We start from the raw sequence: 56,274 nt of genomic DNA on the forward strand, positions 1-56,274 counted from the left end.
CTTGTGGGGAGGGGCTAGGGGTGGGGGTACGTGCCGGGCAAACCTTCGGGAAATTTCATATGCGATTGCCCTGCCCCCAAGGGGGAGGGTGAAAAGTCATCCCGCGATCGCCATCGGCACAGCGCTCTTGTTGGGGATCTGGATATCGATCTCCAGCGTCGACATGGTCTCGCCGCGATCCATCGAGACCTGCAGGTAATCCTGGTCGATCTGCACGTGCTTGGCGATAACGGCCATGATCTCCTCGCGCAGGATGGAGACCAGGTCGGGCTGGCTGCGGTTGCGGCGCTCATAGGCGAGCAGCACCTGCAGCCGCTCGCGCGCCACCGGCGCGCTGGAGCGCCGACGGAAAAGGTCGAACACGTTCATGCCGCCCTCCTTCCCAACAGCCGGTCGAGGAAGCCTTTGCGCTCGAAGGGAACGACGACCGGCAGGTCCTCGCCTTCCAGCCGCCTTGCGGCATCGAGATAAGCCTTGGCCGCGGTGTTGAGCGGCTCCGACAGCGTCACCGGCGCGCCGAGGTTGGAGGCGCGCAGCACATCCTGGCTCTCGGGGATGATGCCGAGCAGCGGCACCGACAGGATTTCGAGCACATCGTCGATGCTGAGCATTTCACCCCGCGCGGCCCGCGCCGCGTCATAGCGTGTGACCAGCACGTGCTTGGCGATCTGCTCGCCCTGTTCGGCGCGCATGGTGCGGGCGTCGAGCAGGCCGATTATGCGGTCGGAATCGCGCACCGACGACACTTCCGGATTGGTGACGATGACCGCCTCGTCGGCAAAGCGCATGGCGAGCTGCGCTCCGCGCTCGATGCCGGCCGGGCTGTCGCAGAACACGTAGTCGAACACCGAGCGCAGCTTGTCGATGACTTCGCCGACGCCCTCTTCCGTCAGCGCGTCCTTGTCGCGCGTCTGCGAGGCCGGCAGCAGGAACAGCGTCTCGACCCGCTTGTCGCGGATCAGCGCCTGCGACAGCTTTGCCGTGCCCTGGATGACGTTGACGAGGTCGAACACGACGCGGCGTTCGGCGCCCATGATCAGGTCGAGATTCCGCAGGCCGACGTCGAAATCGACCAGGGCCACCTTCTTGCCGGTCTTGGCCACGGCGGCACCGAGCGCCGCCGTCGAGGTGGTCTTGCCGACGCCCCCCTTGCCCGAAGTGACCACCACTACCTTGCCCATGAAAAATGCCTCCGTTGCTATTCGTTTATTTCCGGGCCGGCGTGCCGGCCTGTCGTCGGCCGTACCGGCCTGTTTTCTCAGTCGACCGCCCTGACGGCCGTTCTCAACTCAGCGTCTCGACCCGCAGCTTGTCGCCGTCGAGGAAGGCCTGCACCGGCTTGCCGCGCGAAACCCCTTCCATCTCCTCGGCGGTGATGTACCAGCCGTCGACGGACAGAAGCTCGGCCTCGTTGCGGCGGCAGAAGATGCGCGCGGCCGTGTTGCCCAGCGCACCCGCCGAAGCGCGCCCGCGCAACGTGCCGTAGACATGGATCGAACCGGCGGCGACGATCTCCGAACCGGACGCGACCGAGCCCAGCACGATGACATCGCCATGCGGATGCATGATCGCCTGGCCGGACCGGATCGGCGCCTTGATCATCAGCGTGCCCGAATCATAATGCGAAACCTGCGGCTCGCTCTCGCCCGCCTTGCTTGCGCCAGCCTTGCCCTCGCCAATCCTACCGCCGTCGGCCTTGCCGTTCTCCGCCCTGCCCTTGCCGGCGCTGCCTTCAGGCTGCTCGGCCTTGTCGGAAACCTCCGCCCTCGCTTTGTCGGCGCCCTTGCGGCCAGGCAGCAGCCCATCCGTCGTCGCCTCCTTGGCGCCGACCAGCAGAGGCGGCAGGTCAGGCCCGAGCGAGGCCCCTTCAAGCTCGATGGCATAAATGCGGATACCGCGCGTCCCCAACTCCGCCACAAGTGCCGCGATCTCGCTGGGCTGCGGCTTCAGCGTGTTCAGATCGAGCAGCACCGGCCGCCCGGCAAAATAGCCCGGCGAGTTGCCGATCCAGTGATCCAGCCCCTGCAACCATTCCGAAAGCGGCGCCTCGGGCGTCAATGTGAAAGCGACGAAAGAACGGGCACGAAAGCGAATGGATTTGGCCTCGAGGGGAGCGGCAAAGGTCACGGCTGGCGAATCCCTACTGAGAGGTAAACGCTAGCGAGAGAATGGTTAACGAATGGTTAACGAGGGGTGGGGTGAGATTGGAAAGGCGGTCCCCGGCAGGACCAGTGTAGGTTTGTGCGCTTGGCTTGCGACGACTGTGACCAGCGGTGGTAGAGACTTTAATAGCTGGAAGTGTCGGCGACGTACCTGAGTCATATCAACTCGACGGCCGAATCCTGAATTAAATCAGCCTAGCCGGCACCTGAGCTTTGCGGATTACGTCAGCAACATGACTTGTCAGGCCGACATTTCCCTTCAAGAGAAAACCCGTATTCGGAGGAAGCAAGGCGATGGCGATCCGAAGATTCTCCAATCCGAGGGCAAGATCGAATGCTTCCCAATTGTCCGCGTCTCCAGGAACAAGGATCGATGAGGTGCTTAATGTAGCCCCCTTATGTAGTTGTACGATCCAGACCGACTGTCCGTCGTGAACCCACTCAAATCGAACCGGGCCAAGTAGTGCCACCAGACGTTTGTGTAAATCTGATACGTTCTCAATCACAAGCTTCGGCAAAAGTTCGGGTGCAGCGTCGCCCTTCATAAAGGCGTCCCCCTCCCCGGCAGCACCCTCAACCACTAGCTTGTCGTCGGCTGTGACTATGGCTGCGCCAGAGTACCGAGCCGGTATAGCGGCCTGGCTCAAGACTGAAGCAATCTGACTGCCCGCAGGGTCCTCCCGTTCAATCAACGCGAATGGATCAACCCAGCCCTTTACAGTCGTAAATTTCCCTGGGACCTGTTCGGTGGGGCTCGTCCGAAACCATACCTCTGAACTTCCCGTCGGCCGACCAAAGGTAAACGGCGCTACTCGACGATTAATCACAGTTGTGTAAGGCACCCGAAAGCCCATAATGTGCGCAATCATCAAACCAAAGACTTTGTCACCTATCATGCGGCTAAAGCGATTTGGCCAGTTGTTTTTTGCTGTAAGTGTGGTCGCTTTGACCGCCGCGTACTCCCAGCCCAAAGTGTTTGTATGACGCCAACCTCGCGGCTTTGGATGCAGGCTAAATTCAAGTCGGCTAGCGTACGGTACGTTCAAATCAGGAACAAACCCATACACTTGGCGAAGCAGGGAAAGGCCCCATTCCCGCGAAAGTGAAGCGACGCCGCTCTTCTCAACCCCTCTTGGCGTATCATCTGGTGTGAACTCAATCACGTCGCCCATTAACACGCCGGAGACACCACCATCATTCACATCAACTGTCTCATTTGCTATGACGTATAACCCTTCTGAGGCCAATCGCCTTACAGCGCCAACGGCTTCGTCCAACGATTTGACACCATATATGAACTCACGGCTCTGCGGACTTTCAGGTGTAAAGCTGCGTAGGTTGACCGATTTCTCTGGGCTCCGTTCCAACAGAGTGGACATTGCGGTCTTTAGATTTGGAAATCTCCAATTGGGGGAATAGCCCCAAACGCGCGCAAACTCCTGATTCACTCCGGCAGTGCCGGTCGGCGAATAGCTGATGAACTGCGCCACGTTGATAGTCTCGGCGAGACGATCAAGCGATTCGTCCTTTCGGAGGAATTCAGATTGCCACCCAGCATGAACAGAGGTCGGACGAGATCGAGTTAACGCCCCCAGAACGGTTTCCAGCTTCTCGACTGGAACACCCAACTCACTAACCGTAGTTACCGCAGTCGACAAAAGCGAGATAGCATCACCAATCTCTACTGGAGCACCTTCGACCGAGACAAGCGGTATGCGCTTCTCAACAGCCCTCAGCAGCTCCGTGGCGCAACCGCTGCTAAATTGCCAGCCTGACATTAAGACGATTCGGCCCGCATAGCGCTCGATTACTCGCTCCCACAAAGCGATATAGTCTGATTGTCGCCAATTTTCGACATGTAATGTTGCAGGCTCCAAAACGGGCTCCGAGTAGCGTTGTCGGAGCTCATTTGCCACTTGTTTCAGTTCTTGAGTATTAGGATCGATAACCTTCATTCTGTGGGCTTCGACATAGGCGTCTCCTGACAGGAACGCGCCTTCGTTTCGATACCAGTCAAGGAATCGCGGCCCAGTCGTGATGGGCCCACTTAGATAAACAACCGACGTACCCGCGAAAACGGATTCCCAAGCCTGAAGCAGAAGTTCGTGCTCCTGGCTTTCGGGGGCTCTAGGTATTTCCATTAATTGTCTCATTCAGCAGAACGTTCGCTATCCGCCCTATCAAGGACGCCCTTTATCTTACCACCGAGCGCTGTCGATGCGAGGGTAGGGAAGGATTTTTCGAATCCTTCGGCATCGTCCATCGCCTGCTTTGCCGCGAGTATCGATCGCTGCGTGGCGATGCTGGTCAGGTCATCGCCGACTTCCGCCGCCAGTGCCAATAGCGCGAAAAACTCTTCCAAGGGATAGCTGTTGTCCATGGCCTCGTCACCGTTGTCGAATTTCAATCGATATGATGCCGGGTCAATTGTACGTGCGCGCTCAGTCAAGTTCCGGACCAACTCATCAACGGCTCCGGCACCTCTCTTCGCATACTCGATGACAGCCGCCTCCATGTCCGTGTATCCTAAAAAGAGGGACGACTTCTTCAACTTTTCCCAGTCGGACTCGCCCCATCCGTTCATTGTTCCGAGCGGTGATTTCTCTCTCACGAGATAAGTTAAAATCTGCCTTCGCGCCGATGCGTCTGGCGGCAACACTAAGTACCGCTTATCAACGCGGCCAGTCCGCTTTATGGCTGAGTCGATACGGTTCTCGTAGTTTGTGGCGATAACAAAAAGAATTCTTTCTGATTGGCGCAGATCATTCAACTTGGTCAGCATCCCAGGCGTCATGAACTGAAAGACTGAATCCTGCTTGCTGTAGCGTTTGCTATCGCGATCAAGCAGGAAATTATCGATCTCATCAAACAAAACGACAATTCCTGACTGCGATTGCAACACATCAAAAATTGCCTTTGCTCTTGCCTCAAGCTGGGCGCCTCCACCTGCAAGGAAGTCGCTGACAGTGATGGTCACCATCCTAACATTAAGGGCGTCGGCGATACTTTTTGCTACCGTAGTCTTTCCAGTCCCCGGGGGGCCATATAGGAGCATAGAAAACAGAGCCGGCTGAAGATTTTTCCAGCCAACCACAAAATCGGCTCCGATCTCGCTGTAAACCGCATACTTCTGTCCAAGTACCGTGACTGGCTGGTATTTATTTTCAAGTTCGCTCCATTCCTTCTTCTTTGGTTCTCGGAGCAAAAATCTAGAAAGAACCAAAGTGGTCCGGGCGATATGCGCCTGAAGTGCTCTCCGATAGTTGAGAAGGAACTCAAGAACCTGACTAGTCTCCCAAATATGTATGGAATCTGTCTCATTTATGTGCTCTGAATGCCACCCAATATATTCTTTACCGTCTTTGTGGAATCTAACGATTCTTGCTCTCAGCCACTGCCAGTAGCGCCGTAGCAGATGGATACTCATCGAGCCGAAGGTTTCGTGTAGGTTCGCCCCATCATAGAGCTCGCATGATCTCAATAGAGAGTTTGCAACCTCGACGCTGACCGGGAACAGCGAAAACCCCTTGCTATTTGCCATAAATGGTTTGACTGGGCGCCAGAACGCACTTTGCTCCTGAGCCTTTGCCAAAACCTCCAGAACGCGCTTGAACAAAGTTCTGTCTACCGCGTCCTTCTGAACTAACAGCAACCCCTCTAGGCAGAAAGCTAGTTCTGCTGGGTCAAATCTGCTATCGGGGATGGAGCTGAACGAAAGCTGCTCATGAAGATTCTTTTCAAAATATACTCTGAATCCATGGAGATTATCGGACGAGCTTTCTTGAAAAATAGTATTAGATTGTATTATCCTAAGATATATTATAGCGTTGTCGACAGCGTAATTTCCAATATCCTTGTCCAATTCACTAAAAATTTCACCGCTTGGCAAAACAATATCAGAATTTTTGTTCAGAAATTTCTGAATCTTATCTTCGATATACTCTCGAACTATTCCGTATTGCGGTATTCTTTTTACAAAATCGACCTCACAAATATTGGCTAAGAAAGAGAGGGTTAGAGGATCGTCTTTTCCATAACTACGCGATTTTGTCGATACAACTCCATCTTTCGAAACGTCGCCAAACAATATTGATGCCGACCTCTCCGCAATATCAAGTATCGAATCGGAATCATTTATCTCAACCTTCGGAAATGTGGGAGAATTGCCGAATTTGTTTGGTCTCTTCCATTTATGTAGAAGTTTCCAAAGGGACAGAGACACCATACAGGTCGTGCTTTGCGACAAGTCATCTAGTTCGATTTTCTTTTTTCGATCCACCGCATAAGGCCAACCTTTGCTGCCATTAAATGTGGCTGCAAGTGTCTTACAGACGTCCTGAATGATATTCTCAACAGAGGAGATATCCCGAATATCTGCGACGTAAGGTCCGGTAAGATAGTCATCCAAAGTGTCCAAGAAACGCCTCCCCTGCCTGCACGGCTCACAAGCCGCTCAGCGTGGTGATTAGCAGCATCTAGAAAATTGAGCCACCCAGATTAACCTCTTGCTTGTCGATCTCCATCGCGGCCCAGTGGCCCTCGCGAGAAGCGGGCACCCGACACCAAAGTGAACGCGTGCCTAGGCATCCGTGCCGCTGCGCTGGTGAAAAAAATTGAAATGCGGTGTCGGATCAGCGGGTGGTCAACCGTCTTAAAGCAGGCGCCTGGACTGGCATCTCGACAACGAAAGGAATGATCGATGAGCAAGAAGATTTTCGTGAGCCTGCCGGTGACCAACGTAAGGGCATCCATGGCGTTCTATGAATCTCTCGGGTTCAAGAACAATCCCAGCTTTACCAGTGAGACGGCCGCGGGGATGGTGTGGAGCGAAGACATCAATTTCATGCTGCTCAGCCGTGAAAAATGGCAGACCATGACCACTCGCCCCATCCCGCCATCGACGTCCAGCGAGGTTATGCTGGCGCTGTCCCTGGACAGCCGCGAGGCGGTCGATGCGATGGCCACGGCTGCTGCCGCGAACGGTGGCGTCGCCGACATCAATCCGATCGAAGATCATGGGTTCATGTATACCCGCGACCTCGCTGATCCCGATGGCCATGCCGTGGGCGCGATGTGGATGGACGTTTCCGCGATGCCTTCCGGCGACAAGGCGGACTGACACAGTTACTCCATCGAGGACATAGGCAGCCGAGCGCAGATCCCCCACCTGTTCAAAACGGATGCACGACCCGACGACGCAGGCTATGCTGCCCCCATCGGGCCTACGTCATCCAAGGGGAGGACATGACATGCAGGCAATGCCGATAGCGCATCAGGCCGCGCAACCCGTGGCCGGCCCCATATCCTCCCTGGCCGGCTATCCGACCGCCGTCCTGTGCTGGCTGCTTTCGGCTGGTGTCTATATCGCGGCCAAATGGGTGGCGCCTGAAATGCCGCCCTGGGGGCTCTGCTTCTGGCGGTTGACGCTTGCTTGCGCCATCCTGCTGCCGATTGTGCGCCATCACCACGACGCGATGATCGGGCTTTTGCGAACGCGCGCCGTGGAGGTCGTCGCCGTGGGGGCGATCGGCCTCACGCTATGCCAGGGTATGATCTACCACGGCCTCAACGACACCGACGCCACCACGGCCGGCATCATCATGGCGCTGTCACCTGTCATGACGATGGTGCTCGCCCGCTTGGTGCTTGGCGAACCGCTGGGACTGTGGAAGTCGCTTGGCGCGCTGGTTGCGCTTGCCGGGATGATTTTCATCGTTGCCCACGGCAACCTGACGGCGCTGCTGCAACTCCAGGTCAACGCCGGCGAGCTGTGGATCGTCGGCAGCGCGTTCTGCTGGGGCCTCTACACCGTGCTTTTGCGCCGCGCCAAATTCGGCATCGAACTCCTGCCGATGGTCGTACTGCTGCTCGGCGCCGGTGCGCTGGTCGCCTTGCCGTTCCATTTGTGGGAATTGTTCAACGACGAACGCTCCGCCATGAACGTCCACAGCATTCTCGCGCTCGCCTATCTGGCAGGTCCCGGCGGGGCCTTGATGTACTATCTCTACAACAAAAGCGTGGAAACGCTCGGCGCCAGCCGGGCGAGCATGCTGCTCTACCTGCAGACGGTGTTCGTGGCTATGCTCGCCTATCTGCTGCTCGGTGAGAACTTGCATGATTACGATCTGGTCGGTGCGGCCTTCATCGTCGCCGGCATCGTACTCGCCACCGTGGTCAAACCCGCTCAACCACGCCTGGCGTAGGAATCTTGCGAGCGACGGCAGGGCCGTCAGCGCTTGGCCGACCGATGTCGGCTTTTGTGGTGCGTCACCATCGCGACAGTTCAGAGGCAAGCCTCAATGGCGTTTGAAATACTGCACCTCCTTCTCATGCTTCTCCGCCGCTTCCCGCGTCTCGAACGTCCCCAAATTTCGCCTCTTCCCGGTCTTCTCGTCCTTCTTGCGGGAATACAGCCGGTATTTGCCGTCCTTGAGTTTGCGGATCATCTCGCTCTCCCTCGCTAGGATCGATCAGGATCTCCTTTTGGCCTTCAGGCCGAGCGCTGCCTGCTCGATCGCGGCGCGGTCGGTGCCCAGGCGGTCGATCAGTGCCTGCGCCTCGTCGCCCGATATGCCGGTGCGCACGGCCAGTTGCTCGACCTCCAGCACGTCGGTGCTGGCGATTTCGCGGGTCTGCGGCAGGGCATCACCGGCTGTCAGCGGCAGGGCCGCTTCCCTGTCGATCTCCATTTCGGCCTGGTGCCAGTGCCGCTGATGGTCGCCATGGGCGCCGCCTTCGCGTTGCCAGATGGCGTAGGCGCGGTCTCGGATCTTGTCGCTGCGGTCGTCGGTCATCGTCGTTCTCCCTTGGTGTTCGGGATGAACGCCGCGCCCGCACGAATGATCCAAAAATTTTGCGTGATCGCTGGCCGGGTGGAAATTGCTGGACGGCCGGGATGAAGCGAGGCGCCGGGCGGAGCCGGGCGCAAAAATGATCCAGGCGGCGGGGCAAGCCCGCCGCCTGGATGCCGGCCGTTGTGGACGGCCTTGGCGTCAGTGGCCCCAGATGCCCTGGCCGGAATCGGCCGGCATGTCGAGGTGCGACTGTCCTGCCACCGTGCTGTCGGTGATGCTGTGGGTGACGCGCGGGTCGACCGCCTTGGCGCCCGACATCATCGCATGGGTGGCCGGATAGCCGCCGGCGGCAGGGACGAAGTCCGAGCCGAAGTGGTCGCTGCCGGCAAAGGCCATGCCGGAGGCAAACAGCAGTGAGGCAATGGTCAATACGATCTTCTTCATTTCAGTTTTCCATCTTCTTGAAGTTGACATCTGGCCCCGACGCGCCGCCCGCCCGCGTTTCATGGGACCGTGTTTGCTGCTCTTCAGGCGAAACCGGCCAACCGCGACCCTCACGGGGTCTTGCGATGTCCGGCTGTCAGCGCACGACCGTGTCGGTTCGTTGTTGCGCTGTTGGCCGCTTCAATAAGGGCACGGTGTTTGTGCGGGCGTGGTAGGCGCCGTGGTAAAACCCGCCGCCACAGTGGAATTTTGCGTGGAATGCGGCCGCGAGTGCCGCGCGCCCGGGCCGCAATCCTCCCCGCATGGCTCAAACCGGCAGCCGCACCTCCAACGAGAACTGGTTCTCCACGGCCAGCAATGCGTTGACCATTTCCTTGTCGCGCCGGCGCTTTTGCAGATAGCGGGCCAGCAGCCAGTCCAGCGACAGCGTGCCGGCGCCGACGGCGGCCAGCACGAACATGCCGCCCGATATGGCGAGGTCCTTTTCGAAATGCAGCAGCTCGTTCTGGCTGGCGAAGTTGACGTGGAACAGCAAGGCCGTGGACAGGCAGAACAGGCCGAGCCCGATGCCCCCCAGCCGCGTCAGCAGGCCTGTTGCCACAGAGAGCCCTGCCCCCAGCTGCAGCGCGATGGTTGCGACGAACAGCGGCAGCCCGACGCCTTGCGCGGCCATCGCCTTGGCGGCGCCGTCGAAATGGGTGGCCAGCGTCACGCCCTCATGCAGAAAGATGAAGGACATGAGCAGGCGGCCGGCGAGCAGGGTCACGTCCCTGATGTGGTATTTCGTGGCGAGGCCAGTGAGCTTCGCGGCGATGTCATTGGGTGTCATGGTCAGCCTCCAATTTTTGGACACAGGCAAGCGCCGCCCCGCCGTGGGACGCGCGAAAAGCGGCGCCTGCCGGATGTGATGTTCGAAAAGGCCGGAGCCGGCTCGAGGGAGAGGCGCCGGCTCCGGCAATGGGCGCCAGCCACGAGCGCCCGAACTTGTGGTGGGGGACTGGAGCGGTCAGTCCCAGTCCCCCACGCCGGCCGCTTCGCGGCCACCTCTCCCCCGCCCCCGCGGAGGGAAAGGAAATGGGTCGCGGTTTTACTGCGTCACCTTGGTGTCGATGGCCTTTTGCAGGTCGGAAAGCTCGTCGCAGCCGGCGGGGCAGAGTTTCTGCAGCGAGGCCAGCTGCTCCTTGGCCTTGGCCATGTCGCCGGTCTCGACATAGAGCTCGCCCAGATATTCGCGGGCGGCCTTGTGGTCGGGCTTCAGCTCCAGCGCCTTGTTGTAATAGGTCAGCGCGGTGGTGAAGTCGCCGGTCTTGCGCAGCGTAAAGCCGAGCAGGTTGTAGACGTCGGCCTGCTGGTTGTCCTGCGCGAGGTCGCGCAGATCGGCCAGCGCGCCCTTGTAGTCCTTGGCGGCGATCTTGGCCTGGACGGCGGTGAGGTCGGGCGCGTCGGCGCCCTCGATATCGTCCACCGCATAGGCCGGCATGATCGTCGCGACGGGAACCACGGTCAGCACGGCAATGGCGCCGAGCAGGCCGTAGAGGGCGTGCTTGCCCAGGTAGGATTGTTTCATTGTCTTTCTCGCTTGGTTTGAGTTGCCGTGCTCAAATCTGAACCGGTGTGAAGCCATAGGCATTGCCGTCTTTCACGAAGACGCCGGTGCCCGGGAACGGGAAGTGCGAACCGGAAATGCGGATGTTGTCCGCGATCACCCGGTCGATGATCTTGTGGCGCGTGGTGATGGCGGTGGGCCCATCCTGGTCGTAGCTGCCCTGCCATTCCGGATGCGGCGCCAGAAGGGCCGGCACATACATGGTGTCGGCCGAGATCATCAGCTGCTCCTTGCCGGAATTGGCGAGGTAGACGGAATGTCCTGGCGTGTGGCCGGGTGCGGCGATAATCTGGATGCCGGGCGCCACTTCCGCGCCGTCCTGGACCAGCTTCCAGTTCTTCCATTTCGGGAAGTTTTCGGCGATGCGCTTGCCCGCCGGCTTGCGGCCCTCGGGCAGCTTGGCCAGCCGGCTCGGATCGGTCCACCAATTGTATTCGGTGGCGTTGACGATCAGCTCGGCATTGGGGAACACCGGCGTGTTGGTGCCCTTCTCCATCAGGCCCCAGACATGGTCGGGGTGGAAATGCGAGATCATGATGGTGTCGATCGCCTTGTAGTCGATGCCGGCGGCGGCCATGTTGGCCGGCAGATGCGTGGCATTGGCCTGCCACTGGCCGACGCCCGAGCCGGCATCCATCATGATCAGCTTGCCGCCCATCTTGAGCACGACGACGGTGAGCGGGATGGGCATGAAGTCGGTGGTCAGCCCCGCCTTGGCAAGCGCTGCCTTGGTCTCGTCGACCGAGACATCCTTGATGAAGGCCGGGTCGTGCGGCTTCTTCCAGATGCCGTCATAGATGGCGGTCACCTCGATATCGCCGACCGTGTATTTGTAGAAGCCGATGGTCGGCTCGACCAGCAGCTCCGCGAAAGCGGGACGCGTGAACTCGAGCTTGCCGGCAAGGCCGAAAGCGGCAGCGGCGGCGGCGGATTGAAGCACTGTGCGGCGTGTCATGCTGAACATTGTGGTCTCCTGTGGGTTGCAGTGGCAGCAAGAAATCGCGGAAGGTGTGACGGAGGGCCACGCCACATGGCCCTCCGTCCTGAGTGCGGACCGGGTCGGGACCTCGAGGAGGGGTCCCGCCCCCGAACTCAGTTGCCCGGCACAGGCGGGCCGACGAATTCGCCCGCATCAGTCTGGGGAGCGGTCTGGCTGGGACCGGTCGTCACCTTGGTGTCGACCTTGTTCTGGCGCGCCTTGTAGGGGATTGACGCGGTGGCGTTGCTGTCGACGGCGGCAAGCGGCTGGTTTGCCGTGTCGGCGTTGAAATGGTCGCTGCCGGCAAAGGCGCTGGTGGTGGCCAACAGAATGGCCGCGGCGGTAAGAGCGAGGTTTTTCATGTCGATGATACCTGTTTGTTGAGGAACGGGTTGAAGGCCGGCAGTGCGCCTATCGGCCCCAGAGGCTGTCGCGATCATGCTGGGCGACGATGTCCTGAACCGAGGTCCGGTCCTGTCCGGTCCTGAGCTGTGCATCGGCGCCGTTCTGGGGTGCCGTGTAGGAGATCGAGGCCGTGACGGTGGTGTCGACGGAAGGCTGGTTGCCGCCTTCGAAATGGTCGCTGCCGGCAAAGGCAGCACTCGAGGCAAGCAACATCGCAGCCACGCTGAGAGCGAGCTTGGTCATTTCCAAAAATCCTTGTTTCGTTTCTTCGGGTCGCGGGCCGTATTGGCCCCGCTGTAGTGAAGACCCGGCGGGGCGGCGCTTTATTCCCGGAGGCGGTGAGATTTTTTTGAAAGAGATGATTTCAGGGGGACGCGGCCAAGCTAGGCACTTTCCGCCAGGACCATCGCATGGACGCACAAAGGCGCCGGCGCAGCGCGCCGACGCCTCCGATAATGCGCAGATCAGCGCCGCTTACGGACAGGTCTTCTTGCCGCAGACCGCGATGCAGATCGCCTCGTTGGAGCAGGTGTAGGTCTTCTTGGAACTGGTGCCCGATGAAGCACCGCCGCTGGAGGCGGCGAGTTGTCCGGACGCGCCGAGGTCCAGCGCCTTCATGTCGCGATTGCTGGCGCTGATCTTGCCGCATGTCTCGCTGCCGCAGACAGCCCTGCAGATCGCCGGGTTCATGCATTTGTAGGCCGCGAAGACCTCGGTTGGAAGAAGGGCGCAGAAAACCGAGATGCCGAGAATCCACCTTTTCGCCGCACGCATTGTTGCCTCCTGTGGCCAGTTTTCCTGATGTCGCGGAGGCCCGGCCGCCCAGCCTCCGTTCCCGCGCGTGCCTCCGGCACCGCGTCCGCGGGTGCGACTATGCTGATGTGAGGCCATGGGCGTATCGCAGGGATGGCACAGGTGGATGGCACTGACGGAACAGGCGCCTCTCACTGCGCCAGGCCGGCGCGCACCTCGGAAGGCGTCATGCGATAACGCGACCGGAACTGCCGGTAGAAGGTCGACGGCTCGACCAGCCCCGCCTCGAAGGCGAGATCGGCGATCGGCCTTGCGGCGAAAAGCGGGCTGGCGAGCTGCCGGTGGATCCGCTCCAGCCGCCTTTGCATGACATAGTCGGAAAAGCCCTGCCCTTCCTCGGCGAAAAGACGCCTGATGTAGCGCGGGCTGAGCCCGAGGCCCCTTCCCGCCATCTCCGCCGACAGCCGCGCTTTGTGCAAATTGTCCTCGATATAGCGCTTGATCGCCTCGATGCGCGCGGCGCGGACGCCGCGCCCGGCGATCACCTCGCCCACCTCGCGGCTGGTTCCGACCGCCGCGGCGAACAGATCGGCAATGTGCTGGGCGGCCAGAGGCGCCAGCTTGGGGCTCATCCCGCCGCGCGCCACCGCCGTGACATAGGCCAGGAGAAGGCGCGCCTCCGGCGTGCCGGGGTTGATCGCGTCGGGCCTGAGATCGCCGACATGGCGCACCAGCGGCTCGAGGGTCGACCTGTCGAAGCGGGCGCAGATGGTCCAGTCCCCGCCTGGCGCCCTGGCGCGCCAGCGTCCGTCCATCGGCATGATGCAGGGCGCGCCGGCCGGCGTCTCGACGGTTCCCTGGCCTGGCGTGTCGAAGCCCCAGCCGCCCGCGATCCAGGACACGACGAGATCGTCATTGGCGTCCTGCCGCAAGGCCGCCGTGCGTTCCCAGGCCATCGGCGAGACCTTGCCCTCGGCCACGCTCACGCCGGGCAGTAAAAGGGTGGAGGCGCTCAGATGCAGCGCGCCGCGATCGAGTGGAGCAAGATCCAGCCGCATGCAGATGCGGCCGTAGAATTCGCGCACGGCCGCTTCGCGCTCGCGGTCCGCGATCTCGTCCGTGGACAGGACGATGACATTGTCCTGGCTGGCCACCTGCGTCCGCCCCCCGTTCTTCCAATTGGTTTTCGTGCGGGCGGCGGCGGCAATTCAAGGCCTGTGTGAACGCTCCGCGCAAATGTGGCGGCAGGCGCAAGGAATGTGGCCGTGGGCGCAAAAACCGGCATCGGATTGCTGACTGGCGCGGCCTCAAGAATGGCCCTAGCGGAGGTCGCGGATCCAGCGCCATAGGGTGCGGTCCGGGCCATGTCCGGCAGGCAGGCCGCGCCCCTGCGCGGCGAGCGCCCGCATCTCGCGCGGCGTCATGTCGAAGCAACGCCGGAAGGCACGGACAAAACTCTTGCGGTGGCCGAAGCCGTAGCGGTCGGCGATCTCGCCGATGGCTTCGTGCCGGCGGGCGGGATCGACGAGCTCGGCGCGGCAGCGGCGCAGCCTTTCCTCCTGGATATATCTGGAAAGGCCGCCATACGGCTCGAACAGGTAATAGAGCTTGCGTGTCGAAATGCCGAACAGCGCGGCTATCGTTGCGGCGGAGAGATCCCGACTGCCGACATGCCTGTCGATGTGGCGGCGGATTTCGCCGGCCAGCGCCAATTGCACCGAAGCGGCGTTTGCCACCCTCACTGCCGAATTGATAGCCGCGGCGGCGAGGTCCAGCGTCGGCCTGGTCACCGCTTCGGCGTCCTGGCCGCTCATGGCGGGTGCTGCCTCGTAGAGGCCGAGGAGATGGCCGCGCAACAGCGCCGTCAAAGGGGCATTGCCCGGGATGACGCGCAGATTGTGCTCGTCCGGCGCCTTCAGAAGCGGCGCCAGCAGGCGGCGCGGCATGGTCAGGTTGAGGCTGTCGATGCCGGACGTCCCCGTCGACTGGACCTGCGCCAGGTCGGAGACGATCAGGTCGCCCGGGCAGGCCTTTTCATCCGGCCCGCCATCGCGGCGGCCGTGGCTGCCCCGCAGGCAGACCTGCACGGTGATCTGGTCGAGACCGTCGCGTCCGATGCGGGCGCGCGAGCGGTCGAAATTCTGCGCGACACATCGGTACGAACTGAGTGCGATCTCGCCGAAATGAAACGCTTCGGCACGGACATGGAACCGGTCGTCGCCGCCATTGCGCAGCCGAACGTCATAGAAGAAACCCATGTTCTCCTGCCAGAGCGCGACCGCGTCCCTGGGCGCCAGGCCGGCCGTGTCCAGCACCGAACGCGGCACCCCGCGACCCACGGGGGCACTTCCCGGCACCACGTACTGACCGTTGCCTCCCACTGCCATCCGCCACGATCCTGAAAGCCGCGAACCACCCAGCATAGGCATGGATGGCGGGCCGCGACAACACCGGGATTGCAGGGCAAGTGCAGGCCGGCTTCTCCGGCCCTTCCCCTGTTTGATGTCCGGCTCAGACACAATTCAGAAACAAGTTTCAACAGTTCAGAAAAACTGGCGAAAAGATCGGATGCCATAACCATCCCGCGGGGGACTGCCGGGATTCCTTTTCGGAAGCTTCGGGTCCGCCATCAACAAGGGTCAAATCGCAGCGGCGGCACAGCCGAAAATGCCGGCTCGAACAGCGGCATGAACAGCCGGGCGAATGCGCGGCCAGGACGAGAAAGTTTGGAAATGGATCACGGTGTCGATATCGCCGCACTCGACAGGGACACGGCAAGACGGGACGGAGAGCCCGAAACCAGCGTCGCAAGCTTCGATGCACTCATAAGAGGTGCCCAGCGTTCGGTGGCCGCGCACGGCCAGGTTCTGACCGGCGCGGACTTCGCCCGGGCAGGCAGGCCCGATGAGCGGCTGGATGCGGTTTTCGAGCAGCTCGCCGAGACATTCGCCACGCTGCCTGCGGTGATCTCCGAGGGACGTGTCTGGACATATCAGGAGCTCGACAAGCGCGCCAACCAGTTCGCCCGCCTGCTGGTCAAGCGCGGCGTGCGGCCGGGCGACCGGGTCGGGCTTATCCTCGACCGGTCGGCGGAGACCTATGTCGCGGTGCTCGCCGTGGTGAAGGCGGGTGCCGCCTTCGTGCCGCTGGCCACCGCGTTCCCGCAAGAGCGCATGGCGCTGATCATCGACGACGCCAGCGTCAGCCTGATCGTCACCATCGCCACCTATGCGTCGCGCGCCGACCAGTTGCCGGTTCCCCACGTGCTGATCGACAGCGCCGCCGCCGAGATCTCCAAACAGTCCGACGCGCCGCTGAAGCTGCATAAGGCGCCGGCCTCCGTCGCGGTCGAAGACATCTGCTACATCCTCTACACCTCGGGCACGACAGGCAGGCCGAAGGGCGTGGCCGTCCGGCACCAGAGCTTCGTCAACTTCATCCGGGTCGCCGCCGCATCCTATGGCTACCGGCCGGGCGACCGCGTCTACCAGGGCATGACCATCGCCTTCGACTTCTCCTCCGAGGAGATCTGGGTGCCGTTCGTCGCCGGTGCGACCGTGGTGCCTGCCCCCGGCCAGATGCCGCTCGTCGGCGAGGAACTCGCCGATTTCCTGCGCCATCACGACATCACCTGCATGGCCTGCAGCCCGACCTTGCTGTCGTCCATGGCGAGCGACGTGCCCAGCCTGCGCACGCTGCTGGTCGGTGGCGAGGCCTGCCCGCACAATCTGGTGGTGCGCTGGTCGAAGCCCGGGCGGCAGATCCTCAACACCTACGGCCCGACAGAGGCGACCGTCACGGCAACCATGGGCGCGCTGACGCCGGACAAGCCCGTCACCATCGGCGCGCCGCTGCCCACCTACTCCATCGTCATTCTCGACCCTTCGCTGCCGGAACTCGCCGAGGCTGGCGAACTGGGCGAGATCGGCATCGCCGGCATCGGGCTCGCGGTCGGTTATCTCAACAGGCAAGACCTCACCGAACAGAAATTCATCCCCGATTTCATCGGCCTGCCGAACAACCCGTCGAAGCGCATCTACCGCACGGGCGACCTTGGCCGGATCAACGGCGATGGCGAGATCGAATATGCTGGGCGCATCGACACCCAGGTGAAGATCCGCGGCTATCGCATCGAACTCGGCGAGATCGAGGCGGTGCTGCTGGACCAGCCCGCCATCGCGCAGGCCGCCGTCACCACCTGGGAGATCGAGCCCGGCCGTGTCGAGCTCGTCGCCTACTACGCGCCCAAGGCCGGTGCGCCGGCGATCTCGCGCGCCGATCTCGCCCAGACGATGAAGCGGCGCCTGCCGGACTACATGGTGCCCTCCTATCTGGAGGAACTGCCGGCGATCCCGATGACCGTCTCCAACAAGGTGGATCTTCGCCAGTTGCCGAAGCCGACCAGCGTGCGGCTTTCCGCCGACCGCGAGATGGTCGCGCCCGGCAATGACGACGAGCGCTTCCTGGCGGACGCGCTGGCAGCGGTGCTGAAATTCGACGCGGTCTCGGTCGAGGACAATTTCTTCGACGATCTCGGCGCCAACTCGCTGCTGATGGCGCATTTCTGCGCCCGCGTTCGCACCCGCAAGGAATGGGCGACGACGTCCATGCGCGACATCTATCTCTATCCGACCGTGGCGCGCCTGGCCAAGCATCTGAGCGTAGCGGAAGAGATGACAACGGCCACCAATGAGCCTGTCCTCACCCGCCAGGCATCAAACCTTGTCTACTGGACCTGCGGAATGGCGCAGCTCATGTTCTACCTTGTCTACAGCTATGCCGCGCTGTGGGTTCTCGACCACGGCCTCGACTGGGTCTATGACGCGCTCGACGAGCCGCTGCAGCTTTATATCAGGTGCGTGGCGCTGTCGGCTGGCGTCTTCTTCGGCATGTCGGGCTTTGCCGTTGCCGCGAAATGGCTGCTCGTCGGCCGCTGGAAGGCCGAGGCGTTTCCCATCTGGGGCCTGCGCTACTATCGCTTCTGGGTCGTCAAGACGCTGATCCGCACGGCGCCCGTCGTGCTCTTCCGCGGCAGCCCGCTCTACAGCATCTATCTCAGGCTTCTCGGCACCAAGCTCGGCCACAACGCCGTCATCGAATCCAAATCCGTGCCGGTCTGCACGGACCTGATTTCGATCGGCGCCAACACGATCCTGCGCAAGGAATCGATGATCCTCGGCTATCGCGCCCAGTCCGGCTATATCCACACCGGTCCGCTGACCATCGGTCGCGACGCCTTCGTCGGCGTCGGCTCCACGCTCGACATCGACACCTCTATCGGCGACGGCGGCCAGCTCGGCCATTCGTCCTCGCTGCAGAGCGGGCAAAGCATTCCCGACGGCGAGCACTGGCACGGATCGCCGGCCGTGCCGACCACGGCCGACTATTGCAAGGTGCGCAATGCCAACCCTTACGAGGTTCGGCGTTTCCTCTATGAGGCCGTTCAGCTGGTGCTGCTGTTCGCTGTCATCACCCCGCTGCCGCTCCTGTTCCACAGCTATTGGGAATATGTCGGCGACGACTATCAGGAGACGATCGGCCTTGTCGCCATCGGCACCACGGTCACGCTGTTCGGCTATATCGCCGTGGCCTTTCTCGCCGCCACGGTGGTGCCGCGCGTTTTCAGCCTGATCCTGAAGCCGGGCCGCACCTACACGCTCTACGGCTTCCGCTACTGGCTGCAGACCGTCTCCGAATTCTCGAGCAACTCGCGCGTGCTGGGCCTGCTGTTCGGCGACAGCTCGGCCATCGTCCACTATATGAGCGCCATCGGCTGGAACCTCAACAAGGTGGTGCAGACCGGCTCCAATTTCGGCTCCAACCAGCAGCACGAAAATCCGCTTCTGTGCGAGATCGGCACCGAGACCATGGTGTCCGACGGGCTGTTCATGATCAATGTGCACAAATCCGCCTCGGCTTTCCGGCTCGAGCCGACACGCATTGGCGAGCGCAACTATCTCGGCAACAACATCTACTATCCGCCGGATGGCCGCACGGGCGACAACGTCCTGCTCGGCACCAAGGTGATGATCCCCATCGATGGCCCGGTGCGCGAGAATGTCGGGCTCCTGGGTTCGCCTGCCTTTGAAATCCCGCGCATGGTGAACCGCGACAAGGAACTCATCGCCGGCGTCGATGAAGCCGACCGGCGCCAGCGCATCCCGTTCAAGAACCGCCACAATCTGGTGACGATCCTTCTGTTCATGGCAACGCAATGGGTCATGCTGTTCGCCACGCTGGCGATCTGGGACCGCGCGCTGAACTACTACACCGAATGGAACGAGGTCGCCCTCTTCGTCGCCGTGCTCCTGACCTCGGCGATCACCATTCCGTTCTACATTTTTGTCGAGCGGGCAAGCCTTGGCTTTGGCCGGCTGAAGCCGCGGATGACGACGATCTACGATGTCGACTTCTGGCGCCACGAACGCCATTGGAAGCTTGCCGATACACCGATTGTGCGCCTGTTCGGCGGCACGCCATTCCGGCCGATCATCCTGCGCATGCTGGGCGTCAAGGTCGGCAAGCGGGTCTATGACGGCGGCAGCAACCTGACCGAGCGTTCCCTGGTGGAGATCGGCGATGACGTCACGCTCAACGAGGGCTGCGTCATCCAGGCCCATTCGCTGGAAGAAGGTGCGTTCAAGTCGGACTTCATCCGCATCGGTGACGGTTGCACGCTCGGACCGTCCGCCTTTGTCCATTACGGCGTCGTCATGGGCAAGGGATCGATGGTCGATGCGGACTCCTTCGTGATGAAGGGCGAAGTGCTGGAGCCCAACTCGATCTGGCGCGGCAACCCGGCCAAGCTGCATCGTTTCGTCGAGCCGATCATGGATGACGGCTCCACGGCGTCATCCTGACGCTCGATGCCGAGAGCATCGGAGGTCACGTGACAGAGCGATCCGGAAGCACGCCGGACATCCGGATCGCGCCGGTTACCCCGGCCAATCGCGCGCTTGTGACAGCACTGCGGCTGGCCCCGGAGCAGATGGATTTCGTCGCGGGCAACGCGGCCTCGCTGCGCGAAGCCAGATCCGATCACGACGCGCGGCCGCGCGCGATCATGGCCGGGGATCGTGTTGTCGGGTTCCTGATGTACGAGGCGCCGCGCGATGATGACGAGGCGCGCATCTACCGGTTCATGATCGACCGCGCCAGCCAGGGCAAAGGCTACGGCAAGGCCGCGCTGCGCGAGGTGCTGCGCGAAATCGGCGGGCTCGATCACATCAGGCACGTTTCCATCTGCTACGAGCCGGAGAATGAGGCGGCACGCCAGCTCTACCGCGCCGCCGGTTTCGTGGAAGAAGGGCTCGACGAGGATGGCGAAATGATCGCCGACCTCGCCTTGCCGGCATCGATGGGCGATCGATGACGCCTGCCGCAAATCCTTCGCCTCCGGATCTGCCCGAGGAAACCTCCTTGGCCCAAGCGCTGGCCGCCCTCGCCCCGTATGGGGTCCGCACCGGATGCCGGCTCATACGCGAAGGCGACGAGACCCATCTTTTGCCCGAGGAGGCGCGCTCCATTCCGGCGCGCCAGCCGGCCATGCGGCGGGCGAGCGGTGCGGCCCGCTGGATCGCGCACCGGCTGCTGGCGGATATCGGCTTCGACGACGTCGCTCTCCCGCGTGCGCCATCCGGCGCACCCGCCTGGCCGGACGGGATAATTGGTTCGCTCGCCCATGACGACGACATGGCCGTCGCGGCGGTCGCGACGGTCGCGACGGTCGGCCGGATCCTCTCGCTCGGTATCGACGTCGAGCCCGCGCTGCCCCTGCCCGATGATATTTTCGGAATCGTTGTAACCGCCGCGGACCGGACAGGCGCGGCCGACCCGCGGCTTGCCGGCCGCATCCTCTTTGCCGCCAAGGAAGCGGTCTACAAGGCAGCCTATCCGCTCGATCGCGAGGTGCTGGGCTACGAGGATATCGCGGTGGATCTCGACGCAGGCCGCGCGACGACGAAGACCGGCCGCGGGGTCAGCCTCGCATATTGCGTTGCCCCGCGTGTAGCCGTGTTGGCGTTTGTTAGGGAATAGCAAACGGCCCTATTCGCTCACGATCTCCCGATACTCCCTCACCTTCCCATCCAGCCCGCGTATCCGCCAGCTCTCCCCGTCGCGGCCCTCGACAGGACACGGCCCGAGCGGCACCTTGCCGCCGCCTTCCGGCAGGTCGAGCACATAGACGGGATTGCAGATGCCCGACAGGCGCGCCCTGAGCGCTTCCACCAGCGCCTGGCCCTGCGCGATCGTGGTGCGGCGGTGGGCCATGCCGCGCGCGAGATCGCCATGATGGAGGTAATAGGGCTTTACCCCGAGCCGGTACATCAGCTCGCGGCAAAGCTCTTCCAGCACCTCGACGCTGTCATTGACGCCTTTGAGCAGGACACTCTGGTTGAGCAGCACGAATCCGGCTTGCCGCATCGTCCGGCAGGCCGCCTCGGTGGCGTCGGTTATCTCCCGCGCATGGTTGAAATGGGTGACGACGGTGACCATCAGCCGGCCCTGCAGCGCTTCGACCAGCCCTGATGTGATGCGCGCCGGCAGCGCCACCGGCACGCGTGTGTGGACGCGCAAGAGCCGCACATGCGGAATGGCCTCGATGCGGGCGCGGATTTCGGCCAGCGCCTTGTCCGGCAGCGACAGCGGATCGCCGCCGGTCAGGATCACTTCGCGGATTTCGGGATGCTCGGCGATATAGGCCAGCGCCGGCTCCAGCGCCTCGCGCGTATAGCCGCGGCCGATCGAGGTCAGCGATTCCTTGCGGAAGCAGAACCGGCAATAGACCGCGCACTGATAGGTCGGGAACAACAGCACCCGGTCGGCATGGCGATGCGTCAGCCTGGGCACCGGGCTGAACTCATGGTCGGCGATCGGATCGCCAAGCTCGCCCTCCGTTTCCACCAGTTCGCCCGGCGACGGGATGACCTGCGCGCGGATCGGGTCGGCCGGGTCGTTCCAGTCGATCAGGTCGAGATAGGCTTTCGGCGCACGCACCTTGTGCCGGCCGGCGGCCTCCTGCGCGGCTTGGCGCTCGGCGGGCGAAAGCGGCAGGGAGGCAAGGTCGCGCACATGGCGCACCCCCTGGCGGACATCGTCCTGCCAGGCGGCGTCCGGTTCGCGGGTTGCATCTTTGAGGTCGGTCATTGCAGGTCTCGGCTGTTCGCGCGGACCTATCGGCCGGATGGGCGGCGCGGTCAACCGTCACGGAGGCCAACGACGCCCGCCCCACTCCACGACCTTCGTGCGATGCCCTCAGAACTTCGCCGTCAGCGACCCATAAAACGTCCGCCCCGGTCCCGGCTCGGTCACCAGCCCAAGCGGATCGACATAGTATCTGTCGAACAGGTTCTCGATCCGCGCTGTCGCCGTCAGGTTATCCGTCAGCTTGTATTCGGCAAAGACATCGACCAGCGTGTAGGGATCCCATTTGACCAGCGAAATGAACTGGCTGAGCCCCTGGCTGGTCACCTGGCCGTGGCCGATGGCGCGCGGCCCGACATAGGACGCCCTGCCGCCCAGCGTCAGCCTGTCCTCGAAGAATTTCTGCGTCAGCGTCAGGTCGAGCGAATATTTTGGCGGCACCTGGTTGGTGGCGTAGTCGCCATACATCGTCTTTGTGTCGCAGGCGCCGTTCAGCTGACAGAACTCGACATTGAGATAGTAGTTGGCCGCGAAATCCGCCGCGAAGTCGCCGATCTCGTAGCGGCCGGACAATTCCACGCCGGAGAACCTGGCACGGTCGATATTGTAGACCTGCATGCCGTACCAGGTGTAGCCTTCGCCCGGGAACGACCGGAACGAGCGCGCGATATAATCCTTCACGTTCCAGTTGAAGTAGCCGAGCTTGAGCATGCCGGTATCGGTATCGGTGAACAGGCCATTCCTGTGGACGTTCATGCCAAGCTCCCAATTGCTGGAGCGCTCCGGGCCGAGGTTCGGATTGGGGATGATGGTGAAGGCCGAGACCGACTCGAACAGGCTGGGGAAGCGCAAGGCATTGGAATAGTTGACATAGAACTGCGTGCCGTCGAACGGCTCGACCGTCACGCCGACCGACGGGCTGAAGCCGCCGTCGCTGCGGTCGGGCTTGGCATTCAACTGATCAGGTGAGTTGGCCTGCGTGCGCCGGTCATGCGACCAGAACTGCGAATAGCGCAGGCCGGCATTCAGCGTCAGCCAGTCCACCGGCTTGTAGGCCAGCTTGGTATAGCCCGCCGCCTCCTGCCGCTCGGCGTCGCGCAGGTTGAGCCAGCCTTCGATCGTGTCGGTCAATCCGCTCGGCTTGGTGTCCTCGTTGCGGTAGGTCAGGCCGTAGGTGAAATCGAGCGCGCCATAGTCGGTGACGAATTTGGACTTGTTGGAGACCTCGCCGCCCCACATGACCGTATCGGAGCCCGTGCGGTAGTCCGCCGGCACACCCGGGGGCCGCTGGCCATAGGCGTTGCGCGGCGGGTTGCGCAGCTCGAGATTGGTCACCCACAGATTGGCGGTGAGATCCACGAGGTCGTTGCCTTCCGGATTGAGGCGGTAGCGCAGCGTGCCGGTGTCGACCTTGGTGCCGGTTGTCTGTGCCTGCTGGACCGCCTGTCCGGTAGCGTTGCCGAGCGCTGAAGCCAGCCGGTCGCCGGCCTCGCTGCGGAAGCCGGTATAGCCAAATTGCAGGCTCTGTCCGTCACCGAAACGCCAGGTGCCCTTGGTGATCCAGGACTGGGATTCAAGCTGCGTGTTGAGCACTTCCTCGCCGGGGCGATAATTGGCGATGCCGGTGTTTACGACATAGTCCCTGTAGAGGAGATAGGATGGGCATTCACCGCTCGCATAGCAGTAAGGCTGGGGACCTGTTCTGACGGGATTGGCGTGGGGGCCGTACTTGCCGGCGTGGTAGTTGCCCTGGTCACGATAGGCATAGCCGACGAGAAAGTCGAAGTCCTCCTGCTTGACCGCCGCGACGATGCTGGCCGAGCCCTGCGTGGGCTTCAGCAAGCCTGGCCGATCCAGTCCGGTTCCGGAGGGTGTGATCACGCCATAACCCGAATTCGGATCATTCGTGGAGCCAAGGGGGTTGCTGATGAGATAGCCGGCCTTGTCGCCAGGCTGGGGCGTGCTCGTGTTCGAGCCAAAGCCGCCCTTCAGCCGCACCCCGAATGTCTTGCCGTCCTCGACGATGTCGGACGGGTTCAACGTCCTCATGGCGACGGTGCCGGCAATGCCGTAGGACGCGACGTCCGAGCCCTTGGTGATGTCGACACCGCCCAGAAGGTCCGGATCGACGAAGGTGCGGTTCGAGATGCCCTGGTAGCCCTGATAGACCTGCAGCGAGTTTTCCGCCCCGTCGACGGTGACGTTGACGCGGCCCATGCCCTGCATGCCGCGCACGTTGACGTCGATGGAACCGGCGCCGTTGCGCGCCTCGCCCGACATCACACCCGGCGTGCCGCGAAAAATTTCGGCCGGGCTCGAGCCGCGGAACCGTTCGATGGTTTCGCCTGAAATGTAGGCGGTGGGAGCCGCTGTTCTGTACGGTTCCTCGCCCGGACTGCCGCCGCCGGCGACGACGGTTATCGGGTCGAGCGTCAAACCGTCCGCCGCGCCCGCCGACGGCGCGTGCGCGGCGGCGACCCTGTCGCTGATAGTCACCGTGTTGGCGCCGGTGAAGGCATGGGTCAGGCCCGTGCCCTGCAGGATCCGCGCCAGCGCCGCACCGGGTGCCGCCGCACCGGAGACGCCGGGCGACCGCTTGCCCGCGGCGATCTCGGGCAGATAGGTGACCTGCAGCCTGGCCTGCCTGCCGAACGCCGCCAGCGCGCCCGAAAGCGAGCCGGGCGGAATGTTGAAGGTCGCCTGCTGCGCGGGTTGCCCATGCGCCTTCCCTTGCACGGCAACCATTGCCGCGCCCACCGTCGATGACAGCAGCGCCGCGATCAGCAGCCTTCGTCCAAATCCTCTTGTCGCATCAGTCTTCTGCCCCAGCCCCATGGCCCAGCCGCTCCATTTTCATTTTTGTGGAAGGGAGGCCTGTTTGGCAGCGGCTGACGGCAACCCCTGTGAGATCAAACGAACGGGGGCTTCGGATTTTCTCCCCTCGGCTCGAATTTTTCAGATCGATGAAATAACGGTCAGCCACGGCGATATCCGCCGTACCTTGCCGTTATGCGGTTGCACGACCGCTTCCAGCGCGGCGAGCGGATTTGTGAGATCGAACACCCCGCTGATGCGCCCCGCGCCGAGGCCGGAATCGGCGATCACCACGCGGCCGGCCTGCCAGCGTGCGATCCTGGCCACGACCGAAGCCACGGTCTCGCGTTCGGCGACGATCAGCCCGTCGCGCCACGCAGCTATCTGGCCGGCGTCTCGCGTTCCACGCTCCACGGCGAGCGTGCTGCCGTCGAGCGCCAGCCATTCGCCGCCGGAAAGCCTTTGCGCCTGCGCCAGCGGCGAAGCGGGCATCGCCACCTCGACCAGCCCACGCGCCACCGACACCGTCAGCAGCCCGGCATCGCGGCTGACATCGAAGGCGGTGCCGAGCGCGGTCGACGTCAGCGTCTCCACCTGCACCTGGAAGGGCCTGGCGGCATCGGCCGCGACCTCGAAGAAGGCCATGCCGGCCAGCAGCTCGACCCGCCTCAGATCGGGCGTGAAGGCGCTGCGCATGGCGCTGTCGGGGCCGAGCGTGACGACGCTGCCGTCGGACAGGGTGACGCGGCGCAGCTCCGCCGTCGACGTGATCTGGTCGGCCTTGAGGCGGATCAACAGCTCCGGCCCGAAGAGCGCGCCGCTGCCGAGCGCGGCCAGCCCGGCAAGACCCGTCAGGATGACCTTGCGCCGCGACACGCCTTCCCCGGTGCTCGCGGCCTTGCGGCGGTCCTCGAACACCTTGCCGGCCATGCCGTGGATTTCGGCAATCTCCGCCCAGGCCGCCTCATGCGCCGGGCCGCGGGCGCGCCAGTTCTGGATCAGCTCGCGCGCGACCGGATTGGCCGGCTCGTTCTGCAGGCGGATGACGAGGTCGGCCGCCTCCTCGAAAAGCCTGTCGTCGTCGCTGATGTCCTCAATCATGCCTCTGCAAACCCGCCGGCGCCCTGCTTCCGAAGGCCAAATCCACCCTCCAGCCATTGAAACGAATGAACGGCGGCAATTTCCTGCCGCGACATGCGGTGCTACCGGCAATCATCGCGGCACATCCTCGTTGAGGCGCGCGCGCAGATGCTGGTAGGCGCGGCGGATCAGCGTCCAGGTCCGCGACGTCGAAAGCCCGAGCTCGACGGCGACTTCGCTCATCGTCTTCTCGCCCAGCCGGTGCATCTCGAAGGCCATGCGCGTGCGCTGCGGCAGTTCCAGCAGCGCCTTCTCGACGATCGCCAGCCGCTGCCGGTCATAGACGACGGTCTCGGCCGATGGCGCGCTGTCGGCGATGCGCTGAAAGTCGTCATCGGCCAGATGCACATGCTCGACGACGCGTTCGCGCCGCTTGAGGTCGATCGAAAGGTTGCGGGCGACGCGCCACAGATACGCGCGCGGGTTTTCGCCCTCGCCGTTCGGCGTCGCCGTCATCACCCGCACGAACGTGTCCTGCGTCAGGTCGGCGGCGGTCTCAGGCGTATGGCCACGACGGCGCAGGAACCGGTCGATCTCGCGCGCATGCGTGACGAACAGGCCGTGCAGATCCCACCTCACGCGGCCTCCGCGAACCGAGGCGGCCCCGACGCGTCGGTCAACAATGATCGCTTGCGTCTGCACGAGAGCCGCGAGCGGCTATGGAAATGACGATCAGTAGCCATTGGACGAATACAACAACTGTGAGTTGGCTCGCATCCTGTCACCCAAGCAAGCCGTCGATCGCCATCCCTACGGCTTCTGAAATTCTCCTGCAATGGCAACAGGTTAGAATGATTTTTCGAATCAGGACACGGCCACGGCTAAATAGATGACTATTTTAATCATGTTTTTCACGGTGATAGCGCTTTTTGGGCGACGGCGCAGCCTTGCCTGCCGCGCCATGGCGCGGCGGCATTTGCCCGGACGTGTTGCTCAAATGCCGCAGCGATTGCTTACGCTTTTCGCATCGACTGGGCGACATGGCCGCGACTGGCTGGTCGCCGAAGTGGCGGCGGACTGTTTTGGGATGACCGGGAAGGATCGAAACGAAGCATAGGACAGCGCGGGCACGAATTGAGCCAAGCTGTTGACTCCAGCGCGGATTCGCATGCCAATATCCCCGCATATCAGGCGGGGACCTTCGATGAAAAAAACTTACGTCAAGCCGGAGCTGACAAAGCACCAGAAACTCTCGGCCGTAACGGCACAGACGACCAATTCGAACGACTCCCAGGCGCCCGAGTAACCCTGAAGGCGACTTGGCCGCGGGAATTCTGATTTCCCTGAAACAAGAGCGAGCGAGACAGGTGGACAGCTCGGGGCTGTCCACCTGGCCCCCGCCTGGTGCATGTCGCCCCAAAGGGGGCATCGGTTTTCAGGGAACCGACATGCAGGCCCCGCCGACAGAGTGGACGTTGGCGTCCGCGGCGACCAGTCGTCATATGACGACTGTCGAGCGCGGCAAGGGCCGCTCCCCCTACTCCTTGGCGCGATAGGCCTCCGGCACGACGAACACTTCGTCGGCCCGGCCATAGCCGCCGTCGGCGACCTCTTCCACCAGCACCATCGTGGTCGGCCTGGCGACCTCGCCGAAAAAGTCGACGAACATGGCTGTGGTCCGGTGGATGAGGTCTTCCTTCTGCGCTCTGGAAAGTGCGGCCTGCGGCACCTTGATGTTAGCGAATGGCATGATCGTTTCCTTGCTTCTTGAGGTTGGGTTTCAGGCTTTGGGATGGAGCAGGTCGGCAAGGCCGATCCGTTCCATGAGTTGCGCGCGCACGCGGTCGGCAACACCGTTGACGATTGCCGCGCCATCATCGGAAGGGTCGATATGCACGCGCAGCGGGCGGCTGCCGTGCGGCATCGCCACGAGATCGACGATTGCCGTCGCGACCTCGGCCGGGTCGGCATCCGTCGGCTCCAGCGCCGCCAGCCCCTTCAGCACCTTCTGGTCGACATCGGCATAGGGACCGGACCAATAGAGGCCGGCGCGCTCGGTGTCGGCGGGTGCCGCCGCGTGATGAAAATGCTCGGTGCCCTTGGTGAAGGCGCCCGGTACCACGATCGTCGTTTCGATGCCGAAGCGGGCGAGCTCCAGCGCATAGCTCTGCGCCAGCGCGTCCATGCCGGCCTTGGCCGCGAAATAGGGCGCCAGGAACGGCGGCGTGCCGCCGCGCGTGCTGCTCGAGCCGACCCAGATCATCTGGCCCCGGCCGAGAGCGCGCATATGCGGCAGGGCCGCGCGGTTGACGCGCTGCGTGCCGACGACGTTGACGTCATAGAGCTGCGCCAGCTGTTCGGGCGAGAAAGCCTCGGCAGGCCCGAACCCCATATGCCCGGCATTGTGGATCAGCACGTCGAGCCGGCCGGCCTCACCGACGATCTGCCGGATCGCCGCTTGCGCCGAGGCATCGGAGGTGACGTCGAGCGCGATGGTCTTCAGCGCCACGCCCTCGTCACGAGCGAAGTTTTCCATCTCGGCGACCGCAGCTACACGCGCCGAGGGGTCGCGCATCGAGGCATAGACCGTGTGGCCGGCCCTTGCGAGCGCCCTCGCCGTCATCGCGCCGAAACCGCTGGAGGCGCCAGTGATCAGGATTGTCTTTTGCATCATCGCCTCCTCAGATCACGCCGCCATTAGCGCGGATGATTTGTCCGTTGACCCAGCCACTGTCCGGCCCGGCCAGGAACGCGACCACGCCGGCAATGTCGTCGGGCTGGCCGAGCCGGCCGAGCGGGATCATCTTGGCGATCGCCTCGATCTGCGCCGCGCTCTTGCCGTCCGTGAACAGCGCCGTCTCGACCGGTCCGGGTGCCACCGCGTTGACGGTCACGCGGCGCGCGCCAAGCTCCTTGGCGAGGATGTGCGTCATCGCCTCGACCGCCGCCTTGGTGGCGGCGTAGACGCCGTAGCCCGGCTGGTAGAGGCCGACGACGCTGCTCGAAAAATTGACGATGCGGCCGCCATCCCTCAGGCGTTTCGCGCCTTCGCGCATGCCACGGAACACGCCGCCAAGATTGATCGCGACCTGCGTGTCGAACGAGGCATCGTCGGTCGTAGCGATCGGCGACAGCTTCATGATGCCGGCATTGTTGACCAGGATATCGACGCCACCGAACGCCTTCTCGCCGGCGTCGAAAAGTGTTGCGATGCCGACCGGGTCGGCGATGTCGGCCTGCACGGCGATCGCCTTGCCGCCATCGGCCTCGATCGCGCCGACAAGCGCTTCGGCCTCGGCGCGGCCCCGTGCGTAGTTGACGACGACGGCAACGCCGTCGCGGGCGAGCCGCTGCGCGATCGCCGCACCAATGCCCTTGGAGGCGCCGGTCACGATCGCGGTTCTGGTTGGATTTGTCATGGAAGTCTCTCCGTTTGTTGGTGACACGGATATAGACCGGGCCAACTTCCGGATAATCAGCCGACACTTGACATCACTATTCGGAAATTGCGAACAAAGGCGATGGATCGGCTGGACACGATGCGGCTCTTCGTTCGCGTGCTGGAGCGGCGCAGCTTCACCGCTGCCGCCGCCGATCTCGGCCTGCCCCGCTCGACCGCAACGGAAGCGATCCGGCGGCTCGAGGAACATCTCGGCGCGCGCCTGCTGGAGCGGACGACACGGCAAGTGAACGCCACGCAGGACGGCGAGGCCTACTATCAACGTTGCCTGTCGATCCTGGCCGAGATCGAGGATGCCGAGGCCGCCTTCCGCAAGGCCGAGCCCTTCGGCCTGCTGCGCATCGACGCCAGCACGCTGCTCACCCGCACCTTCCTGTTGCCGCGCCTGCCGGAATTCCTCGCACGCTATGTCAGGATCGACCTGCAGATCGGCCAGAGCGACCGGCTGGTCGATCTCGTGCGCGAGGGCGTCGATTGCGTCATCCGCGTCGGCGAGCCGCCCGACAGCGGCATGATCATGCGACGGCTGGGGATGATCCGCGAGATGACCTGCGCCAGTCCCGCCTATCTCTCTCGCCACGGCACACCCGCTACCCCCGATGCGCTCGACGGCCACCAGGCGGTGGGCTTCGTCTCGTCGCGCACCGGCGAGGTGCTGCCCTTCGAGTTCACCGTCGGCGGCAAGACCCGCGAGGTCCGATTGCCGGGCCGCGTCGCCGCCAACAATTCCGACACCGCCGCCGACCTGGCGCGGCTCGGCCTCGGCCTCATCCAGGCGCCGCGCTATCGCTTCGAGAAGGACCTTGCCGACGGCACGCTCGTCGAGGTGCTGGCCGATTACCCGCCCTCGCCGACGCCGCTCTCCGCGCTCTACCCGCAAAACCGGCAGCTCTCGCCGCGCCTGCGCGTCTTCCTCGATTGGGCGGCCCGCATCTTCGCCGAGGCGAACTTGTAGCAGCGGCTCCGCCGTTGCCCTTTGGCCGCATCCGATGGCATTGTTGACCCGACAGCGCGCCATGGGGAGATGGGGCGCCGCCAGGGAGGACTGACATGACCAGGACCGGCTTGCCGCGCTACGAGGATGCCGTTTCGCGCTTTCGCATCGAGGATGAGATCGCCAGGCTCGACGGCGATCCGGCGACCGGCCTTAGTGCCTATGTCGAATGCTGCGGCCGCCATACCGGGCGGAACCGGCTGGCGCTGCGCGCGATCTCCGCCGCCGGCGAACTCCGGCTGTTCAGCTTCGATGACCTGGCTGATATGTCGGGCCGCGTCGGCAATATGCTCAAGAGGCTGGGCGTCGGCCCGGGCGATGTCGTGGCCGGCATGCTGCCGCGCATTCCCGAACTGGTGGCGCTCATCCTCGGCACATGGCGCATCGGCGCCGTCTACCAGCCGCTGTTCACCGCTTTCGGGCCGAAGGCGATCGAGCATCGCCTTGGCTACAGCGGCGCCAGGCTGGTGGTGACCAACCCGGCCAATCGCGGCAAGCTCGACGAGATCGAGAACCGCCCGCCGATCGCTACCATTCTTGGCCCCGGTGATGCCTTGCCTCAAGGCGACATCGATTTCCGCGCCGCGCTTGCCGCCGCCTCCCCCGATTGCGAACCCGTCATGCGCAAGGGCGACGACCTGTTCATGATGATGTCGACATCAGGCACGACGGGCCTGCCCAAGGGCGTGCCGGTACCGCTCAACGCCCTGCTCGCCTTCGGCGCCTATATGCGCGACGCGATCGGGCTGCGCCCCGACGACGTCTTCTGGAACATCGCCGATCCGGGCTGGGCCTACGGCCTCTATTACGCCATCACAGGCCCGCTGCTGCTCGGCATCGCCACCACCTTCAACGAGGGCGCCTTCACCGCCAGGAGTACCTATGAAATCATCGAGCGGCTCGGCGTGACCAGCCTCGCCGGCTCGCCCACCGCCTTTCGCCTGCTGCTGGCCGAAGGGCCGGAGGCGGCCGCCGGCATCAAGGGCCGCCTGCGTGTCGTGAGCAGCGCCGGCGAGCCGCTCAATCCGGAAGTGATCCGATGGTTCGACACCCATCTCGCCGCCCCCATCCACGACCATTACGGCCAGACCGAGAACGGCATGATGGTCAACAACCACCACGGCCTTGCGCATACGGTTCGCGCGGGCTCGGCCGGCTTCGCCATGCCGGGCTATCGCATGGTGGTGCTGGACGAGGCCGGCAACGAGCTTGGCCCCAACCAGCCCGGCATTCTCGCCGTCGACATCGCCAACTCGCCGCTGCGCTGGTTCGACGGCTATCACCAGGCGGAAACGCCGGCGGTCGCGGGCGGCTATTACCGCACCGGCGACACGGTGGAATACGAACCGGACGGCTCGGTCTCCTTCATCGGCCGCGCCGACGATGTCATCACCTCGTCGGGCTACCGCATCGGCCCCTTCGATGTCGGAAGCGCGCTCATCGAACATCCCGCCGTCAACGAAGCGGCCGTGGTCGGCGTGCCCGATCCGCAGCGCACCGAAATCGTCAAGGCCTTCGTCATCCTGGCGCCCGCCTATCAAGGCAGCCCGGAACTGGCCGAGGAACTCGCCCAGCACGTCCGCAAGCGGCTTTCGGCGCATGCCTATCCGCGCGAGATCGACTTCGTCGCCGAACTGCCGAAGACGCCAAGCGGCAAGATCCAGCGCTTCCTGCTGCGGAAGGCGGAGGTGGAGAAGCGGAAGGGGTGAGAACCCGCGATCAGACCGCGAACCCCATGGCCAATCCGATCTTCAGCCAAGGCGCGCACGAAACAAGGTGCTGCCATCCGCCAGGCGCGACCTGGAGATATCGCGCAATCCGGCTTCGGTCATCCAGGCGCGATACTGGCCTTCCGTGTAGGATTCGCCGTGGCGATAGAGGTTCAGGAAGGTGAGATTGAGAAAGACACCCTCGGGCGGACCGAGGCGGTCGTCATCGACGACGCCCCAGCCCGCGATTGCGATCTCGCCGCCTTGCGTGAGGCAACGCGCCGCGTTCAGGATCGCACTGCGCGCCTGGTCCGGCGGAAGGACCTGGACAACGGCCTTCAGGATCGCCAGATCGTGCCGGCCGATCGATGGCGCGACGGTTATGTCCCCCTCTTCGACAGTCACGTCGTCGGCACCGTATTCGGACAGGATAGAAGGCGCGACCGCCGCGACCGTCGGGAGTTCCATCAGCGTCGCCGCGATCCGTGGCCACCGCTCGCGAAGTCCGATCAGAATGGTGCCGGCACCGCCGCCGATATCGATCACCGAACGGATCGCCGAGAGGTCCAACTCACGGGCCAGGTTTCTGCCGAAAATCACCCCGCCCGGTGCGAGCATGCGGCTGAAGGCCGCCGCGGCTTCGGGGTCCGCTTCGGAAAAGTCGTGCAGCGCGGCCGGCCGGTTCTGGCGCAGCGAGTCCGCGGTCAAAAGGTCCGCTCCCCAGAGCTCGCGCAGCAGCGCATGATCGCCGCCGCGATAGGTCGGCTTGGACGCGTCGAGGAAGGCCGACGCTTCGGCTCCATTGCGAAAGCGGCCATCCCTGACTTCGAGGAGACCGATGCTGGCGAGCGCATAGAGGAGCCGCGACAGACGATCGGGCGGGACGTTGAGCGCGGCCCCAAGGCTGTCGGCGGTCGCCACATCGCCACCGAGCCGGGTGAAGATGCCTAGGTCCAGCCCGGCGCGAAGCGCCAGGGCTGCGGGCACCGCCGCGATCAGTCCGTCGATCCGATCATGATCCGTCATCTCACGTCCCCTGCCGCGATCCGGGACCGAGCTTGAAGCAGCTCACCTGAGATTGGAACCTCCGTTCTCCGAAAAATATTGCCGCCTCGACCAACTCGAGCGGCGTCGGCGGAGCGGCGCCTACCCCTCTTGCAGGTTGGTTCTAGATTACCGCGCGGACCCGGCCTGCCTTGTCGAGGCGACAGCCGACTTGCGCTTGCCGGACTTCGATGCCGCCTCGTCTGGCATAGTCTATTCGCACCTTGATCGGCGCCGTGCGTGCACCCCCGAATTGACGCAAGGCACCCGCGCTGACCGCACGGACACGAACAGCGCCAAGCGGCTTGGCAGCGGACATGATCGCCGCGCGGCAGGCCTGTACGACCGCGGCCGGCGTACCGGGTTTCGCTGTCAGGGCTTCCAGGGGTCCGAAGGGATATCCCACGGTGAGGCCGCCCTGACCGGCTTTGGAAGGCCTGAGGACGGGTGGCAGGACCATCGATTGCCTTGCGGCCTTGGCAAAGGTTGTCGCTGTCGTGGCAGTGGCCGTGGCTGTCGGGGCAGAGCCGGTGGTGGCGGCGGCCAGACCACCGGGAGCGGCCGCCGATCCGTTTTGGGCGGACGAATCGGCGCCCAGGCCGACGCTGGTCGACACGCCTGCGCCTGAGGTCCCAACGTTGCCGCTGGCACTGACGCCTGCATTGCCGACATTGCCGCTGGCACTGACCGACCCGCTGCCTGCGCCGACCGAAGCTCCGACGTTTGCACCGCCAACGCCACCGACGCTCGCGCCCACCCCCACGGATCCGCCTTGCGAACCGGCGCTCACGCCAGCGCCGATGCCGACCCCGCCGGCCTTGCCGCCTATACCTGCTTCGAGAGCCGAGGCAGGCCCGATTGCGATACCCATCGCGAACGCGGCCGCGAAGTATTTCTTCATTGTCATCCTCCCTGCGCCATGCATTTCGCTCACCTGTCCTTCACTGCACAGGTGGTCGCACCGGGAGCAATGCGGGAGGAAGAGCGATGGTTGCCAGCAGGACAGGTTGCGGCGACTTTGGGCCCTTCACTTTCCGTCTTTTCGGCAGGTCCGGTTTACGGGCTGCGAGCGAACGCGACGGTGAACCTGCGAGCGCGCTCTTGGAGGTACCTGCCTTGGGCGCGCGCACCTCGGCCGCGGTCCGACGCTTGTCCTTGATGGCGTCGATTTCCGCCCGCGCGGCACTGAGGCTGCGGGCCAAGCCGTTGGCCCTTTCACGCTCCTGGTCCAGCGCCGCATTCAAGCCTATCGAGCTCTGCTTCAGGGCGTCCCGTTCCTTGCGGGCACTGTCGAGATCACGCATGGCTGAATCTGCCCGCTGACGTTCCAGTTGGAGCGCTTCTGCAGCCTGGTTTGAGGCGGCAACGGCCACTTGCCGATCCTTCACGACCTTGGCCTGCTCGGCCGCGGCCAGATTTGCGCCCGTCTTGAGAGCATCGATCGTTTGACGAGCCGTGGCGAGTTCCTGTTCCAGAAGCTCGACCTTGTGGCGCTCCTCATCAAGCGCCTGCGTCGCGGCGGCATCGGCCACTTGCCGGTCCTTCGCGGCGGCCTTGGCCTGCTCGGCCGCGGCCAGGTTTGCGCCTGTCTTGAGAGCTTCGATCGTTTGACGAGCCGTGGCGAGTTCCTGTTCCAGGACCTCGGCCTTATGGCGCTCCTCATCCAGCGCCTGGTTCGCGGCGGTCCGGGAAGCATCCGTGGAGGGATGCGTTTCAGGCATCGCGCCTTTCTTGCTGTCCCAGAGACTGGCTTCCGCCCTGAAATCTTCGATGGCACGCAGCGCGGTCTCCAGATTGGCCGTGAGCGCTTCGTCCGTTTGCTGCTGCTCTTTCAGGGCCTGCGCTTGCTTGGCCAGCTCAGCCCGTGCAGCGGCCAATTCGCGGCGCAAGGCCTCCTCGCCGGGTGGCGTCTGTGCGAGGGCCTTCGCTTCGCCGGGCACCGGATCGAATATATCGGTTCCGGCCGCGCCGGATCGCACAGTGTCCGGTTCTTTCGCGATATCCGTATGGTCCGCAACCGCGACCGACGAACGGCCATTGAGCTCAGCCGTCGCGGACGCATAGGGTGCCAGCTGACTGTTTGCCGCAGACGCCGACAGCAGGATGAGGATGGACGAAACAAAGGACAGCATGGCGCCGGATCCGCTGCCACGTATCCTGTAAAGTAGAACAAAAGCGCGTCGCTTAATAAGGGTGAAGTCAAAGAGCGGATATTTGGACCTGGTACCTTGCAAATGATTCATCACTTGACCTCACCTGGCGCGACCCTCACCGCGATCGTATTCTCCACTTATTTCGAGCCACGGCGCTGGATGCCGTGTCACCTCGACGCTATCTTCTATTTCCCTGCTTGTTGTCATTCGAACGAACGAAACTTTTCCCCTGAGACGGCTCTGTTCGGATCAGCCATGCCGAGCATGTGCGGCCGGCACGCGACCAAACTTACGCGGGCCAGATCGGTCGCGCATCGGAGCCTTGACTGCGCAGGCACGGCAGTCTCTTGTCCCAACGCGGACGGCAAGGGAGGTGCCCACCATGGAAAAGATCATCCTGGACTGCGACCCCGGACATGATGACGCCATCGCCATCCTGCTGGCGGCCGGCAATCCGAAGATCGATCTCCTCGGCATCACAACGGTTTCGGGCAACCACAATGTCGAGAACACGACGCGCAATGCGCTTTCCGTATGCACCGCCTATGGCGTCAAGGTGCCGGTGGCGAAGGGCTCTCCCGGTCCACTGATCATCGACCAGGTGCTGGCCGTCGAGATCCACGGCGATACCGGGCTCGACGGCCCCGTGCTGCCGCCCGCCTCTTTCGAACTCGACAAGCGGCATGCCGTCGACTTCATCATCGACACCGTCATGGCGCATGAGCCGAAGACGGTCACGCTGGTGCCGGTCGGCCCCTACACCAACATCGCGCTTGCCGTGCGCAAGGACCCGCGCATCGTCAGCCGGGTGAAGCGGGTCGTCGCCATGGGCGGCAGTTTTTCGCGCGGCAACATAACCCCCGCGGCGGAGTTCAACGTCTATGGCGACCCGGAGGCCGCCGACGTGGTTTTCCGCGCCGCTTGGGACGTCACCATGGTGGGGCTCGACCTCACCCACCAGGCGCTGGCCACTCCGGACCTGCAGGACAGGGTGCGCGCCGTCGGCGGCCCGATGGCCAAGTTCATCCTCGATATCTGGGAGTTCATAGCGACCACGCATGGCGGCCTGCTGCAGATCGAATATCCCGCCATCCATGACGCGTGCTGCGTGGCCGCGATCATTGACGGAAGCGTCTTCACCACCGAGAAGGCCGACATCCGCGTCGAAACCGCCGGCCGTTGGACCAAGGGCATGACGGTCTGCAATTTCGAGAAGATGGGCGGCATGCACCATTTCGGCGGCACGGCGAGCGAGCAGGCCGACTTCCGCCACACCGTGGCGATGAAGCTCGACCACCCGAAATTCTGCGACCTGATCGTCGATGCCTTGGAGCGGCTGGTGAGGCAGAAGGCGTGAGCCGGCTTTTGTCCGGACCACCTGGTTGAAACGAGCGACTTGGCGCTGCAATGCTCCAGGCTCGGGTCAACGGCGCTCATAACCGAACAAGTGTTTTCCCGAAAGTCTCGCCGCGGAGCATGGCGATGAACCGCGAGGGCGCATGCTCGAACCCATCCGTAATGTCCTCGCGATAGCGCACGCGCCCGTCCCGAAGCCACACCGACATTTCCCCCCGAAAGGCTTCGGCCTGTTCGGAGTGGTCGTCAACGATAAAGCCTTCAATGCGGAGACGTTTCGTCAGCATGGCCCGCATCAGGCTTTGTGTCGCGGGCCCAATTGTCGGATTGCTATCGCTGTAGAGCGCAACCAGACCGCAGACGGGAACACGGGCGAAGGGATTGAGCAGCGGCAGCACGACCTCGAATATCCGCCCGCCTACGTTTTCCCAGTAAATGTCGATGCCGTGCGGACAGGCTTCGGCCAGACGCTCGGCCAAGCCTGAATCGCGGTGATCAAGCGCAGCATCAAACCCGAGCTCGTCCCGGAGATACTGACGTTTGCGTTCGCCTCCGGCGATTCCCACAACGCGGCAGCCCTTGATTTTCGCGATCTGTCCGACAGTGGAGCCCACCGGGCCAGCCGCGGCGGCAACGACCAGAGTCTCGCCCGGCTTCGGTTCCGCAATATTGGCCAGACCTACGAAGGCAGTCATGCCGGGCATTCCCAGTATCCCCAGGGCGGTGGACACCGGCGCGGATCGGGCATCGAGGCGACGCATGCCGGTCCCGTCAGTTATTGTGTAGTCCTGCCAGCCAGCATCATGCACGACAACGTCACCAACCTGCCAGTCGGAGTGTCGAGTCTCCACGACCGTGCTCACGAGTTCGGCTGGCATCGGCCGTCCCAGTTCGATACCGGGCGTATAGGATGGCCCTGGATCCATGCTGCCCCGCATATAGGGGTCAAGCGACAGCCAGAGCGTCTGTAGCAGAACCTGTCCGCCGCCCAATTCTGAAAGGGGCGCCTCAACCATTCGAAAGTTATCTGGCACCGGAGCACCTTGCGGCCTGGATGCAAGGACAAAGGAGCGGATCACGCGATGCCTCATATCGAAGTAACCTCCATTGCCGGCTCTGTCGGTGCTTGGCCAGCGGCCTCTTTTCTCTTTTACTCGGCAATGGCATGGAGGGACAGGACGGTCGGCTACCCGCACCGCTCCGCCGATACGACTCCCGGGCAACCCAAAACTGCGTCGATCGTAGATGTCCGCTTCCGGAATGCGCCGAAGTTGAGCTGAATGTCTGACTTCAGGCGCATTGCCGCCATTCGCGTCACCGACAATCAGAGCTCGATCGGGCTCGTCTGGCCAAGGTCAGTGCGCCAAGCCATCCGAAGCGTGCAGCAGCAGCCACATCAAACCAACGCGCCCATCGAACTGCGAGGCTCGACGATCGCCTCGTCGCATCCAGGCAAGCCGCATCCGACGCGGCCCCGGCCTTCTCAGCTCTGGCCAAGCTTCGTCCGGATTGCGCCGATGGCATTCACGATCGCGTCGGCGGCTTCGCGATCTAGCGCGATCTCAACCATGCCCTCGGTCGTCTGGATCGAGAGGATACCGAGCGTACCGCTGTCATCCTCGACGGTGCTGACGTGGATTTCAGTTGGCACGAAAGGCCGTGCCTTGTCCTTGCGCTTCATCGGATACCCACATCATCGAGCAACCGACAATCATGCAACTTTTTGACACATACAAGCCAGCTCAGGTTGAAATCTCGCCAGGGGGGACGATCTCCCGTTTGGCCCTTCGCGTGGCCACCCGCTTCATGGCTCTCTGCCGTCCGAGCGTTGCCCTGTCACAGCACATTCATTGTTGACGGATACTTTTGGCGGGAAGTCGTTTTCAGCTGCGATGCAGGAAGCGCCATGCCCGTTCACCCTCAGTATGATAGTGGTTGCCCCAAAACCTCCGTGGACCTGTCGGAGGGTTTTGGTGGCTGGTTTGTCCGCGTATGCGAGAACGACCAGGAAATTTTCCATCAATTCAGGCGTGAGCGCGATGCGATCGCCTTCGCGGACACCCAGCGCAAGCGCCTTGGGCTGCCCCGTCCGCCGTCGGAGCGGGCAGCACCCGACGGCCATAAGGCGATCAGGAAGATCAACCAGATAGCGCATGTGCTAAGAACCAAGGGGCCCGGTCGGTTCCTCCAGTTGTCGACGCTATCGCTAAGCGAACCAATCAGGTCGCAAAGGCTCCGGCGTCGCGTCGCCAGCGATGCACGACGGGCATTGTCCAGGCTCGAGGCGGCAAAGCGACCTCGCGGATTGTTCATCGATTGCGGATCAAACGTCGGCCAGGCGTATAGATTCTTTTCGCGATATTACACGCCCGATTACTATGACTACGTTCTTGTAGAGCCCAACAAGAATTGTTTGGAGCACCTTCATGGTTTGCGCTCGGAAAACGTAGCCATTGAGGTCGTGGCCAAGGCTGCGAGCGCGAAAGATGGCTATGCCGAATTGCTTGGTCCCCCGGGGCGGTCGGACCCTACCTACGAAGGTTGCTCCATAATCCCAGGCCACAATGGAGGCTTGTATCAGCCGCAGCGATTTGCGCCGGAGCTTGTCGAAACGTTTTCGCTGTCACAGATGATCCGGGACAGGCGTGGCCTGTACGAAGTGGTTGTTCTCAAACTCGATGTCGAGGGAGCAGAGTACGAGATCCTGGACGATATAATCCGCTCGGGGCTCCATCGCGATCTCCACGCGACATATGTCGAGTTCCATTCCCTCTACATGAGGAACCCGGAGGGGCGAAAGACCGCCGCGGTGGAGCGCAAGATCGTTAATGAGTTCCAGCAGGCGGGCACTCACATAAGCAGATGGATATAGCGCCTGCCATCGTAGTACCGGTCTTCGGCGCTTCTCGACGCCCGCCCGCCTGACGCGGAACAGGGTTCAGTGACTGATCAACTCATCATCGGCGCCGGAATCTGAGTATGGAACGGAACATAGACATCGGCGATGAGGTGGCGATGACGGCGACTATCTTGATGGTGCGTCGGAGTGGCCGGGCGTGCGTGAGCATCCCAAGCCACAGCCTCCCATTTGCCATTGAGCCGCCGCGGAAAGCGAAGCCCGGCGACAAGGTGGCGATAACGGGCCACGTGACGAGCGTCGATGACGAGGCGGGCAAGGTAACAGTCAAGATTAGCGCTCGCGTCATCGTCGAGATCGACACCATGACCGCCCACCGAAAATTGCAGCCATCCGAACGACAGAAACCGTTTCGCGAGAGATGGGAATGAAACCCGCAAAGGCCGGAGATCGCACGGGCCGTGCTCTATTTTTGGCGTCTTGTGTCGCGAGACATCATTTCTGCGACGATTCCATAATCGCCGACGATATCGCGGACAGGGTTTCAAAGGCGGCCGAGAGCAATGCGATCCGGCGATTTCATGGCATGGACAGATCGCCACGGGTTGCTGAAAGAAGATATCAGGTCGGGACGGTTCCCAGCCCGATCCGTCAAAACCGCGACCGACCTGGCCAACGACGTCCTCTCCGCCTTTCTGCTCCCTGGATTTCATACGCCCGCCATGGAACTTTGGCAGGCTTCCTGTTCGGTCTTTGGCAAGGCGCGCCGTCCTCACGACGCTGATCAGCCAAGCGTCCGATCGAGGTCCGCCTGGCCGCGGTCAGTGCGCCACGCCATCGGACGCGTGCAAGAGCCGCCACGTCGAGCCAACGCGCCCATCGAACTGCGAGGCAAAATGCTTCGCGGCCACATCCTCCAGGCCGTCATCGACGAGCGCCTCGATGCTCCGTCGCATCAGGGCGAGCTGCATCCGCCTGGCGTGCTCCAGGTCGGCCTCCCGCATGATAGCGGTGACGTGGTAGGCGACCACGGGCTGCCCGAGGCACGACAGCAGCGCGTTGGCCTCGGCTGTTACAGCGGTCACTGCGTCTTCGATCTTCATTCTGGCGCTCCTCATCAAGAATGATGCTGACGCCTCCCCGCAAGGCGACGGTGGTCCGTCGCTTCTTTTTGATTTCAGACTGCCGCGCGACCGAAGGCTGCGCGCCAGGCTTGCAATTGCTGTCTTCCCTAAGTCCCTCGAGCCGCCTCGTCTGGCCCGCAAACAGTATCCGTCAGATTTGATTCAAAGGCGACCGGATAGTTAATCGATGGTTAATGGCAGCGCTTGCCATCCCGCACCGATCAGGATGTTTCGCCTCGACGTTTCCTGCCGCGCAATAGCCGCAAAGCTGCCCGATGGCTGCCAGGCCTGTTGATCGCCACGAAGAAAGGTTCTGTCATGCGGTTGGTCTGGACGGTCATGTTTGCACTCGCCAGCAGTGCTGCCTTCGCCGCCTCGCCCGAGGACGATTATATCGCCGCGCGGGACAAGGCGATTGCCGAGATCGCGGCGATGGAGAGCACGAACACAGCCGTGGAAACGCTCGACGCGGCCAATGAAAAGGCCCGCGCCGATCTCGAGACGCGTCTCACCGCCCTGCTCGGCCCCTTCACGGTCAAGGATTTCCCGGCTGCCGGCACCATCAATATTGAAAGCCTCTCTTCCTCCGATGTCGGCTTCGGCATGCTCGACGGCCTGCGCCATGGCACCGAGGACGGCCCCAGCATCGTGGCCTCGACACGCGGGCTGGTCGAGCGTTGGCTCAAGTCGCGCGCCGCCGAGACGGACGCCGATCTCAAACTGCCCACCGGCTTCGACGCGGCGCTGAAGCTCGACGCCTTCTACACCCAGGCCATCGGCAGCGACGCCGCCTTCACCGGCACGCTCGACTTCGCGCTGAAGACGCCCGAGGGCGCAGACATGGCGATCGCGCGGCTCGGCGGCTGGGCACAGGATATCGGGCCGAACTACGACCAGGAGGTCATCGTCACGGTCGTCAAGGGCAACAGCGTCCTGATCGCCGAAGCCCCCGCGACACCGCCGGTCCCGAAGATCGCGGCCTGCGACGCCGCCTGGACCGCCGCCGACGCCGCCGCCCAGAAACTGGCCAAGCAGGCCACCGACGACAGCGACGAAAACACATCCGACGCCGCCAACGCCGCCTGGACGAAAGGCGACAACGACTTCCGCGCCTGCATGGGCAAGAACCTGCCCGGCACCCCGGCCTATCCCGCTCTGCTTGCCCAGGCGCAGGCGCTTGCCGATCACATGGCGGGAAAGTAGGGCCGCAAGCCAGGCGCGACGGCGCCCTCTTGTTGCTCCCGCACCCCACCACCATATCGTCGGCGCGCTGGCCTTGCTGAACGCAGTTGCCAGCACCGCAAAAAATGGTTGAAAGGAAGTCCTGAACGCGCCCCGGCGCGGCGGGCGGATGAACAGCGTGGGAAAATCTGAATGACGACGGATACGAAAGCGACGGAAACCAGGGCGTTCGAGGCGGATGTCTCGCGGCTGCTGCACATGATGGTGCATTCGGTCTATTCCGATAAGGATGTCTTCCTGCGCGAGCTGATTTCCAACGCGGCTGACGCCTGCGAGAAGCTGCGCTTCGAGGCCGTCAGCCGCCCGGAACTTCTGGCCGACGATCCCAAGCCGCGCATCTCGATCTCGGCTGACGCGGACAACAAGCAGATCACCGTCGAGGATAACGGCATCGGCATGAGCCGCGACGACATGGCCGAGGCGCTGGGCACGATCGCCCGCTCGGGCACCCGCGCCTTCATCGAGCGCGTCGGCTCCGGCACCGAGGACACGCAACTCATCGGCCAGTTCGGTGTCGGCTTCTATTCCGCCTTCATGGTGGCCGACCGGGTCGATGTCACCAGCCGCCAGGCGGGAAGCGAGGAAGCCTGGCGTTGGTCGTCCGACGGCAAAGGGTCCTATGAGATCGCGCCCGCCCCGCTCGAAGCCGCGCCGAAGCGCGGCACCCGCGTCGTGCTGCATCTGATGGACGATGCCGTCTCCTATACCGGATCCTACCAGCTCGAGCAGCTGGCCAAGTCGCAGTCGGGCCATGTGCCGGTGCCGATCACGCTCATCGAAAAACCCGGCGCCGAGGCGCGCGACATCGCCGACGGCACGGCACTCTGGGTCAGGCCGAAGAGCGAGATCACGCCGGAGGAATACACTGATTTCTACCGCGGCGTCGCCGGCCAATATGACGAGCCGGCCGCCACCATCCATTTCCGCGCCGAGGGCCGGCAGGAATATTCAGTGCTCGCCTTCGTGCCGGGATCACGTCCGTTCGATCTGTTCGACCAGGATCGCAAGGGCCGCATGAAGCTCTATGTGCGCCGCGTCTTCATCACCGACGATGCCGACCTTCTGCCGCGCTACCTGCGCTTCGTGCGCGGGCTGGTCGATTCCGCCGACCTGCCGCTCAACGTCTCGCGCGAGATGATCCAGGAAAGCCCGCTGCTGGCCTCCATCCGCAAGGGCCTGACCAACCGCGTGCTCGGCGACCTCGCCAAGCTGGCCGAAAACGAGGCCGACGCCTATGCGAAGATCTGGGACAATTTCGGCGTCGTCCTCAAGGAAGGGCTCTACGAGGACTATGAGCGGCGCGAGCAATTGCTGAAGCTCGCCCGCTTCCGCTCGACCGCCTCTGGCGAAGGCTGGCGCGGCCTTGCCGACTATGTCGCCGCCATGAAGGAAGGCCAGAAGGCGATCTTCTTCATGGCCGGCGACGACCGCGCCCGGCTCGAAGCCTCGCCGCAGCTCGAAGGGTTCAAGGCGCGCGGCATCGAGGTGCTGCTGCTTACCGATCCGGTCGACAGTTTCTGGGTGACGATGGCGCCGGAATTCGACGGCAAGCCGTTCAAGTCGGTCACGCAGGGCGTGGCCGAGCTGTCCGACATCCCGCTGCTCGACGACGCCAAGAAGCCGGAGACAGCGGCGACGCCGGAGGTCGACGGCTTCCTGGCCTTCGTCAAGTCCGCCCTTGGCGATGCCGTCTCGGACGTGAAGGCATCGGATCGCCTGACCGAAAGCGCGGTCTGCCTTGTCGCCCCCGAACACGGCCCCGACCGTCAGTTCGAGCGGCTGATGAACGCCGCCGGCCGCCTCGACAAGGCGGCCAAGCCCATCCTCGAAATCAACCCGAGGCATGAGCGCGTGCTGGCGCTTGCCGGCCTGGGCGAGGACGAGCAGGCCTTCAAGGACGATGCCGCCCATCTTCTCTACGACGAGGCGCGCGTGCTCGACGGCGACAAGCCGGCCGACGCCAGGGCGTTCTCGGAGCGGCTCGCAAGGCTGATCGCGCGCGGCATCTCGAAGGGCTGAGCAATTCCAGGAAAAGTGTGAACGGTTTTCCCCGGGAAAAGCGCGCAGCGCTTTTCTTACAGGAATTGCGCCAAACAAAGTGTAAGCGCCGCTTAGCCGCCGGGCCTCATTGCCCCGCGGCAATGGCCGGCATCCGGTTGGGATGCCTGAGATGGGTCGGCGTGATGCCGGTCTGCTGGCGGAACACCCGGCTGAAATGGCCGGCATTGGTGAAGCCGCAGCGATAGGCGATGTCGCCGATCTGCAGGTCGCTGCCTTCGAGCAGCGACTTGGCATGATGCACCCTGAGCGCCAGGTAGGCCGCCATCGGACCGATACCGAGCTCGGCCTGGAAAAGCCGCTCGAGCTGGCGCCGCGAGCAGTTCAGGCGGCTGGCGATCTCAGCCACCGAGAGCGTCTCCTGAAGGTTGCTCTCCATCAGGAGGAGAGCGCGCTTCACCGCGCGGCTCGAGGCCGCCGGAAACAGGTCGCCGACGGGCTGCACGTCCCGGCTGCTCCTGATCCGGTCGAGTACCAGGATCTTGGCGGCCTTCTCCGCCGCCTTCTGGCCGATGAACTGGGACACGAAATGGCCGGCAAGGTCGGCGGCGCCCGTGCCGCCGGCGCATGTCGAACGCCCACGGTCGACGGAAAACAGACTGTCGGCATGGGCGTTTACATCGGGGAATTGGCTGCGGAAATCCTTGATGTGGAACCAGCTGACGGCCGCGGCGTAGCCATCGAGCAGGCCGTAGCGCGCCAGCACGAAGCTTCCCGTGCAGAGCGCCGTCAGCGGCACCCCCTTCTCGGCGGCGCGCAGCAGGAACGTTTCCTTGTCCGAGCTGAGGCTGCGGTTGGTGTCGAGCAGGCCGCCGACCACGACGACGTTGTCGAAATCCTCCGGATTGCCGATCCCCTTGGTCGGCAGCAGTTCCACGCCGCAACTCGCCCGGATCGGCAGGCCGCGTTCGCCGACGATCTCCCAGTCGAACTCGATCCTGCGGCTGCGGTCGCCCTCGTCGCCCGCGAGCCGCAGCGTGTCGATGAACAGCGACAGCGGCGACAGCGTGAAGTCGCGCACCAACAGAAACGCAAACCGCCTTGCCATTTGTCCGGAACCGTCCCCTCGCCTGTGCTGGAGCCTGTTACCACCGATGCGTATTGTTTGGCACAGGCGTCAAGCCCCGCGATCCCCAGGAGCGGCCGCTGGATGTCGGAGATGAGACCGACGATCCGGATCGAACGGCCATGGCCCCCTGTTGCCATGCCGTCCGCCGGTCAAGTTTCGCCGTCGATCGCAGCCGGCGGCGTGCTGATATCCACTGGCTCAATCGCCCACTGTAGACATCGGGCCTTTAATCACCCAATCTTGGTACCGGGAACAAAACACGCGCTTCAAAGAAAGCGCACCGGGTGGTCATGAAACGACGATGGACATTGTATGATCCGCGGCTGGCCTGGATGTTGGTCGCGCCGGTGCTCTTGCTGCTGGTCTTCTTCCTGGTGCTGCCGATCGCCGTGATGGGCGCCTACACCTTTTTCACCTTCGTCACCGCCGGTGTGGAAACGAGTGCGCTGACAACCGCCAACTGGCACGAATTCCTCACCGACAGCTACTATCACGGCTTCCTCCTGAAAACGCTGCGCGTCGGCGCGATGACGGCGCTGCTCTGCGGCGTGCTCGGCTATTTTCCGGCCTATTTCATCTGGGCCACCAGCTTCAAGCACAAATGGCTGCTCCTGCTTTTGCTCATCGTGCCGTTCTGGATCTCCTTCACCATCCGCACATTCTCCTGGATCAACATCCTGGGCGAACAGGGGGTCATCAACGTCGCGCTGCTGAGGATGGGGATCATCAGCGATCCGCTGCCGATGCTCTACAATGAGGGCGCGGTGATCCTGGGGCTCCTGCACTTCCTGCTGCCCTACATGATCCTCAACGTCTATGTCAGCCTCGAAGGCATCGACCGCACGCTGATCTCGGCCGCCCGCTCCATGGGCTGCACCAGCGCGCAGGCGTTCCGCGAGGTCACGCTGCCGCTGTCCCTGCCGGGCCTCGCGGCGGGCCTGCTGCTCTGCTTCGTGCTGGCCGCCGGCAGCTATGTGACGCCGCAGCTTCTGGGTTCGGGGCGCGACGCGCTGTTCGGCAATCTGATCTACGACACCATCATGGGCGAGCTGAACTGGCCGATGGGCGCCACGCTTTCGATCGTGCTGTTCCTCGTGCTCGGCTTCTTCGCCGCCATCTACACCCGCTACATGGGCATGTCGCAGATCGTCAAAGGATTGGGCGGATGACGGGGTTGGGCGGATGAAGGCGCGGCGCAAGGAAGAAGGCAGATGGGCCTGGCGGCTGACCGGCTTCGTCACGCTCTGCGTCTACATCTTCATGTTCGCGCCGATCGTGGCGACCGTCATCCTGTCGTTCAACGCCTCGATGTTCGGCGGCTTCCCGATGACCGGCTTTTCCCTGCAATGGTACGCCAAGCTGATGACCAACGAGCAGGTGCTGGCCGCCTTCCGCACCTCGCTGTGGATCGCGCTGGTCACCGCCGCCGTCACCACGGCGATAGGCGTGGTCACCGCCTTTGCGCTGGTGCGCTTCGAATTCCCCGGCAAGCAGGCGCTGAGCACGCTGGTGATCCTGCCGGCGCTGGTGCCGGAGACCATCCTCGGCGTCGGCCTTCTGGTGCTGATCAAGGCGATCGACCAGCCAAGGACCATGCTGCTGCTGGTGCTCGGCCATATCCTGCTTGCCGTGCCCTATGTGGTGCTGATCGCGCAGGCGCGCATGGTCGGCATCCGCCGCGTCTACGAGGAGGCGGCGCTCTCGCTGGGCGCCTCGCGCTTCTCGTCCTTCCGCGAGATCACGCTGCCGCTGCTCATCCCCGCCGTCGTCGGCGGCGCGCTGCTCGCCTTCACCATCTCGTTCGACAACACGTCGGCCAGCCTGTTCTGGCGCCCGGCTGGCGTCGAGACCATGCCCACCCAGATCCTTTCGATGCTCAAGATCTCGATCAGCCCCGAGATCAACGCGCTCGGCACCGTGATGATCCTGGTGACCGTAGGCATCCCGCTGCTCGGCGGCCTGATCCTGCAAAGCCTGACCAGATTGAAAAGACGTGGCGAACCAAAGGAGGAAGCACGATGAAACTGTCCAACGGCAAGCGGCTTGAACGGCTGCATGATAGATATCGCAACGGTGATCTCAGCCGCCGCACTTTCCTGACGCTGACAGCCGCCGCGGCTGCCGCGGCGGGTCTCGACATGCCCTGGATGCGGCAGGCGCTCGCCGCGGTCCAGGAGGTTCGCTTCGACGGCTGGGGCGGCACGGTGCAGGACGCGATCGACAAATACGCCTTCCAGCCCTACACGACCAAGACCAAGATCAAGGTCGTCCAGGGCACGTTCGGCGACGAGGACGAGATCATCACCAAGATCAAGACTTCGAAGCCCGGCGACTACCAGGTCATCCATTCCTCCGGCGTCAACTACTACATCAAATACGTCAATGGCGGCCTGACCTCGGAGATCAACGAGGCCAACATTCCCAACATGGCGAATGTGCTGCAGCCGATGATCGACCCGTTCCGCAAGCTGACGCCGAAACTCTCGGCCGTGCCTTACGATTACGGCACGACAGGCATCGCCTACAACACCAAGGTGATCTCGCCCGAGGAAGCCAAGGAAAAGGGCGCCGCCCTTTTGCTCGACAAGAAATATGCCGGCAAGGTCGGCGGCTATGACGACATGACCACGCGCGTCTGGTACGCCGCGCTCGCCACCGGGCAGGACCCCAACAACATCAAGGACATGGACACGATCTGGGCCAAGGTGCGCGAGACGCGCGACCTCGCCAAGAAGTTCTGGAGCTCTGGCGCCGAGCTGATGGACCTGCTTTCCAAGGGCGAGATCGTGGTGACCGACGCCTGGTCGGGCCGCGTCGCCGCCTTGCAGGACCAGGGCCATCCGATCGGCTATCTCGACCCGGCCGGTTCCTACGCCTGGATGGAGGACATGCTGATCCTGAAGGGCTCGCCGATGGCCGAGTGCGAGGAGCTGATCAACTTCATGCTCGACCCGGCGACCTCCATAGCGGTGGCCGAGGGCCAGAGCTATCCGCCATCGCTCGACCCGACCAAGGTCAAGCTCACCGAGAAGATCGAGAAGCTGCCGGCCTTCGACAAGACCGGCACGATGAAGTCGCTGACTTTCGCCGACCCGGTCTACTGGGCGACCAACGAGGACGCCTGGACCAAGCAGTGGAACAGGATCTCGAAAGGTGCCTGACAGAAACGACCTTTCAGAATTGCCCCGGCCGGAAGCGGCCGGGGCGACGCTGTCCGGCGCGGGCAAGGCCGCATCGGACAGCGCCGAGGCGAGTCAGCCGGCGGTCGAGTTCCGCAACATCGACATCGCTTATGGCAAGTTCGTCGCCGTGCGCGATTTCTCGCTGTCGATCCGCAAGGGCTCCTTCGTCACGCTGCTCGGACCTTCGGGCTGCGGCAAGACCACGATCCTGCGCTCGATCGCCGGCCTGGTCGACATTTCGGGCGGCCAGATCATGATCGATGGGCGCCGGGTCGACGACGTGCCGATCTACAAGCGCAATATCGGCCTTGTCTTCCAGAGCTACGCGCTGTTCCCGCACAAGACCGTGTTCGACAACGTCGCCTTCGGCCTTAAATACCGCAACGTGCCGAAGCCGGAAATCGTGCGCAGGGTCGGCAAGGCGCTCGAGATGGTGCGGCTGCCGGGCAGCGAGAAGAAACTGCCCTCGCAATTGTCGGGCGGCCAACAGCAGCGCATCGCGCTTGCCCGCGCCATCGTCTTCGAGCCGCAGGTGCTTTTGCTCGACGAGCCGCTATCGGCCCTGGACGCCAACATGCGCGAGGAGATGCGCGTCGAGATCAAGAAGATCCAGAAGGAAACCGGCATCACCGCCATCTTCGTCACCCACGACCAGGAAGAAGCGCTCTCCATGTCGGACCGCATCGTGGTGATGAACGCGGGATCGGCCGAGCAGATCGGCACGCCCGAGGAAGTCTACGAGCGGCCCGCCACCGCCTTCGTCGCCGACTTCCTCGGCAAGGCCAACATGCTGCCCGGCACGGTGAGCGGATCCGGCAAGGCAACGGCTGTGGTGCTTGCCAGCGGCCAGACGGTCAACGTGGCCTGTCCAAGGCAGCTTGCCGACGGCAGCAAGGTCACCGTGGTGGTGCGGCCGCAGAAACTGACGGTCGGCGCGTCGGCGGGCGCCAACCATCTGTCGGGCCGCGTCGTCTCGGCGTCATATCTGGGCGGCAGCGCCATCTACGAGATCGACATCGGCGGCAAGACCAGCGTCCGGGCCAACGCAACGATCAGTGGCCGGGTCCTTCGCGAAGGCGAGACGATCGACCTCGGATTCGATCCCGAGGGCTGCGTTCTGCTCGACGAGGACGGTCAGCGCATTTCGTGATGCGGGCGGGCCGGCCTGAACGGCCTTGATCGCTTAGGGTTCACTGGTGGATCGGGATGAGCCTCAAAGCAATCGTTTTCAAAGGCATGCTGGCCCTGGAACAGGAATTTCCCGGATATCGCTTCGAGCGCGAGCCGATATCCGGAGAATGCGAGGTCGTTTATCCTGATGGCGCGCGCATCCCCTGGGAGGCCGTCAAAGTGTGCGAGCAATGGTTCGGGAACGTCTCCCATATCGGTACCCTTCGGGGAAGGATCGCTCGATATGTCGGCAAGGCATCGGCCCTGAAGCGGCTTGTTCTCTATTCCGGCAGCCATGCCGGAGACGTGATCGAGGAAGCGCGCTTCGGTGAGCTTGAAGGGGAACTGGCTCTCCTTGAAGCCAGTTCCGACGAATATGTCGGGGGATTTGCCGTCGCGTTGCGTACACTGATCGGCGCGGCACGGCAGGAGCGTAACCCGATCGTGTTTGTGTAGGTCAACGATCTAGGTCCGCGGTTCCGCCTTCGCTTCCGGGCTGCCCTGCCCCAGGCGCGGCTCCGTCCCGGCCATGAGCCGCCGGATGTTGGCGCGATGGCGCGCGATCACGTAGAGCCCGCCGGCAATCACCAGCAGCCGGGAGGGCAAGGGCTGCTCCAGGGCGCAGGCCACAGCGATCGCGGTCAACGCCGCCAGCATCGAGCTCAGGGAAACAATTCGGGAAAGAGCCAAGACCACACAGAAAACCGCCGCGGCCCCCAGGCCGATCGGCCAGGACAGCGCCAGAAGCACGCCGAGCCCCGTCGCCGCGGATTTTCCGCCGGTGAAATTCAGCCAGATCGAACGGCCATGCCCCAGCAGCACCGCAAGTCCGGAGAGGCAGACCGCCCAAGGCACAAAACTTTGCGGGTCAGCCCCTGCCGGTGGCGTGAGGAATGCAAAGAACCAGCGGGCAAAGACGATCGCCGCCACGCCCTTCAGCACATCGACCAGCAGCACCGCCAAGGCAGGCCCTTTGCCGAGCGTCCGCAAGACGTTGGTGGCGCCGGTCGACCGGGAGCCATGCTCCCGGATGTCGATGCCGCCCAGCAGTCTTCCTGCCAGATAGCCCGTGGGGATCGAGCCGAAGAGATAGGCGATCGCCAGTCCAGCCACGCTCGCTATCCAGAAAACCATGGCGGTCACCCCCCCGTTGCGGATCAATCGCTCTACCCTTATACAGCCGCTGTCGGAAAAGGCAGGGTTGGTTTGGTAAGCCCAACTCCTTCTGGTAACGGAAGCTCTGGTCTTTGGCTTCGTGCACGAGATCCCCACGACGAACATCGGACGCTGATCGAGCGTCCAATCGTTCGTCCGTGTGGCTCTCAAACGCGAGGAACGCTCCGGTCGAACACATCGACCAAGGAGCAGTTTCATGCACAACCCTATTCCCCATGATGTCATCATTGCCGGCGCTGGCCCGGTCGGCCTGTTTCTCGCCTGCGAGTTGCGCCTGGCGGGCCTTTCAGTGCTGGTGTTGGAAAAGGCCGAGGATCACCGTTCGCCGCTGAAGCGGCTGCCCTTCGGCATGCGCGGCCTGTCGGCCCCCACCATCGAGGCCTTCCACCGGCGCGGTCTGCTGGACGACGTTGCGCCGCCCGCGAAGGATGGCCCCGCCGGCGGCAAAGCGGCCGCCGCGCATTGGATGCAGCAGCCGCGCCGCCCCGGCGGCCATTTCGCCGGCATCCAGTTCTACCTCGATGCCGTCGACAGCTCGCAATGGCCCTATCGCCTGCCCGGCCCGGCCGGCACCAGCATGGCGGTCGAGATGGAGCATCTGGAAACCGCGCTTGCCGCGCGCGCGACCGCCATGGGTGTCGAGATCAGGCGCGGACTTGGCGTCGACGGCTTCAGCCAGTCGGACGAGGACGTGACCATCAGCGCCGGAGGCGAGATTTTTCGCGCCCGCTGGCTCGTCGGCTGCGATGGCGGCCGCAGCACGGTCCGCAAGCTTGGCGGCTTTGCCTTCACCGGCACCGATGCCGAGTTCACCGGCTATTCCGTCGAAGTCGAGATGGCCGATCCGGACACGCTGAGCCTCGGCCGCCACTACACGGCGACGGGCATGTACACTTACGCACGGCCCGGCACGATCGCGATGGTCGAGTTCGACGGCGCCGCTTTCCACCGCAAAGAGCCGATCACGCTGGAGCATGTACAGGCGGTGTTGCGCCGCGTGTCCGGCACGGGCGTCACGGTCGCGGATCTGCACCTCGCCACGACCTGGACCGACCGCGCCTACCAGGCGACCACATACCGCAACGGCCGGGTGCTGCTTGCCGGCGATGCCGCGCACATCCATTCGCCCTTGGGTGGCCAGGGGCTCAATCTCGGGCTCGGCGATGCGATGAACCTCGGCTGGAAGCTCGCCGCCACCATCCGCGGCGACGCGCCGGCCGGCCTGCTCGACAGCTATTTCGATGAACGGCATCCGGTCGGCGCGCAAATCCTCGACTGGTCGCGCGCCCAGGTCGCGCTGATGCGGCCAAGCCCCAGTTCGCGCGCGCTCGAAGCCATCATCCGCGATCTCATCGCCACGCGCGACGGCGCAACCTACTTCGCCGAGCGCGTCTGGGGCGTTTCCCTGCGCTACGATCTCGGCGGCAGCCACAGGCTGGTGGGCCGCGGCGCGCCCGACTTCGAACTAGCCGACGGGACGAGGCTCGGCGAGCGCCTGAGGAGCGGGCAAGGCCTGCTGCTGGACTTCGATGCCCACCCTGCCCTGCAAGCGCTTGCAAGCCGCTGGAACGGGCGGATCACCTATGTCGCGGAGGATGCCAGGGAGCGGATGGGCCTGAGCGCCCTGCTCCTGCGCCCCGATGGCTTCGTCGCCTGGGCTGCCGATGATGGGCCTGACCTCGAGCACGCCGCCCAGGCCGCGTCACGATGGTTTGGCGAAGGCGACTAGCCGCCCATATGTGATAGAGGAACCGTTTGAGCATGGTTTCGGTTGTCTGCTGTGGGAACTGTCGTTCCACGAAGGCCCCTGATGAGCGAACATGAAGCATGGCAGCCAAGAAGCGCGACTCCCTGCGGAAGGTCCTGAGCGGCATCGTCGCGGCGATTACCGCCGCGCCCGGTCGCACATCCGAGCAAGGCGCGAGCACCGCCAAGGCGTCAGTGGTCGCCGAATGGCCGCTGCCGCCATCGGCGACGCTTGGCTCCTCCTTGCGCCTGAAGGGGATCGAACGCGAAGTTCGAGCCCGCCTGCCGTGGGCAGTGAGGACGTTCGCCAAGGCTGATACCGGCCGCATCGTATTGCGCATGTTGAAAACCGACGCGGATGCGTTCCAGGCCGCCTCTGAAACCATCTCCAGGACGCTGGAGGGCATCGAGACGCTGGCCGTGCTGCCGCGCGAGGCAGAGGACATTCTCACCATCTCCGCCCGCGAGCGCCATAAATGGCTGAAGGACGGTCGCCTGAAGAGCATCGGCACCCGCACCGTCAAGATGCGCGGGCGATCCAAGGCGGTGACCTTCCATGTTTTCGATCCACGCCATATCGAGGACATTCTCGATCGTGACCTGGCGAGCGCCTGGCGGGAAGAAGACGCGCGGGAAGCGTCCGAAAACAGACGGCGCGGCGCCGGCAAGGCCGCTCTGACGCGAGCTGGAAAACGGCAGCGCAAGGCACGCAATGCCAGGAATTCGGGAAAGGATGATGCTCCACGGCTGGAAGGCTGGGACACATTCGAGGCGGAAGGCCTGCTGCGCTAGGAGCGAGGACGCACTGCTCCGGTTCGGGCCGCGAAATCCAATGGCCGAAAAACGAGATGGCGTGTCGGCAATGACGTCGGCCGTTCGTCCTCTGGGTGCCGCCAAGAACCGGACACCGAACCAACCACCGGAGCCTCCCAATGATCCCCACCATCACAGCCTTTGAACGATCGCCCGATGGCGGCAAGGGACTGGCGCGCGATACGCGCGTTCGCTGGGCGCTCGAGGAGGTGGGGCAGCCCTATGAGGTTCGTCTCGTCTCCTTCGCCGGGATGAAGGCGCCTGGCCATCTGGCCATCCATCCCTTCGGCCAGATCCCGACCTATGAGGAAGGATCTCTGTGCCTCTTCGAGACCGGCTCGATCGTCTTTCATCTTGCCGAGAAGCATGCCGGCCTGCTCCCCGGGGATCGCGATGCCCGTGCCCGCGCCATCACCTGGATGTTTGCCGCGCTCAACACCGTCGAGCTGCCCATCCTCGACTTGACGACGGCAAGGATATTCGAAGCCGACAGGCCCTGGGCCGAAGAGCGCCTGCCTTTGGTGAAAGACCGTGTTCGGGCAGTGCTGGACAGGCTCTCGGCCTATCTGGGCGCCGCCGACTGGCTCGATGGTGCGTTCAGCGCCGGCGATCTGTTGATGGTATCGGTGCTGCTGCGGCTGCGCATGTCCGGCATTCTGGACGAATATCAGAACCTGGCTGCCTATGTCGCACGCGGCGAAGCTCGCCCTGCTTATGCCAGGGCCTTCGCCGCGCAATTTGCGGTCAACGGGCCATAGAAGAGCTGACGCTATCGAAACCGATCAGCGATCCTGCGACCGGGCACCCAGCCCTGCCATGTCGGTCAGGCGGATCGCTGCCAGCGTATCGAGCTCCTTCGAGACCGGCGTCTGTCGGGTGGTCTGTGCTTCGGGTTCGCTCTTGGCTGCGATTAAGCGGGCTTGGCCAATCATGGCCCGAACGGCGGTCAGCATGTGCGATGTCCCTTCGCTTGTCCTGACGCTAAGAACTTGACCGGCGCATTTACGTTCCAGGGCTGGTGACAAAAACACTCGCTCAGGCCCATCTTCCCGGTGGCAGAGCAACTTGTCGGACACGAGCCGTTCAAACTGCCGCGCTTTTAGCCGCGCATGACGCGGGTCTCAACACCTTCGGCTGAGTCGAATCGCAGAGTGACATCACGGCGCAATGACTCTGCTTGCTTGACTACCACCCGATTAGCGGGAGGAGCTCTCAGCAGCCGGTGGTATTTCCCGTGTTAGCGACCAATCTTGAGCCACGATCTCAATTGTGTCGTCACGGAAGTAAAACAGGAATTGACGGGCGCTCGGCAAATCCGCCGACAAGACATCCCAATCGTCATCCTCGGCGACCCGAGTGTCGCCTATAACCTCGTAGAACTCGCCCCATTTCGGAGCCTGTCCGCTGTAGAGGCCTTCTCCTGCAAACCATGCATGATCGTTCGTCGCATCCCAACGAAAGCGACTGCAGCCGAGGAATCGCAGTGTCGCAATTTCTCCAGGCGCGGCACTGTAGGCCCATGGGTTAAGACGAAAGGAAAGACGGACGGCGTTGCCTTCGACCGTCAGCTCCACGTCAGGAGCATTGGGCTCGGCATTCCAATCGGTGTTCAGATGCTGGAACGTCAAATTGGCCATCAAGCCTAGGCTTTCATGTGAGGAGGGGTCGGATGGCTTGACGCGTAAACCGCCCCAAGCATTCTGCGTCCGAGTTGCTTATACCGTAGGTGACCCCAATCCCCGATAAGCCGTTCCTCTGGTGTGACGGCGCGCCGATACTCAACAGATCGCAAGATACTTCCGCCCTCAATCTTAACATCTGCGTGGGTCATCTTCGGTGTTCCGTCAGAAAAGCGAAGATACATATATGCAAAGACGATCAGGTGCTGCTTTCCCAGTGACGAAACGCGTTCATTTATTTTTTGACCGCAGACTGCACTGCCGCAAAATCAGCAATTCTGACCGCTCGCTCAAGCTGGACGAAATCCAGAAAAAGCAGCTTGTTCTTGATCGTTATCATCCCGTCTGGCGACCTATCGGCACCATGGGAGATCAGCTTCTGCCTGACGAACTTATAAATCGAACCGGACATTCTCACAGACCATATTGCAAGGACTGCACCCGCTGGGGTCGAAACGGACACGCATTCAAGACTTTACGACGAAGATGAGAAAAATTGTAACCCCGCGACCGTCAGCACAATCGGCGGCAATATCCGCGACCTAAGCTATATTGCAGCGAACCTGCAGCCGGAAAACAAGACAGAGCAACTGTCAGCTTGACGACCGGAGCCCTGCAACGCAGGCGCTGCACGCACTACAGTCAGAGCCTCTGTCCGAATTTGAATCGCCACAAAGAGGGATTGCTACGGATATTTCGCCTGTGCGGCCGCCGGGCTCAGATCCCCCTCGAGCTCCTTCGGCAAGGGCAGGCTCGAGCATTGCAGGTGCACGTTGCGGGCCAACAGCTTTCGCTGCTTGTGCTCGGCCTCCTTGGTTGCCGCGATGATGCCCAGGCCGTACGGGCCAAGCGCCGCGAATTCCCAGCCCGGGTGCTGTTTCTCGCGAACCGCATAGTCGGCGGCCGCCGCGCGGGCCTGCTGGCATCCCGGCGACGCCCATTTCGGGTCTTGCGGCGAAAGCGACGCGCCATAGTCTACGGGAGAGGTCGCGCATCCAGCCATCGTCGCGGCCAATGCGGACATTGCAACGCGTATCGCAAGTCTCATCCCCGAAGCCTCTGCTGTTTGCCGTTCCGCTTTCCGCGGACATTCCGGCCGCGACATCACGTATCCGCGATGTCCCGCCCCAGCGCTTGCCACAGGCCTCGCTTCATGTCGATCTTCCCGCGGCCAGATTCGGGCCAAGTGGCTGGAACCAAATGACCGGCGAGACTGTTCAGTTGTAACTTTGACACAGCGCTGACGCGCCCGGCCGGTCGG

55 protein-coding genes are annotated in these 56,274 nt (G+C 63.3%); 21 read left to right on the forward strand and 34 right to left on the reverse strand.

All coding sequences use genetic code 11. The features are described 5' to 3' along the window. Positions 1–96: 96 nt before the first annotated feature. The 5 genes from minE to FJ977_RS20190 all read right to left on the reverse strand — a co-directional run bounded on the left by minE (position 97) and on the right by FJ977_RS20190 (position 6,579). Complete coding sequence (gene minE, locus FJ977_RS20170) at positions 97–369, reverse strand: cell division topological specificity factor MinE (protein ID WP_056571260.1); 273 nt, start codon at positions 367–369, stop codon at positions 97–99. After that, entirely contained in the window at positions 366–1,181 is an 816-nt protein-coding gene (gene minD, locus FJ977_RS20175) for a septum site-determining protein MinD (protein ID WP_056571258.1), read from the reverse strand. The genes minE and minD overlap by 4 nt, the downstream gene beginning before the upstream one ends. Before the next feature lie 103 nt (positions 1,182–1,284). Next, positions 1,285–2,127 (reverse strand): septum site-determining protein MinC, encoded by an 843-nt coding sequence (minC, locus tag FJ977_RS20180; protein ID WP_140773978.1) that lies wholly within the window; start codon positions 2,125–2,127, stop codon positions 1,285–1,287. 220 nt (positions 2,128–2,347) lie between these two features. Further along, positions 2,348–4,117 (reverse strand): hypothetical protein, encoded by a 1,770-nt coding sequence (locus FJ977_RS20185; protein ID WP_246683213.1) that lies wholly within the window; start codon positions 4,115–4,117, stop codon positions 2,348–2,350. Between the two features lie 194 nt (positions 4,118–4,311). Beyond that, positions 4,312–6,579 carry an AAA family ATPase gene (locus FJ977_RS20190; RefSeq protein WP_140773980.1) on the reverse strand — a complete coding sequence of 756 codons (2,268 nt, stop codon included), beginning with the start codon at positions 6,577–6,579 and terminating at the stop codon, positions 4,312–4,314. Positions 6,580–6,861: 282 nt separating this feature from the next. On the opposite strand from FJ977_RS20190, the gene FJ977_RS20195 reads away from it, so the two are divergent. Together FJ977_RS20195 and FJ977_RS20200 are read left to right on the forward strand one after the other, a co-directional pair. Next, entirely contained in the window at positions 6,862–7,281 is a 420-nt protein-coding gene (locus tag FJ977_RS20195; protein WP_140773981.1) for a VOC family protein, read from the forward strand. A 130-nt stretch (positions 7,282–7,411) separates the two neighbouring features. Beyond that, entirely contained in the window at positions 7,412–8,365 is a 954-nt protein-coding gene (locus FJ977_RS20200) for an EamA family transporter (RefSeq protein ID WP_140773982.1), read from the forward strand. A 93-nt stretch (positions 8,366–8,458) separates the two neighbouring features. Here FJ977_RS20200 and FJ977_RS20205 read toward each other — a convergent pair whose 3' ends face one another. From FJ977_RS20205 to FJ977_RS20255, 11 genes are all read right to left on the reverse strand, one after another. Beyond that, positions 8,459–8,608 carry a hypothetical protein gene (locus FJ977_RS20205; RefSeq protein WP_140773983.1) on the reverse strand — a complete coding sequence of 50 codons (150 nt, stop codon included), beginning with the start codon at positions 8,606–8,608 and terminating at the stop codon, positions 8,459–8,461. Positions 8,609–8,632: 24 nt separating this feature from the next. After that, entirely contained in the window at positions 8,633–8,956 is a 324-nt protein-coding gene (locus FJ977_RS20210) for a DUF2934 domain-containing protein (protein ID WP_140773984.1), read from the reverse strand. A 198-nt stretch (positions 8,957–9,154) separates the two neighbouring features. Further along, positions 9,155–9,400, reverse strand: coding sequence for a DUF680 domain-containing protein (locus FJ977_RS20215; RefSeq protein WP_140773985.1), 246 nt, complete (start codon positions 9,398–9,400; stop codon positions 9,155–9,157). 307 nt (positions 9,401–9,707) lie between these two features. After that, entirely contained in the window at positions 9,708–10,229 is a 522-nt protein-coding gene (locus FJ977_RS20220) for a DoxX family protein (protein ID WP_140773986.1), read from the reverse strand. 258 nt (positions 10,230–10,487) lie between these two features. Next, entirely contained in the window at positions 10,488–10,967 is a 480-nt protein-coding gene (locus tag FJ977_RS20225; RefSeq protein WP_140773987.1) for a tetratricopeptide repeat protein, read from the reverse strand. A 31-nt stretch (positions 10,968–10,998) separates the two neighbouring features. Beyond that, positions 10,999–11,970 (reverse strand): MBL fold metallo-hydrolase, encoded by a 972-nt coding sequence (locus FJ977_RS20230; protein ID WP_140773988.1) that lies wholly within the window; start codon positions 11,968–11,970, stop codon positions 10,999–11,001. 128 nt (positions 11,971–12,098) lie between these two features. Further along, the gene (locus FJ977_RS20235; RefSeq protein ID WP_140773989.1) at positions 12,099–12,347 is read right to left on the reverse strand and encodes a DUF680 domain-containing protein; all 249 of its coding nucleotides are present in this window, start codon (positions 12,345–12,347) and stop codon (positions 12,099–12,101) included. A gap of 49 nt (positions 12,348–12,396) precedes the next feature. Beyond that, complete coding sequence (locus FJ977_RS20240) at positions 12,397–12,633, reverse strand: DUF680 domain-containing protein (RefSeq protein WP_140773990.1); 237 nt, start codon at positions 12,631–12,633, stop codon at positions 12,397–12,399. Between the two features lie 231 nt (positions 12,634–12,864). Further along, positions 12,865–13,164: a hypothetical protein gene (locus FJ977_RS20245; RefSeq protein ID WP_140773991.1), complete on the reverse strand. Its 300-nt coding sequence runs from the start codon at positions 13,162–13,164 to the stop codon at positions 12,865–12,867. 170 nt (positions 13,165–13,334) lie between these two features. Beyond that, entirely contained in the window at positions 13,335–14,297 is a 963-nt protein-coding gene (locus tag FJ977_RS20250; RefSeq protein WP_140773992.1) for an AraC family transcriptional regulator, read from the reverse strand. A gap of 165 nt (positions 14,298–14,462) precedes the next feature. Further along, positions 14,463–15,530 carry a helix-turn-helix domain-containing protein gene (locus FJ977_RS20255; protein WP_181179986.1) on the reverse strand — a complete coding sequence of 356 codons (1,068 nt, stop codon included), beginning with the start codon at positions 15,528–15,530 and terminating at the stop codon, positions 14,463–14,465. A gap of 345 nt (positions 15,531–15,875) precedes the next feature. On the opposite strand from FJ977_RS20255, the gene FJ977_RS20260 reads away from it, so the two are divergent. From FJ977_RS20260 to FJ977_RS20270, 3 genes are read left to right on the forward strand one after another with little or no spacing between them, the layout of a single operon-like run. Beyond that, positions 15,876–20,003, forward strand: a complete 4,128-nt coding sequence (locus tag FJ977_RS20260) for a Pls/PosA family non-ribosomal peptide synthetase (RefSeq protein WP_181179987.1) — start codon at positions 15,876–15,878, stop codon at positions 20,001–20,003. Between the two features lie 29 nt (positions 20,004–20,032). Continuing rightward, on the forward strand, positions 20,033–20,515 hold the full coding sequence (locus FJ977_RS20265; RefSeq protein WP_140773995.1) for a GNAT family N-acetyltransferase: 483 nt from the start codon (positions 20,033–20,035) through the stop codon (positions 20,513–20,515). 47 nt (positions 20,516–20,562) lie between these two features. Next, positions 20,563–21,180: a 4'-phosphopantetheinyl transferase superfamily protein gene (locus FJ977_RS20270; RefSeq protein WP_246683217.1), complete on the forward strand. Its 618-nt coding sequence runs from the start codon at positions 20,563–20,565 to the stop codon at positions 21,178–21,180. Positions 21,181–21,189: 9 nt separating this feature from the next. Here FJ977_RS20270 and FJ977_RS20275 read toward each other — a convergent pair whose 3' ends face one another. From FJ977_RS20275 to FJ977_RS20290, 4 genes are all read right to left on the reverse strand, one after another. Continuing rightward, a complete protein-coding gene (locus FJ977_RS20275; RefSeq protein WP_140773997.1) occupies positions 21,190–22,290 on the reverse strand; it encodes a KamA family radical SAM protein in 1,101 nt (366 codons plus the stop codon). Positions 22,291–22,398: 108 nt separating this feature from the next. Continuing rightward, complete coding sequence (locus FJ977_RS20280; RefSeq protein ID WP_140773998.1) at positions 22,399–25,122, reverse strand: TonB-dependent receptor; 2,724 nt, start codon at positions 25,120–25,122, stop codon at positions 22,399–22,401. 120 nt (positions 25,123–25,242) lie between these two features. Further along, positions 25,243–26,202, reverse strand: a complete 960-nt coding sequence (locus FJ977_RS20285) for a FecR domain-containing protein (RefSeq protein ID WP_140773999.1) — start codon at positions 26,200–26,202, stop codon at positions 25,243–25,245. Positions 26,203–26,313: 111 nt separating this feature from the next. Then, positions 26,314–26,820 (reverse strand): RNA polymerase sigma factor, encoded by a 507-nt coding sequence (locus tag FJ977_RS20290; RefSeq protein WP_140774000.1) that lies wholly within the window; start codon positions 26,818–26,820, stop codon positions 26,314–26,316. A gap of 250 nt (positions 26,821–27,070) precedes the next feature. Here FJ977_RS20290 and FJ977_RS20295 point away from each other — a divergent pair, with 250 nt between their 5' ends. Then, positions 27,071–27,298 (forward strand): hypothetical protein, encoded by a 228-nt coding sequence (locus FJ977_RS20295; RefSeq protein ID WP_140774001.1) that lies wholly within the window; start codon positions 27,071–27,073, stop codon positions 27,296–27,298. Between the two features lie 420 nt (positions 27,299–27,718). On the opposite strand, the gene FJ977_RS20300 is transcribed toward FJ977_RS20295, so the two are convergent. The 3 genes from FJ977_RS20300 to FJ977_RS20310 are packed head-to-tail and all read right to left on the reverse strand — an operon-like array spanning position 27,719 to position 29,600. Continuing rightward, positions 27,719–27,931 (reverse strand): 4-oxalocrotonate tautomerase family protein, encoded by a 213-nt coding sequence (locus FJ977_RS20300; RefSeq protein ID WP_056571206.1) that lies wholly within the window; start codon positions 27,929–27,931, stop codon positions 27,719–27,721. Positions 27,932–27,961: 30 nt separating this feature from the next. Beyond that, a complete protein-coding gene (locus tag FJ977_RS20305) occupies positions 27,962–28,855 on the reverse strand; it encodes an SDR family oxidoreductase (protein WP_140774002.1) in 894 nt (297 codons plus the stop codon). A 7-nt stretch (positions 28,856–28,862) separates the two neighbouring features. After that, positions 28,863–29,600, reverse strand: coding sequence for an SDR family oxidoreductase (locus tag FJ977_RS20310; RefSeq protein WP_140774003.1), 738 nt, complete (start codon positions 29,598–29,600; stop codon positions 28,863–28,865). 102 nt (positions 29,601–29,702) lie between these two features. Between FJ977_RS20310 and FJ977_RS20315 the strand changes: the two genes are divergently transcribed. Together FJ977_RS20315 and FJ977_RS20320 are read left to right on the forward strand one after the other, a co-directional pair. Then, positions 29,703–30,596 carry a LysR family transcriptional regulator gene (locus tag FJ977_RS20315; protein ID WP_140774004.1) on the forward strand — a complete coding sequence of 298 codons (894 nt, stop codon included), beginning with the start codon at positions 29,703–29,705 and terminating at the stop codon, positions 30,594–30,596. Positions 30,597–30,691: 95 nt separating this feature from the next. Further along, on the forward strand, positions 30,692–32,344 hold the full coding sequence (locus FJ977_RS20320; RefSeq protein WP_140774005.1) for an acyl-CoA synthetase: 1,653 nt from the start codon (positions 30,692–30,694) through the stop codon (positions 32,342–32,344). 42 nt (positions 32,345–32,386) lie between these two features. Here FJ977_RS20320 and FJ977_RS20325 read toward each other — a convergent pair whose 3' ends face one another. From FJ977_RS20325 to FJ977_RS20335, 3 genes are all read right to left on the reverse strand, one after another. Continuing rightward, on the reverse strand, positions 32,387–33,370 hold the full coding sequence (locus tag FJ977_RS20325; RefSeq protein ID WP_140774006.1) for a methyltransferase: 984 nt from the start codon (positions 33,368–33,370) through the stop codon (positions 32,387–32,389). A gap of 142 nt (positions 33,371–33,512) precedes the next feature. Continuing rightward, positions 33,513–34,289 carry a hypothetical protein gene (locus FJ977_RS20330; protein WP_181179988.1) on the reverse strand — a complete coding sequence of 259 codons (777 nt, stop codon included), beginning with the start codon at positions 34,287–34,289 and terminating at the stop codon, positions 33,513–33,515. A gap of 40 nt (positions 34,290–34,329) precedes the next feature. After that, positions 34,330–35,520, reverse strand: a complete 1,191-nt coding sequence (locus tag FJ977_RS20335; RefSeq protein WP_140774008.1) for a hypothetical protein — start codon at positions 35,518–35,520, stop codon at positions 34,330–34,332. 403 nt (positions 35,521–35,923) lie between these two features. On the opposite strand from FJ977_RS20335, the gene FJ977_RS20340 reads away from it, so the two are divergent. Beyond that, complete coding sequence (locus FJ977_RS20340) at positions 35,924–36,898, forward strand: nucleoside hydrolase (protein WP_140774009.1); 975 nt, start codon at positions 35,924–35,926, stop codon at positions 36,896–36,898. Between the two features lie 76 nt (positions 36,899–36,974). On the opposite strand, the gene FJ977_RS20345 is transcribed toward FJ977_RS20340, so the two are convergent. Together FJ977_RS20345 and FJ977_RS20350 are read right to left on the reverse strand one after the other, a co-directional pair. Next, positions 36,975–37,988: an NADP-dependent oxidoreductase gene (locus FJ977_RS20345; protein WP_140774010.1), complete on the reverse strand. Its 1,014-nt coding sequence runs from the start codon at positions 37,986–37,988 to the stop codon at positions 36,975–36,977. A gap of 392 nt (positions 37,989–38,380) precedes the next feature. Then, on the reverse strand, positions 38,381–38,578 hold the full coding sequence (locus FJ977_RS20350) for a hypothetical protein (RefSeq protein WP_140774011.1): 198 nt from the start codon (positions 38,576–38,578) through the stop codon (positions 38,381–38,383). A 225-nt stretch (positions 38,579–38,803) separates the two neighbouring features. On the opposite strand from FJ977_RS20350, the gene FJ977_RS20355 reads away from it, so the two are divergent. Then, positions 38,804–39,769: an FkbM family methyltransferase gene (locus FJ977_RS20355; protein WP_140774012.1), complete on the forward strand. Its 966-nt coding sequence runs from the start codon at positions 38,804–38,806 to the stop codon at positions 39,767–39,769. A 107-nt stretch (positions 39,770–39,876) separates the two neighbouring features. After that, positions 39,877–40,185 carry a hypothetical protein gene (locus tag FJ977_RS20360; protein ID WP_140774013.1) on the forward strand — a complete coding sequence of 103 codons (309 nt, stop codon included), beginning with the start codon at positions 39,877–39,879 and terminating at the stop codon, positions 40,183–40,185. Between the two features lie 390 nt (positions 40,186–40,575). Here the strand turns inward: FJ977_RS20360 and FJ977_RS20365 are convergent, their stop codons facing one another. Beyond that, a complete protein-coding gene (locus tag FJ977_RS20365; RefSeq protein WP_244735456.1) occupies positions 40,576–40,857 on the reverse strand; it encodes a hypothetical protein in 282 nt (93 codons plus the stop codon). 339 nt (positions 40,858–41,196) lie between these two features. Here FJ977_RS20365 and FJ977_RS20370 point away from each other — a divergent pair, with 339 nt between their 5' ends. Then, positions 41,197–42,081: a hypothetical protein gene (locus FJ977_RS20370; RefSeq protein ID WP_140774015.1), complete on the forward strand. Its 885-nt coding sequence runs from the start codon at positions 41,197–41,199 to the stop codon at positions 42,079–42,081. Between the two features lie 171 nt (positions 42,082–42,252). Further along, positions 42,253–44,139, forward strand: a complete 1,887-nt coding sequence (gene htpG / locus FJ977_RS20375) for a molecular chaperone HtpG (protein ID WP_140774016.1) — start codon at positions 42,253–42,255, stop codon at positions 44,137–44,139. A 106-nt stretch (positions 44,140–44,245) separates the two neighbouring features. Here htpG and FJ977_RS20380 read toward each other — a convergent pair whose 3' ends face one another. Then, entirely contained in the window at positions 44,246–45,226 is a 981-nt protein-coding gene (locus FJ977_RS20380) for a GlxA family transcriptional regulator (protein ID WP_140774017.1), read from the reverse strand. A gap of 311 nt (positions 45,227–45,537) precedes the next feature. Here FJ977_RS20380 and FJ977_RS20385 point away from each other — a divergent pair, with 311 nt between their 5' ends. Genes FJ977_RS20385 through FJ977_RS20405 form a run of 5 tightly spaced genes read left to right on the forward strand, consistent with a single transcriptional unit; the run spans position 45,538 to position 50,055 of the window. Beyond that, a complete protein-coding gene (locus FJ977_RS20385; protein WP_140774018.1) occupies positions 45,538–46,416 on the forward strand; it encodes an ABC transporter permease in 879 nt (292 codons plus the stop codon). Positions 46,417–46,429: 13 nt separating this feature from the next. Then, positions 46,430–47,269: an ABC transporter permease gene (locus FJ977_RS20390; protein WP_140774019.1), complete on the forward strand. Its 840-nt coding sequence runs from the start codon at positions 46,430–46,432 to the stop codon at positions 47,267–47,269. Next, entirely contained in the window at positions 47,266–48,408 is a 1,143-nt protein-coding gene (locus FJ977_RS20395) for an ABC transporter substrate-binding protein (RefSeq protein WP_140774020.1), read from the forward strand. Before FJ977_RS20390 ends, FJ977_RS20395 begins: the two co-directional genes overlap by 4 nt. Then, positions 48,401–49,579, forward strand: coding sequence for an ABC transporter ATP-binding protein (locus tag FJ977_RS20400; RefSeq protein WP_140774021.1), 1,179 nt, complete (start codon positions 48,401–48,403; stop codon positions 49,577–49,579). The genes FJ977_RS20395 and FJ977_RS20400 overlap by 8 nt, the downstream gene beginning before the upstream one ends. A gap of 56 nt (positions 49,580–49,635) precedes the next feature. Further along, complete coding sequence (locus FJ977_RS20405; protein ID WP_140774022.1) at positions 49,636–50,055, forward strand: hypothetical protein; 420 nt, start codon at positions 49,636–49,638, stop codon at positions 50,053–50,055. A 9-nt stretch (positions 50,056–50,064) separates the two neighbouring features. Here FJ977_RS20405 and plsY read toward each other — a convergent pair whose 3' ends face one another. Continuing rightward, positions 50,065–50,733: a glycerol-3-phosphate 1-O-acyltransferase PlsY gene (gene plsY / locus FJ977_RS20410; RefSeq protein ID WP_140774715.1), complete on the reverse strand. Its 669-nt coding sequence runs from the start codon at positions 50,731–50,733 to the stop codon at positions 50,065–50,067. Between the two features lie 238 nt (positions 50,734–50,971). On the opposite strand from plsY, the gene FJ977_RS20415 reads away from it, so the two are divergent. From FJ977_RS20415 to FJ977_RS20425, 3 genes are all read left to right on the forward strand, one after another. Then, complete coding sequence (locus tag FJ977_RS20415; protein ID WP_140774023.1) at positions 50,972–52,504, forward strand: FAD-dependent monooxygenase; 1,533 nt, start codon at positions 50,972–50,974, stop codon at positions 52,502–52,504. A 98-nt stretch (positions 52,505–52,602) separates the two neighbouring features. After that, positions 52,603–53,313 carry a hypothetical protein gene (locus FJ977_RS20420; protein ID WP_140774024.1) on the forward strand — a complete coding sequence of 237 codons (711 nt, stop codon included), beginning with the start codon at positions 52,603–52,605 and terminating at the stop codon, positions 53,311–53,313. A 140-nt stretch (positions 53,314–53,453) separates the two neighbouring features. Next, on the forward strand, positions 53,454–54,092 hold the full coding sequence (locus FJ977_RS20425) for a glutathione S-transferase family protein (protein ID WP_140774025.1): 639 nt from the start codon (positions 53,454–53,456) through the stop codon (positions 54,090–54,092). 24 nt (positions 54,093–54,116) lie between these two features. Here the strand turns inward: FJ977_RS20425 and FJ977_RS35895 are convergent, their stop codons facing one another. The 3 genes from FJ977_RS35895 to FJ977_RS20435 form a co-directional block, all read right to left on the reverse strand. After that, a complete protein-coding gene (locus FJ977_RS35895) occupies positions 54,117–54,287 on the reverse strand; it encodes a hypothetical protein (RefSeq protein ID WP_181179989.1) in 171 nt (56 codons plus the stop codon). A 243-nt stretch (positions 54,288–54,530) separates the two neighbouring features. Further along, positions 54,531–54,971 carry a hypothetical protein gene (locus tag FJ977_RS20430; protein WP_140774026.1) on the reverse strand — a complete coding sequence of 147 codons (441 nt, stop codon included), beginning with the start codon at positions 54,969–54,971 and terminating at the stop codon, positions 54,531–54,533. A gap of 727 nt (positions 54,972–55,698) precedes the next feature. Further along, complete coding sequence (locus FJ977_RS20435) at positions 55,699–56,061, reverse strand: hypothetical protein (RefSeq protein WP_140774027.1); 363 nt, start codon at positions 56,059–56,061, stop codon at positions 55,699–55,701. Positions 56,062–56,274: the final 213 nt, after the last annotated feature.

This window comes from Mesorhizobium sp. B2-1-3A, assembly GCF_006442655.1.
GTDB lineage: Bacteria > Pseudomonadota > Alphaproteobacteria > Rhizobiales > Rhizobiaceae > Mesorhizobium.

Coding starts and splice junctions, on each gene's coding strand:
- FJ977_RS20255 (WP_181179986.1), bottom strand. CDS start 15,530: ATGGCAGTGGGAGGCAACGGTCAGTACGTGGTGCCGGGAAGTGCCCCC.
- minE (WP_056571260.1), bottom strand. CDS start 369: ATGAACGTGTTCGACCTTTTCCGTCGGCGCTCCAGCGCGCCGGTGGCG.
- FJ977_RS20425 (WP_140774025.1), top strand. CDS start 53,454: ATGATCCCCACCATCACAGCCTTTGAACGATCGCCCGATGGCGGCAAG.
- FJ977_RS20340 (WP_140774009.1), top strand. CDS start 35,924: ATGGAAAAGATCATCCTGGACTGCGACCCCGGACATGATGACGCCATC.
- FJ977_RS20275 (WP_140773997.1), bottom strand. CDS start 22,290: ATGACCGACCTCAAAGATGCAACCCGCGAACCGGACGCCGCCTGGCAG.
- FJ977_RS20185 (WP_246683213.1), bottom strand. CDS start 4,117: ATGAAGGTTATCGATCCTAATACTCAAGAACTGAAACAAGTGGCAAAT.
- FJ977_RS20350 (WP_140774011.1), bottom strand. CDS start 38,578: ATGAAGCGCAAGGACAAGGCACGGCCTTTCGTGCCAACTGAAATCCAC.
- FJ977_RS20430 (WP_140774026.1), bottom strand. CDS start 54,971: ATGGCCAATTTGACGTTCCAGCATCTGAACACCGATTGGAATGCCGAG.
- FJ977_RS20335 (WP_140774008.1), bottom strand. CDS start 35,520: ATGCTGTCCTTTGTTTCGTCCATCCTCATCCTGCTGTCGGCGTCTGCG.
- FJ977_RS20390 (WP_140774019.1), top strand. CDS start 46,430: ATGAAGGCGCGGCGCAAGGAAGAAGGCAGATGGGCCTGGCGGCTGACC.
- FJ977_RS20380 (WP_140774017.1), bottom strand. CDS start 45,226: ATGGCAAGGCGGTTTGCGTTTCTGTTGGTGCGCGACTTCACGCTGTCG.
- FJ977_RS20370 (WP_140774015.1), top strand. CDS start 41,197: ATGCGGTTGGTCTGGACGGTCATGTTTGCACTCGCCAGCAGTGCTGCC.
- FJ977_RS20205 (WP_140773983.1), bottom strand. CDS start 8,608: ATGATCCGCAAACTCAAGGACGGCAAATACCGGCTGTATTCCCGCAAG.
- FJ977_RS20235 (WP_140773989.1), bottom strand. CDS start 12,347: ATGAAAAACCTCGCTCTTACCGCCGCGGCCATTCTGTTGGCCACCACC.
- FJ977_RS20395 (WP_140774020.1), top strand. CDS start 47,266: ATGAAACTGTCCAACGGCAAGCGGCTTGAACGGCTGCATGATAGATAT.
- FJ977_RS20225 (WP_140773987.1), bottom strand. CDS start 10,967: ATGAAACAATCCTACCTGGGCAAGCACGCCCTCTACGGCCTGCTCGGC.
- plsY (WP_140774715.1), bottom strand. CDS start 50,733: ATGGTTTTCTGGATAGCGAGCGTGGCTGGACTGGCGATCGCCTATCTC.
- FJ977_RS20345 (WP_140774010.1), bottom strand. CDS start 37,988: ATGAGGCATCGCGTGATCCGCTCCTTTGTCCTTGCATCCAGGCCGCAA.
- FJ977_RS20310 (WP_140774003.1), bottom strand. CDS start 29,600: ATGACAAATCCAACCAGAACCGCGATCGTGACCGGCGCCTCCAAGGGC.
- FJ977_RS20230 (WP_140773988.1), bottom strand. CDS start 11,970: ATGTTCAGCATGACACGCCGCACAGTGCTTCAATCCGCCGCCGCCGCT.
- FJ977_RS20210 (WP_140773984.1), bottom strand. CDS start 8,956: ATGACCGACGACCGCAGCGACAAGATCCGAGACCGCGCCTACGCCATC.
- FJ977_RS20260 (WP_181179987.1), top strand. CDS start 15,876: ATGGATCACGGTGTCGATATCGCCGCACTCGACAGGGACACGGCAAGA.
- FJ977_RS20360 (WP_140774013.1), top strand. CDS start 39,877: ATGGAACGGAACATAGACATCGGCGATGAGGTGGCGATGACGGCGACT.
- FJ977_RS20355 (WP_140774012.1), top strand. CDS start 38,804: ATGCCCGTTCACCCTCAGTATGATAGTGGTTGCCCCAAAACCTCCGTG.
- FJ977_RS20240 (WP_140773990.1), bottom strand. CDS start 12,633: ATGACCAAGCTCGCTCTCAGCGTGGCTGCGATGTTGCTTGCCTCGAGT.
- FJ977_RS20325 (WP_140774006.1), bottom strand. CDS start 33,370: ATGACGGATCATGATCGGATCGACGGACTGATCGCGGCGGTGCCCGCA.
- FJ977_RS20245 (WP_140773991.1), bottom strand. CDS start 13,164: ATGCGTGCGGCGAAAAGGTGGATTCTCGGCATCTCGGTTTTCTGCGCC.
- FJ977_RS20320 (WP_140774005.1), top strand. CDS start 30,692: ATGACCAGGACCGGCTTGCCGCGCTACGAGGATGCCGTTTCGCGCTTT.
- FJ977_RS20300 (WP_056571206.1), bottom strand. CDS start 27,931: ATGCCATTCGCTAACATCAAGGTGCCGCAGGCCGCACTTTCCAGAGCG.
- FJ977_RS20195 (WP_140773981.1), top strand. CDS start 6,862: ATGAGCAAGAAGATTTTCGTGAGCCTGCCGGTGACCAACGTAAGGGCA.
- FJ977_RS20305 (WP_140774002.1), bottom strand. CDS start 28,855: ATGATGCAAAAGACAATCCTGATCACTGGCGCCTCCAGCGGTTTCGGC.
- FJ977_RS20315 (WP_140774004.1), top strand. CDS start 29,703: ATGGATCGGCTGGACACGATGCGGCTCTTCGTTCGCGTGCTGGAGCGG.
- FJ977_RS20330 (WP_181179988.1), bottom strand. CDS start 34,289: ATGAAGAAATACTTCGCGGCCGCGTTCGCGATGGGTATCGCAATCGGG.
- FJ977_RS20200 (WP_140773982.1), top strand. CDS start 7,412: ATGCAGGCAATGCCGATAGCGCATCAGGCCGCGCAACCCGTGGCCGGC.
- FJ977_RS20295 (WP_140774001.1), top strand. CDS start 27,071: ATGACTATTTTAATCATGTTTTTCACGGTGATAGCGCTTTTTGGGCGA.
- FJ977_RS20405 (WP_140774022.1), top strand. CDS start 49,636: ATGAGCCTCAAAGCAATCGTTTTCAAAGGCATGCTGGCCCTGGAACAG.
- FJ977_RS20435 (WP_140774027.1), bottom strand. CDS start 56,061: ATGAGACTTGCGATACGCGTTGCAATGTCCGCATTGGCCGCGACGATG.
- minD (WP_056571258.1), bottom strand. CDS start 1,181: ATGGGCAAGGTAGTGGTGGTCACTTCGGGCAAGGGGGGCGTCGGCAAG.
- FJ977_RS35895 (WP_181179989.1), bottom strand. CDS start 54,287: ATGCTGACCGCCGTTCGGGCCATGATTGGCCAAGCCCGCTTAATCGCA.
- htpG (WP_140774016.1), top strand. CDS start 42,253: ATGACGACGGATACGAAAGCGACGGAAACCAGGGCGTTCGAGGCGGAT.
- FJ977_RS20420 (WP_140774024.1), top strand. CDS start 52,603: ATGGCAGCCAAGAAGCGCGACTCCCTGCGGAAGGTCCTGAGCGGCATC.
- FJ977_RS20285 (WP_140773999.1), bottom strand. CDS start 26,202: ATGATTGAGGACATCAGCGACGACGACAGGCTTTTCGAGGAGGCGGCC.
- FJ977_RS20220 (WP_140773986.1), bottom strand. CDS start 10,229: ATGACACCCAATGACATCGCCGCGAAGCTCACTGGCCTCGCCACGAAA.
- FJ977_RS20215 (WP_140773985.1), bottom strand. CDS start 9,400: ATGAAGAAGATCGTATTGACCATTGCCTCACTGCTGTTTGCCTCCGGC.
- FJ977_RS20415 (WP_140774023.1), top strand. CDS start 50,972: ATGCACAACCCTATTCCCCATGATGTCATCATTGCCGGCGCTGGCCCG.
- FJ977_RS20385 (WP_140774018.1), top strand. CDS start 45,538: ATGAAACGACGATGGACATTGTATGATCCGCGGCTGGCCTGGATGTTG.
- FJ977_RS20365 (WP_244735456.1), bottom strand. CDS start 40,857: ATGAAGATCGAAGACGCAGTGACCGCTGTAACAGCCGAGGCCAACGCG.
- FJ977_RS20280 (WP_140773998.1), bottom strand. CDS start 25,122: ATGGGGCTGGGGCAGAAGACTGATGCGACAAGAGGATTTGGACGAAGG.